Annotated in this window: 51 protein-coding genes and 1 riboswitch (1 of these 52 running past the window's edge); of the genes, 3 read left to right on the forward strand and 48 right to left on the reverse strand. The window is 74.6% G+C overall.

The features are described 5' to 3' along the window. Positions 1–227: 227 nt before the first annotated feature. From lnt to FZ988_RS14760, 9 genes are all read right to left on the reverse strand, one after another. Positions 228–1,790, reverse strand: a complete 1,563-nt coding sequence (gene lnt, locus FZ988_RS14720; RefSeq protein WP_149204798.1) for an apolipoprotein N-acyltransferase — start codon at positions 1,788–1,790, stop codon at positions 228–230. 377 nt (positions 1,791–2,167) lie between these two features. Next, positions 2,168–3,838: an amidohydrolase gene (locus FZ988_RS14725; RefSeq protein WP_149204799.1), complete on the reverse strand. Its 1,671-nt coding sequence runs from the start codon at positions 3,836–3,838 to the stop codon at positions 2,168–2,170. Positions 3,839–3,858: 20 nt separating this feature from the next. Continuing rightward, positions 3,859–6,747, reverse strand: coding sequence for a DEAD/DEAH box helicase (locus FZ988_RS14730; protein WP_149204800.1), 2,889 nt, complete (start codon positions 6,745–6,747; stop codon positions 3,859–3,861). 107 nt (positions 6,748–6,854) lie between these two features. After that, complete coding sequence (locus tag FZ988_RS14735; protein ID WP_149204801.1) at positions 6,855–7,781, reverse strand: diacylglycerol/lipid kinase family protein; 927 nt, start codon at positions 7,779–7,781, stop codon at positions 6,855–6,857. Continuing rightward, on the reverse strand, positions 7,778–8,569 hold the full coding sequence (gene tatC / locus FZ988_RS14740) for a twin-arginine translocase subunit TatC (RefSeq protein WP_149204802.1): 792 nt from the start codon (positions 8,567–8,569) through the stop codon (positions 7,778–7,780). The genes FZ988_RS14735 and tatC overlap by 4 nt, the downstream gene beginning before the upstream one ends. 64 nt (positions 8,570–8,633) lie before the next feature. Then, positions 8,634–8,903: a Sec-independent protein translocase subunit TatA gene (tatA, locus tag FZ988_RS14745; protein WP_149204803.1), complete on the reverse strand. Its 270-nt coding sequence runs from the start codon at positions 8,901–8,903 to the stop codon at positions 8,634–8,636. Between the two features lie 92 nt (positions 8,904–8,995). Next, a complete protein-coding gene (locus FZ988_RS14750) occupies positions 8,996–9,322 on the reverse strand; it encodes a hypothetical protein (RefSeq protein ID WP_149204804.1) in 327 nt (108 codons plus the stop codon). A 9-nt stretch (positions 9,323–9,331) separates the two neighbouring features. After that, entirely contained in the window at positions 9,332–10,333 is a 1,002-nt protein-coding gene (locus FZ988_RS14755; protein WP_149204805.1) for a helix-turn-helix transcriptional regulator, read from the reverse strand. Next, positions 10,326–11,333 carry a helix-turn-helix transcriptional regulator gene (locus tag FZ988_RS14760; protein WP_149204806.1) on the reverse strand — a complete coding sequence of 336 codons (1,008 nt, stop codon included), beginning with the start codon at positions 11,331–11,333 and terminating at the stop codon, positions 10,326–10,328. The genes FZ988_RS14755 and FZ988_RS14760 overlap by 8 nt, the downstream gene beginning before the upstream one ends. A gap of 33 nt (positions 11,334–11,366) precedes the next feature. Between FZ988_RS14760 and FZ988_RS14765 the strand changes: the two genes are divergently transcribed. After that, a complete protein-coding gene (locus tag FZ988_RS14765) occupies positions 11,367–12,512 on the forward strand; it encodes a DUF3866 family protein (protein ID WP_149204807.1) in 1,146 nt (381 codons plus the stop codon). 47 nt (positions 12,513–12,559) lie between these two features. On the opposite strand, the gene FZ988_RS14770 is transcribed toward FZ988_RS14765, so the two are convergent. The 25 genes from FZ988_RS14770 to pyrR all read right to left on the reverse strand — a co-directional run bounded on the left by FZ988_RS14770 (position 12,560) and on the right by pyrR (position 38,383). Further along, positions 12,560–13,066, reverse strand: coding sequence for a PH domain-containing protein (locus tag FZ988_RS14770; protein WP_246169540.1), 507 nt, complete (start codon positions 13,064–13,066; stop codon positions 12,560–12,562). A gap of 12 nt (positions 13,067–13,078) precedes the next feature. After that, complete coding sequence (gene hisG / locus FZ988_RS14775) at positions 13,079–13,930, reverse strand: ATP phosphoribosyltransferase (RefSeq protein ID WP_149204808.1); 852 nt, start codon at positions 13,928–13,930, stop codon at positions 13,079–13,081. A gap of 164 nt (positions 13,931–14,094) precedes the next feature. Next, positions 14,095–14,358: a phosphoribosyl-ATP diphosphatase gene (locus tag FZ988_RS14780; RefSeq protein WP_149204809.1), complete on the reverse strand. Its 264-nt coding sequence runs from the start codon at positions 14,356–14,358 to the stop codon at positions 14,095–14,097. Positions 14,359–14,407: 49 nt separating this feature from the next. Beyond that, positions 14,408–15,103, reverse strand: coding sequence for a nicotinamide riboside transporter PnuC (gene pnuC, locus FZ988_RS14785; RefSeq protein WP_149204810.1), 696 nt, complete (start codon positions 15,101–15,103; stop codon positions 14,408–14,410). 5 nt (positions 15,104–15,108) lie between these two features. Further along, positions 15,109–15,576, reverse strand: a complete 468-nt coding sequence (gene ribH, locus FZ988_RS14790) for a 6,7-dimethyl-8-ribityllumazine synthase (RefSeq protein ID WP_149204811.1) — start codon at positions 15,574–15,576, stop codon at positions 15,109–15,111. Continuing rightward, positions 15,573–16,925 (reverse strand): 3,4-dihydroxy-2-butanone-4-phosphate synthase, encoded by a 1,353-nt coding sequence (gene ribB, locus FZ988_RS14795; RefSeq protein ID WP_149204812.1) that lies wholly within the window; start codon positions 16,923–16,925, stop codon positions 15,573–15,575. Before ribB ends, ribH begins: the two co-directional genes overlap by 4 nt. After that, entirely contained in the window at positions 16,922–17,524 is a 603-nt protein-coding gene (locus FZ988_RS14800) for a riboflavin synthase (protein ID WP_149204813.1), read from the reverse strand. The genes ribB and FZ988_RS14800 overlap by 4 nt, the downstream gene beginning before the upstream one ends. After that, the gene (ribD, locus tag FZ988_RS14805) at positions 17,524–18,621 is read right to left on the reverse strand and encodes a bifunctional diaminohydroxyphosphoribosylaminopyrimidine deaminase/5-amino-6-(5-phosphoribosylamino)uracil reductase RibD (protein WP_149204907.1); all 1,098 of its coding nucleotides are present in this window, start codon (positions 18,619–18,621) and stop codon (positions 17,524–17,526) included. The genes FZ988_RS14800 and ribD overlap by 1 nt, the downstream gene beginning before the upstream one ends. A gap of 150 nt (positions 18,622–18,771) precedes the next feature. Further along, positions 18,772–18,935: riboswitch (FMN riboswitch) on the reverse strand. A 143-nt stretch (positions 18,936–19,078) separates the two neighbouring features. Beyond that, positions 19,079–19,744, reverse strand: a complete 666-nt coding sequence (gene rpe / locus FZ988_RS14810) for a ribulose-phosphate 3-epimerase (protein ID WP_149204814.1) — start codon at positions 19,742–19,744, stop codon at positions 19,079–19,081. A 4-nt stretch (positions 19,745–19,748) separates the two neighbouring features. Further along, on the reverse strand, positions 19,749–21,386 hold the full coding sequence (locus tag FZ988_RS14815) for an RsmB/NOP family class I SAM-dependent RNA methyltransferase (RefSeq protein WP_149204815.1): 1,638 nt from the start codon (positions 21,384–21,386) through the stop codon (positions 19,749–19,751). Next, positions 21,383–22,321, reverse strand: a complete 939-nt coding sequence (fmt, locus tag FZ988_RS14820; protein ID WP_149204816.1) for a methionyl-tRNA formyltransferase — start codon at positions 22,319–22,321, stop codon at positions 21,383–21,385. Before fmt ends, FZ988_RS14815 begins: the two co-directional genes overlap by 4 nt. Positions 22,322–22,443: 122 nt before the next feature. Beyond that, positions 22,444–23,067: an HAD family hydrolase gene (locus tag FZ988_RS14825; RefSeq protein ID WP_149204817.1), complete on the reverse strand. Its 624-nt coding sequence runs from the start codon at positions 23,065–23,067 to the stop codon at positions 22,444–22,446. Further along, positions 23,064–25,241 (reverse strand): primosomal protein N' family DNA-binding protein, encoded by a 2,178-nt coding sequence (locus FZ988_RS14830; RefSeq protein WP_149204818.1) that lies wholly within the window; start codon positions 25,239–25,241, stop codon positions 23,064–23,066. Before FZ988_RS14830 ends, FZ988_RS14825 begins: the two co-directional genes overlap by 4 nt. 97 nt (positions 25,242–25,338) lie before the next feature. Next, entirely contained in the window at positions 25,339–26,541 is a 1,203-nt protein-coding gene (gene metK, locus FZ988_RS14835) for a methionine adenosyltransferase (protein WP_149204819.1), read from the reverse strand. A gap of 5 nt (positions 26,542–26,546) precedes the next feature. Beyond that, on the reverse strand, positions 26,547–27,800 hold the full coding sequence (gene coaBC / locus FZ988_RS14840) for a bifunctional phosphopantothenoylcysteine decarboxylase/phosphopantothenate--cysteine ligase CoaBC (protein ID WP_149204820.1): 1,254 nt from the start codon (positions 27,798–27,800) through the stop codon (positions 26,547–26,549). Between the two features lie 94 nt (positions 27,801–27,894). Beyond that, entirely contained in the window at positions 27,895–28,158 is a 264-nt protein-coding gene (gene rpoZ, locus FZ988_RS14845) for a DNA-directed RNA polymerase subunit omega (protein WP_149204821.1), read from the reverse strand. A 108-nt stretch (positions 28,159–28,266) separates the two neighbouring features. Continuing rightward, positions 28,267–28,857 (reverse strand): guanylate kinase, encoded by a 591-nt coding sequence (gene gmk / locus FZ988_RS14850; protein ID WP_149204908.1) that lies wholly within the window; start codon positions 28,855–28,857, stop codon positions 28,267–28,269. A gap of 72 nt (positions 28,858–28,929) precedes the next feature. Next, on the reverse strand, positions 28,930–29,241 hold the full coding sequence (mihF, locus tag FZ988_RS14855; protein ID WP_149204822.1) for an integration host factor, actinobacterial type: 312 nt from the start codon (positions 29,239–29,241) through the stop codon (positions 28,930–28,932). Between the two features lie 122 nt (positions 29,242–29,363). Further along, positions 29,364–30,284, reverse strand: coding sequence for an orotidine-5'-phosphate decarboxylase (pyrF, locus tag FZ988_RS14860; RefSeq protein ID WP_149204823.1), 921 nt, complete (start codon positions 30,282–30,284; stop codon positions 29,364–29,366). Further along, the gene (gene carB, locus FZ988_RS14865; protein WP_149204824.1) at positions 30,281–33,649 is read right to left on the reverse strand and encodes a carbamoyl-phosphate synthase large subunit; all 3,369 of its coding nucleotides are present in this window, start codon (positions 33,647–33,649) and stop codon (positions 30,281–30,283) included. Before carB ends, pyrF begins: the two co-directional genes overlap by 4 nt. Next, a complete protein-coding gene (carA, locus tag FZ988_RS14870) occupies positions 33,633–34,844 on the reverse strand; it encodes a glutamine-hydrolyzing carbamoyl-phosphate synthase small subunit (RefSeq protein WP_149204825.1) in 1,212 nt (403 codons plus the stop codon). Before carA ends, carB begins: the two co-directional genes overlap by 17 nt. Next, complete coding sequence (locus tag FZ988_RS14875) at positions 34,841–35,395, reverse strand: PH-like domain-containing protein (protein WP_149204826.1); 555 nt, start codon at positions 35,393–35,395, stop codon at positions 34,841–34,843. Before FZ988_RS14875 ends, carA begins: the two co-directional genes overlap by 4 nt. Then, on the reverse strand, positions 35,392–36,744 hold the full coding sequence (locus FZ988_RS14880; protein ID WP_149204827.1) for a dihydroorotase: 1,353 nt from the start codon (positions 36,742–36,744) through the stop codon (positions 35,392–35,394). The genes FZ988_RS14875 and FZ988_RS14880 overlap by 4 nt, the downstream gene beginning before the upstream one ends. Then, on the reverse strand, positions 36,741–37,736 hold the full coding sequence (locus FZ988_RS14885; protein WP_149204828.1) for an aspartate carbamoyltransferase catalytic subunit: 996 nt from the start codon (positions 37,734–37,736) through the stop codon (positions 36,741–36,743). Before FZ988_RS14885 ends, FZ988_RS14880 begins: the two co-directional genes overlap by 4 nt. Beyond that, on the reverse strand, positions 37,733–38,383 hold the full coding sequence (pyrR, locus tag FZ988_RS14890; RefSeq protein ID WP_246169541.1) for a bifunctional pyr operon transcriptional regulator/uracil phosphoribosyltransferase PyrR: 651 nt from the start codon (positions 38,381–38,383) through the stop codon (positions 37,733–37,735). Before pyrR ends, FZ988_RS14885 begins: the two co-directional genes overlap by 4 nt. A 117-nt stretch (positions 38,384–38,500) precedes the next feature. On the opposite strand from pyrR, the gene FZ988_RS14895 reads away from it, so the two are divergent. Both FZ988_RS14895 and FZ988_RS14900 read left to right on the forward strand, forming a co-directional pair. Next, the gene (locus tag FZ988_RS14895; RefSeq protein ID WP_149204829.1) at positions 38,501–41,893 is read left to right on the forward strand and encodes a proline dehydrogenase family protein; all 3,393 of its coding nucleotides are present in this window, start codon (positions 38,501–38,503) and stop codon (positions 41,891–41,893) included. A 73-nt stretch (positions 41,894–41,966) separates the two neighbouring features. Beyond that, positions 41,967–44,234: a putative bifunctional diguanylate cyclase/phosphodiesterase gene (locus FZ988_RS14900; protein ID WP_149204830.1), complete on the forward strand. Its 2,268-nt coding sequence runs from the start codon at positions 41,967–41,969 to the stop codon at positions 44,232–44,234. Positions 44,235–44,354: 120 nt separating this feature from the next. Here the strand turns inward: FZ988_RS14900 and nusB are convergent, their stop codons facing one another. From nusB to FZ988_RS14970, 14 genes are all read right to left on the reverse strand, one after another. Then, positions 44,355–44,771 carry a transcription antitermination factor NusB gene (nusB, locus tag FZ988_RS14905; protein WP_149204831.1) on the reverse strand — a complete coding sequence of 139 codons (417 nt, stop codon included), beginning with the start codon at positions 44,769–44,771 and terminating at the stop codon, positions 44,355–44,357. Between the two features lie 4 nt (positions 44,772–44,775). Then, positions 44,776–45,339 carry an elongation factor P gene (gene efp, locus FZ988_RS14910; protein ID WP_149204832.1) on the reverse strand — a complete coding sequence of 188 codons (564 nt, stop codon included), beginning with the start codon at positions 45,337–45,339 and terminating at the stop codon, positions 44,776–44,778. A 164-nt stretch (positions 45,340–45,503) separates the two neighbouring features. Beyond that, positions 45,504–45,950, reverse strand: a complete 447-nt coding sequence (locus tag FZ988_RS14915; protein WP_149204833.1) for a hypothetical protein — start codon at positions 45,948–45,950, stop codon at positions 45,504–45,506. Positions 45,951–45,981: 31 nt separating this feature from the next. Then, positions 45,982–46,641, reverse strand: coding sequence for a hypothetical protein (locus tag FZ988_RS14920; protein WP_342781344.1), 660 nt, complete (start codon positions 46,639–46,641; stop codon positions 45,982–45,984). 102 nt (positions 46,642–46,743) lie between these two features. Further along, positions 46,744–47,199, reverse strand: coding sequence for a type II 3-dehydroquinate dehydratase (locus tag FZ988_RS14925; protein WP_149204835.1), 456 nt, complete (start codon positions 47,197–47,199; stop codon positions 46,744–46,746). Positions 47,200–47,256: 57 nt separating this feature from the next. Further along, entirely contained in the window at positions 47,257–48,390 is a 1,134-nt protein-coding gene (gene aroB / locus FZ988_RS14930) for a 3-dehydroquinate synthase (RefSeq protein WP_246169542.1), read from the reverse strand. After that, positions 48,383–48,979: a shikimate kinase gene (locus FZ988_RS14935; RefSeq protein ID WP_149204836.1), complete on the reverse strand. Its 597-nt coding sequence runs from the start codon at positions 48,977–48,979 to the stop codon at positions 48,383–48,385. The genes aroB and FZ988_RS14935 overlap by 8 nt, the downstream gene beginning before the upstream one ends. Positions 48,980–49,036: 57 nt before the next feature. After that, positions 49,037–50,935 carry a putative bifunctional diguanylate cyclase/phosphodiesterase gene (locus FZ988_RS14940; protein ID WP_149204837.1) on the reverse strand — a complete coding sequence of 633 codons (1,899 nt, stop codon included), beginning with the start codon at positions 50,933–50,935 and terminating at the stop codon, positions 49,037–49,039. A gap of 120 nt (positions 50,936–51,055) precedes the next feature. Beyond that, positions 51,056–52,276, reverse strand: coding sequence for a chorismate synthase (gene aroC, locus FZ988_RS14945; RefSeq protein WP_149204838.1), 1,221 nt, complete (start codon positions 52,274–52,276; stop codon positions 51,056–51,058). An 88-nt stretch (positions 52,277–52,364) separates the two neighbouring features. Then, positions 52,365–53,156: a hypothetical protein gene (locus tag FZ988_RS14950; RefSeq protein ID WP_149204839.1), complete on the reverse strand. Its 792-nt coding sequence runs from the start codon at positions 53,154–53,156 to the stop codon at positions 52,365–52,367. Between the two features lies 1 nt (position 53,157). Further along, positions 53,158–53,856, reverse strand: coding sequence for a PilN domain-containing protein (locus tag FZ988_RS14955; RefSeq protein ID WP_149204840.1), 699 nt, complete (start codon positions 53,854–53,856; stop codon positions 53,158–53,160). Beyond that, on the reverse strand, positions 53,853–54,908 hold the full coding sequence (gene pilM / locus FZ988_RS14960; protein WP_149204841.1) for a type IV pilus assembly protein PilM: 1,056 nt from the start codon (positions 54,906–54,908) through the stop codon (positions 53,853–53,855). Before pilM ends, FZ988_RS14955 begins: the two co-directional genes overlap by 4 nt. A 106-nt stretch (positions 54,909–55,014) precedes the next feature. Beyond that, positions 55,015–55,806, reverse strand: coding sequence for a prepilin peptidase (locus FZ988_RS14965; RefSeq protein WP_149204842.1), 792 nt, complete (start codon positions 55,804–55,806; stop codon positions 55,015–55,017). A 14-nt stretch (positions 55,807–55,820) separates the two neighbouring features. Then, on the reverse strand, positions 55,821–57,308 hold the 3' portion of the coding sequence (locus FZ988_RS14970) for an RICIN domain-containing protein (RefSeq protein ID WP_149204843.1). The gene runs 102 nt beyond the window's last position; only the last 1,488 of its 1,590 coding nucleotides appear in the window; the start codon falls outside the window, past its right edge; its stop codon occupies positions 55,821–55,823.

Below are 57,308 nucleotides of genomic sequence, written 5' to 3' on the forward strand. Positions count from 1 at the left end.
GGGCGGCGGGGGCTGCGGCGGGGGGCGCCGCGCCGCCCCTGGCCCGGAGCGGCGCGCCCGGGCCGCGCCCCCCCCCCCCCCCCGCGGCGGCCCCCCCCGCCCCCCCCCCCCCGCCCCCCCCCCCGCGGGGGCGCCCCCCCCTCGTCATGCCCGCGCACGTCACGCGTGACGGCACCGCTCCCGACGGAGACGCCACCCCCGACGTGGACGTCACTCCCGCCCGGACCTCACTGAGGCGACGGGCGGTCCGCGCGACGGATCCGCGCCGCACCGACCATGCCGGCCACGGTGCAGACGACCGCGAGCCCGCGGACCGCCCACGCCAGCGCGTCGCCGAATCGCGTCGCCGGAGTCAGCTCCGAGCGCAGCGGCAGCGACGCGACCATCTGCTCCGCGGTGAACAGGTCGGTCTCCTGCGTGAGCGCGCCGCTCGGTGTGATGACACCGCTCACGCCCACCGTCGAGATCTGCACCGTCGCGCGGCCGTGCTCGATGGCCCGCAGCCGGGACATCGCGAGCTGCTGCGTGCCCTCGTCGGTCTCGCCGAACGTCGCGTTGTTCGTCTGGACCACGAGGACCTCTCCCCCGGCCGCGACGGCGTCCCGCACCAGGTCGTCGTACGCGACCTCGAAGCAGATCACGTCGCCGATCCCGACCGTGCGCCCGAGTCGCTCCGAGTCGAGCTCCACGAGGCCCACCTCCGTGCCGGGCAGCATGTCCGTGCGCACGCGGTCCACGTCCTCGGAGAAGATCCGTGCGACCTCCCGCATCGGGATGTACTCCGCGAAGGGCGCCGGGTGCTGCTTCGCGTAGGAGTCGACGGGTCCGGCGTCAGGCTCCCAGAGCAGGGAGATGTTGAGCCGGCCGCCGCCGGCCGGGTACTCGAGCGTCCCGACGAGGATGGGGGCGTCGACGGCCTGCGCGACCGACGAGACAGCCGCACCGGCCTCCGCGTCCATGCGCGGGTCGATGTCCGACCCGTTCTCCGGCCAGAGCACGACGTCGAGCTCACCCGGCTCGACCTGGTCGAGCAGCGCCGTCGTCCCGAGCACGTGGTTGGCCAGGACCTCACGCTCCTGGTCGAAGGAGTCGAGCCCCCTGTTCGGCACGTTGCCCTGGACCGCGCCGACCTTGAGCGTGCCCTCCTGCGGGGCCGTGTCCAGCGGCAGGAGGATGCCGGAGCCCAGCAGGGCCGCGCCGAGCAGCACGTGCGCGCTGGCCGTGCCCACGTCGACCCGGCGCACGGCGAGCAGGGCGAGGGCCAGGAGCACACCGAGCACGACGACCAGGCCCGAGACGAGCGGCGCACCGCCCGCCCACGCCCATCGCCCCAGTGGGGAGTCGGCCTGCGAGAACGCGAGGCGCCCCCACGGGAACCCGCCGAACGGTGCGATCGACCGCGCCTCCTCCATGCCCACCCACAGGAGCGCGAAGACGGGGACCTGCAACCGGGCCTTCGTCCAGATCACCGCACCGCGCCTGGCCCACGCCCAGGCGGCACCGAAGAGGCCGACGAACCCCGCCTCGGCGAGAGAGAGCGCGACCCACGGGACCGGGCCCACCGCCTCGTACGCCCAGAGGATGTGCGGCAGGAAGAACGCGAGGCCGAACAGGAGGCCGACGAGGGCGTTCCACCGTGCGCTGTCACGGCCCAGCGCCACGAACAGCAGGGCCACACCCACGAAGGTGAGCGGCCACAGGCCCCACCCGGGGAAGCCCGCATCGGTGACGAGGCCCGCGACGACGGCAAGGACAAGGGTCGCCCGACGACCGGGAGCTGCGAACGGCACACCACACCCTAAGCCGCCGCGATCGGTGCGCCGGCCCGGGAGCGGCTGTGCTGCCGTGGCCGGGCCGGTCACCGACCGACTGGCCCGCGCGTCCTTCGGACCGGACGACGTCGTCCCGTGAGGGGCATCGTCCGTTGTCTACTGAACGCGCGGGCCCAGCCGGTGTCCTCCGCCTCTGGGGTGGGCCCGCGCGCTGGTGAGCGCGGGCAGGCCCTGACGACCACGGGGAGGAACACCCGAAACCTATCGGCTCCACCGGGTGAGTCAAGGTGGCGTCGTCGCAGGTCAGCACCGTCGCCGCAGGTCAGCCACGGGGAGGCCGAATGGGTGAGTTGGCGCATCAGCGGCGTGTCGCCCCGGCGTGTCGCCCGACGGCCTCAGGACGGGCCGAGGGCGTCGTGCAGCACCACGCCGTCCCGCAGCGTACGCAGGCACGCGGGGGCCGGTGCGCCCTCCCCGAGCTCCGGGAGCAGGGGCGTGCCGGCCCTGGGGTCGGTGCTCCAGGCGGCGACGCGGCTGTCGGGCGCCTGGACGGCGAGCGGTCCGGCCGCCCAGATCGCGAGCGTGGCGGGCGCACCCAGCCGGATCTCACCGGCACCCGTGTGCATGAGCCGTCCGGCCCGCCACCCGCCGCGCGTGTGCGCCCTGAACGCCGCCCGGGCCGAGATCCTCTGCGTGGGGTCGTGGTGGCGCATCGCGGCGAGCACCGCCGCCCACGGGTCGAACGGTGTCACCGGGGAGTCCGACCCGAAGGCCAGCGGCACCCCCGCGGCCGCGAGGTCGGCGAACGGGTTGAGGGCGGCGGCCCGCCCGGCACCGAGGCGACGCTCGTACATCTGGCCGGGGCCGCCCCACAGGGCGTCGAACCGCGGCTGAGCGCTCACGGTGAGGCCGTGCAGCACGAGCTCGGCGAGGGTCCGGGTGTCCACCATCTCCGCGTGCTCGAGGCGGTGGCCCGCGGTGCGCAACGCCGGGACACCTTCGACGTCCGACGCCGCACGGATGCCCAGCAGCACCTCGTCCATCGCCCGGTCCCCGATCACGTGGAACGCCGCCTGGGCGCCCGCACGCGTCACCGAGGCCACGTGGTTGGCGACCTCCTCGGCCGTGAGGAGCAGGCGTCCGGTCGGGTGCTCGGCCACGAGCCTCGGGCCCGTCGCGAGGTCGGCGTACGGGGCCCGCAGCGCCGCCGTCCGCGAGCCGAGGGACCCGTCGACCACCAGGTCTCCGCCGAGGCCTGTGAGGCCCGGGACCGCCTCGAGCACGGCGCGCGCGTCGTCGGCCGTCTCGCACAGCTCGGCGCGGTAGCCGACGACGAGCGGGAGACCGCTCGCCGCGTCACGCGTCAGCTCCAGCAGCGCCGCCAGCCCGTCACGCGAGTCGAGCGACGGCGTGGAGTGCTCATGGACGCTCGCGATCCCGTGCCGCGCGGCCGCCGTCAGGGCGTCGCGGTACAGCTCCTCGCGCGCACCCGGTGACATCGTGCGGGCGGCGGCCTGGGCCCGGTGGTGGGCATCGCCCGTGACGAGGCCGTCATCGGACCACCCGTCCGCACCGACGCACCCGGCGACCTGCGCGAACGAGCTCGAGACGACGGCGGAGTGCACGTCGCGGCGTGCCAGGTACACCGGGGCCCCGTCCGTGGCGCGGTCCACCTCGCTGCGTGTCGGAGGGCGTCCCTCGGGCCACCGGGTCTCGTCCCACCCGTGGCCGAGCAGCGGCGCGTCGAGGCCCTGCGCCCGGGCCGCCCGAGCGGCGGCGGCCACCGCGTCGAGCACGTCCGCCAGGCCCCGGATCCCGGCGGCGGGCGAGAGGTCGAGCCCGCGCAGCGCCAGCCCGGTCTCGAGCAGGTGGACGTGCGCGTCGACGAAGGCGGGCGTCACGAGGGCGCCGTCGAGGTCGACCACCTCGTCGGCACCGTCGAGCACGGTGTGGACCGTGCTCTCGCTCCCGAGCCATGCGACGACGCCGTCCGCCACGAGGACCGCCTCGGCGAACGGTTCCGCCTGGGAGTGGATCACGCCGTTGCGGTAGAGGGTGGAGCGCACGCGCTGAACGTAGCGCAGCGTCAGACCGAGCTGTAGGCCACGACGCCCCGGCGCAGCTGGTCGACGGCCCGACGCGCCGTCGTGCGGGTGGACGCCGTCGGTGCCGCCTGGCTGAGCTGGTCGAGCAGGTCGATGACCTGCTTGCACCACCGGACGAAGTCCCCGGCCGCGAGGTCCGTGCCCGTCAGCACGGTGGCGAGGCTGCGCCCGCTCGCCCAGCGGTGGACGGCCTCGACGAGCCCCAGGTCGAGCGGCCGGGTCGCGGAGAGCCCGTGGGCGACCTCGAGGTCCTCGAGCCGCGACCAGAGGCGCACCGTCTCGTCGAGCGCGGTCGCGAGGCGCCCGTGGGGGCCGCCGGGGACGGGTGGCGCGCCCTCCCGCTCCTCACGGCGGGCCTCGAAGACGACGGCGGACACGGCTGCGGCCAGGCTCGGTGCGTCGAGGCCGTCCCACACGTGGGTGCGCAGGCACTCGGCGACGAGCAGGTCGCTCTCGGCGTAGAGCCTGCGCAGGAACTGGCCCGCCGGGGTGACGGTCGTGCGCCCCGGGCCGGCGGGCGCCGGCACCGTCGGGCCGGCCTCCCGCGTCGCGTCCGCACCGCCCGGGTCGCCGAGGTCGGCGGTGCGCTCGAGGTAGCCCGTCTGCTCGAGGACGTCGCAGATCTTGTCGAACACGCGCGCGATCGAGCTCGTGCGGCCCTCGATCCGCCGGACGAGCGCGTCGTGCTCCTTCTTCAGCCGGTGGTAGCGCTCTGCCCAGCGTGCGTGGTCCTCGCGCTCGGAGCAGCCGTGGCAGGGGTGGCTGCGGATGCGGCGGCGCAGGCCGTTGATCGTCGCGTCGTCGGCCGCGGGTGCCCGGTCGGTGGCGCCGCGACCGGGGCGGCCCGCGGGGACGTCCCGGGGCGGCTCGGCCAGGGCGGTACGCATCGCGGACGCGAGGTCCCGCTTCGCGGCGGCGTTGCGCGGCGTGAAGTGCTTCGGGACGCGGATGCGGGTCACGGTGCGGACACCGGCGGGGAGCTCGCTCGCCGACAGGGTGCGGACCTGGCGCTCCGCCGTGAGCACGGTGGGCCGGGGCCCGCCGAGGCCCGCGTCGGCGCCGGGGTCGAGGACGACGGCGTACCCGGCGCGCCGTCCGGTCGGGATCTGCACGACGTCGCCGACGCGCAGCGCCTGCAGGCTCTCGAGCGCCTCGTTGCGACGGGCCCTCGCCGCCTCACGCGAGAGGTCCTGCTCGCGGTCGGACAGGCGACGCCGCAGCGTCGAGTACTCCGCGAAGTCCCCGAGGTGGCAACGCATCGCCGCGGCGTAGCCGTCCAGGGCCTCCGCGTGCGCCTGGGCCTGGCGGGCCAGACCCACGACCGCGCGGTCCGCCTGGAACTGCGCGAAGCTCGTCTCGAGGACCTCGCGCGCCCGCTCGCGGCCCACCTGCGCCACGAGGTTCACGGCCATGTTGTAGGTGGGGCGGAAGCTCGAGCGCAGCGGGTACGTGCGCCGTGACGCGAGCCCCGCGAGACCCACAGGGTCGAGCGCGCCGTGGTCGACGACGACGGCGTGGCCCTCCACGTCGATCCCCCGGCGCCCGGCGCGGCCCGTGAGCTGCGTGTACTCCCCCGGCGTGATGTCGACGTGGGCGCTGCCGTCCCACTTCGTGAGCTTGTCGAGCACGACGGACCGCGCGGGCATGTTGATGCCGAGCGCGAGGGTCTCCGTCGCGAACACGACCTTGACGAGACCCCGCGAGAACAGGTCCTCGACGGTCTCCTTGAAGAGCGGCAGCAGCCCGGCGTGGTGGGCTGCGATGCCCCGCTCGAGCGCCTGGCTCCACTCCCAGAACCCCAGCACCGCGAGGTCCTGCGGCGGGATCGACGCGCAGCGTTCCTCCACGGTCTGTCGGATCTGCGCCTCCTGCTCGGCCGTCGTCAGGCGCAGGCCCGCGCGCAGGCACTGCTGCACGGCCGCGTCGCACCCGGCGCGCGAGAAGATGAAGAAGATCGCGGGGAGCAGCGCGTCGGAGTCCAGCACGTCCACGACAGCGAAGCGAGGCAGAGGCTTGCGGCCCGGCCCGCCCGCGACCCGCCCGGCCGCCGCTCGCCCGCCGCGCCCCCGGTACCCGCGGTCCCCTGCGCCGCGCCCGCGCCACGGCCCGTCGACACGGTCGGCGCGCCGCAGCGCGAGCGCGAGGTCGGGGTTGATGGGCGGGTCCACGCCGGGCGCCGTCGGGTCGACGTGCCCCGCGTACAGGTCGAAGAGCCCGTCACCCGTCATCACGTGCTGCCACAGCGGGACCGGCCGCACCTCGCTCACGACGACCGCCGTGTCACCCCGGACCATGGTCAGCCAGTCGCCGAACTCCTCGGCGTTCGAGACGGTGGCGGACAGCGAGACCAGCTGGACGTCGTCGGGCAGGTGGATGATCACCTCTTCCCAGACCGGGCCCCGGAAGCGGTCCGCGAGGTAGTGCACCTCGTCCATGACGACGTACCCCAGGCCGTCGAGCGTCCTGGAGCCGGAGTAGAGCATGTTGCGCAGAACCTCCGTCGTCATGACGACGACGGGGGCCTCACCGTTGATCGTGGTGTCACCGGTGAGCAGGCCGACGGACTCGACCCCGTGCCGCCGCACGAGGTCGCCGTACTTCTGGTTGCTCAGGGCCTTGATCGGCGTGGTGTAGAACGCCTTGCGGCCCTGCGCCAGGGCCAGGTGCACGGCGAACTCGCCGACGACGGTCTTGCCCGCGCCCGTCGGCGCGGCCACGAGCACGCCGCGTCCGCCCTCGAGGGCCGTGCACGCCTCGACCTGGAACGGGTCGAGCTCGAACTCGAAGCTGCGCGAGAAGCTCGCGAGCTCCGTGCGGAGCTCGGCCGCCCGGCGACGGGACGCTGCGTATCGTTCGGCCGGGGTGGACATGGCCTCAGCCTAGGCACCGCCCGGGCACCCCACCCGCGGTGCGGGGTCCCGGCGCGCCGGTCCTGGCCGGCGGTGGACCGAGCGGCGTCAGCCGCGTCGACCCGTGGTCAGGCGAGCACCCGCAGCGCTCCTGGACGGACCTCCGCGCGCAGCGGCAGCGGACCCGTGCGCTCCCCGTCGGCGAACGCCACCGGCGGGTGGGGACCCAGCGGGCTCGCCTCGATGAGCACCGAGCGGGTTCGGAGCACCTGGCACGCGGGATGCCGGACGTGCGCACCCGAGAACACGCGCGGGAAGATCGCCAGCAGCCCCGCGCGCGTCAGGCCGCTGGCGACGACCACGTCGAGGAGGCCGTCGTCCATCCGCGCGTCGGGCGCGATGCGCATCCCGCCGCCGAACGACGGGCCGTTCGCGACGGCCACGAGGGTGCCCGTCGACTCCCACGTCTCGTCGTCGAGCGTGATCCGGTACCCGTAGGGGCGGAACCGACGGATCTCGTCGAGGAGCGCGACCACGTACCGAGCGGTGCCCTGGGGGCGGCGCAGCTCGTTCGCACGCGCGTTGACGGCCGCGTCGAAGCCGGCGGACAGCACGCCGACGAACCACTCGTGGGCGCTGTAGTCGGGCGCTCCGGTCAGCACGGCGTCGATGCGCCGGGGGCCACCGTCCATGCCGTCCTCGATGCGCCGCAGGGCGGCGTCGACGTCGTGCAGCGGCAGCCCCAGGGCGCGCGCGACGTCGTTGCCCGAGCCCGCCGCCACGATCCCGAGCGGGAGGTCCGTCTCGGCGACGACGTTCGCCCCCAGGTGCGTCATGCCGTCCCCGCCGACGACGATCAACGCGTCGAGCCCGTCGACGACGGCCTGCCGTGCGTGCTGCGTCGCGGCCGTGAGGTCGGCGGCCGTCAGGTCCAGCACGTCGTGCCCGCGCCTGCCCAGCGCCGCGATCACGTGCTCACCGCGCGCCGAGCCCCGCCCGGAGCCGGCCGTGGGGTTGACGACGACGCCGAGCCGCAGACCCCGCGCGGACGTCATGCCGGCTCGGCCGCCGCCGAACGGTCGGCGGGGTCCGACGCCGCGCCCGTGTCCTCGTCGAGGAGCGCGCGGCGGTCCGCACGCCGGTCGTGCAGCGCGCACACCCCGACGGCCCCGAAGTACAGGGCGACCATCGGCAGTGCGAGGGCGAACAGCGAGATGGCGTCCGCGGTGGGGGTCGCGATGGCCGCGAAGACGAACGTGAGGAGCACCGCCCAGCGCCAGCCGCCCAACCAGGTCGAGCCGCGCACGAGACCGGCGAGGTTCAGCCCGACCATGACCACCGGGAGGAGGAACGCGAGGCCGAACGCCAGGACCATGCGCATGATGAAGCCCAGGTACACCTGGGCGTCGATCATGTTGACCGCGTCCTGAGGCGTGAAGCCCGCGAGGAGCCCCACAGCCATCGGCAGGACCATCCACGCGACGCCGGCCCCGGCGAGGAACAGGGGCACGCCCGCCGCGAGGAAGCCGATCGTGGTCCACCGCTCACGACGCGTGAGCCCCGGTGTGACGAACGCCCACAGCTGGTAGATCCACCACGGAGAGCTGAGGATCACGCCCGCGAACAGCGCGACCTTGATCTGCATGTCCAGGGGTGTGGCGACGCCACCGAAGTTCAGCGCGATGACCTCGGTGCGGCGGCTCGCGAGCTCCACCACCGGACGCTGGAGGGCCGCGAAGATCTGCGGATAGAAGGCCCAGCCGACGACCGCGCCGGCGAGCAGCCCTAGCGTGGCGAGGAGCACCCGGTTGCGCAGCTCGCGGATGTGCGCGCGCAGGGGCATGCGCCCGTCCGGGCTCCGGTGCCCGACCGTGCCTCGGCGCGCACCCCGGCCCGGGCGGCCCGCCTCAGGGGCGCGGCCGGCCACCGTCGTCGTCGGCCGTGGGTGCCGTGGCCTGCGGGGCTGCCTCGCCGGGCACCGTCGGGCCCTCGGCGGGCAGGGAGTCGTCGCCGGACGTGCGTGGCGGGTCGCCACGGATGTCCTTGACCTCGGACTTGAAGATCTTCATGGACCGGCCGACGCTCCGGGCCAGGTCCGGCAGGCGCCGCGCACCGAACAGGAGGAGCACGATCAGCAGGAGGATGATCCACTCCCAGCCCTGCAGGTTCCTCAGCATCGCGTTCCTCCCGGGTTCAGGTCGCACCATGCTAGCCCGGGCCGCGACGTGCCCCGCGCGCGCGGGGCCTGGCGGACCGCAGGGTGCGGGGGTCAGTGGGACAGCGCCCGCCAGCGGGCGTAGGTGGCCTCGTGCCGTGCCGCGCGCCGTGCGGCACGGGCAGCCTTGGCCTGCCGCGCCACCGCGACACGGGCGCGCGCGGGCTCGGCGTCGTCGAGGTGCACCGGCTGCACGGGGTGGCGTGCCGTGGCGGCCTCGGCCAGCGCATCGGCCCGGTCCGCGAGGTCCCCGAACACCTGCGCCGCGTGGTCGAGCTCGACGAGGAGGGCCTTGCCCGCGCGGTACAGGCGCCGGAGCAGGAAGAACGCACCGACGAGCGTCCCGACGACCAGGACGAGCCACACGGAGAACCAGAGCACCGCGCCAGCCTAGTCGCGACCGTCGGGCAGGCCACCGCCCGCGACGGAGGAGGACGCCCCGGGCTCGTACGCCGCGAGGGCCCGGCGCGCCGCGGCGGCGGCGTCCTCCGCGACCTCGGGCGGCTCGACGTCGCGCACACGCGGGGCCAGGCGCAGCAGCAGGTGCCGCAGCCACGCCGACGACGCCACGCGGAGCGACACGCGGAAGCCGCCGTCGGGCAGCTCCTCGATCTCGTCGACCGGGAGCTGCTCGGCGACCCAGCGGGCCGTGCCGTCGAGCTCGATCCGGACGCGCTCGTGCGCGTCCGCGGGCTGGAACGTCGGCCGCACGGGGCCGGGCGGGTGCTCGAGACCCGCGCCGAGCACCTCGGCCGAGAGCACGCGGTCGAGGCGGAAGAGCCGCTCACCGCGTGCGCTGTGGCACCACGCCTGGAGGTAGGAGTGCTCGTCACCGGTCACGAGCTGCCAGGGGTCGACCTCGCGCACGCTCGTCTCGTCCGCGGCGTTGACGTAGCGCAGGCGCAGGCGGCGCCCCTCCCCGACCGCTGCCGCGACGGCAACGAGCACCTCGGGAGCGGCGTCGACCGAGAGCTGCACGTCGACCGCAGCGGCCGCCTCACCCGTCGCGGCGGTCAGCGCCTCGAGGGTGCTGGCCATGACGTCACGCTGCTGCGGGTCGAGGGCGGGGCCGACGGCCTCCTGCAGCGCACGGAGCGCCGCGATGAGCGCGACGGCCTCACGCGTGCCCAGGCGCAGGGCGTGGCCCATGCCACGGGACTGCGTCAGGCGGATGACCCCCGTCTCGAGAGACCCCGCGTCGAAGTCGATCAGGTCGTCCGGCCAGTACCCCGGCGTCCCCGACATCCAGAGCGTGTCGACGTCCCGCAGCACCTGCTCGGGCGTGACGCCGAAGTGTGCCGCGAGCTGCTCGACCTGCACGCCGGGGTTGCGGTCCAGGAAGGCCACCATGCCGAGGAGCCGCACGAGCCGCTCGGGGGTCCGCTCAGCCACGGTCACCCCCCGAGAGCCGCTCGCCCATCTCCACGGCCGCGCGCAGGCGCCGGACCACGCTCTCGCGCAGCTCCGGCGGGTCGAGGACCACCACCGCGTCCGTGTACCCGACGACCTCCGCCGCCAGGTCCCCGGCGCGCACGTAGGGCACCGCGAGCAGGTCCATGCCCGCGGGCGCCGTCATGGCGGCCGGTGCCTCCTGCGCCACGGCCCGCGACCGCAGGGCCCCCGCACGGTCGGGTGCCACGGCGAGCCACGCGGTGCGCTGCTCCTGCTGCTGGGCGTCGTCGAGCACGTGCGCGGGGTCCACGCCGTCGGGCACCGTGAACGCCCCCGGGGCGCCCGTGGTGCGCACGGCGCCCTCGATCCGGGACAGGCGGAACACGCGCGCGTCGGCGCGGTCGCGGTCGTGCCCGACCAGGTACCACCCGCCCCTGCTCGCGATGACCCGCCACGGCTCGACGTGCCGCTCACGGACCTCGCCCGTGCTCGCCGTCCGGTAGGTGAAGGTCACGGCCTGCCGGTCGTGGGTCGCGTCCAGCAGCGGCGCGAGGGCCGGGCCCGCGGGGTGCAGCCGCGGCGAGAGGCCCGCGACGGCGTCGGTCTCCGAGGGCGTCGAGCCGACGACCCGGAGCTTGGTCAGGGCGCGTGCCGCATCCGTGCGCAGGGTCTGGCCCTGCCAGAACTCGGCCGCCAGCGCGAGGACACCGAGCTGCGCGGCGCTGAGCTCCATCGGCGGCAGACGGTAGGCGTCCGGGTCGACGCGGTACCCCTGGTCATCGCCGTGCGCGGCGCTCGAGACCGTCAGCACCGGGACGCCCAGCTCCCGGAGCACCTCCTTGTCGCGCTCGAACATGCGCTCGAAGGCCTCGGCGGTGCCGGCACGCTCGTAGCCCGCGACGGAGGTGCGGATCTGCTCCTTCGTCATGCGCCCCTGGGTGTTGACCAGGGCGATGACGAGGTTGAGCAGCCGCTCGGCGGGAGGCAGGGAGTCGGACATCACCGCACACGCTAGTGCCGGTAGCGTGATCGGGTGATCACCTGGCGCAGCGGAACCGTGGTGTCGCTCGGGCCGGCGTGGTCCGGCGCCGCCGAGCTGATCGTCCGTACCGAGGACGGGCCGGAGGCGGGCACCGACGTGCGGGCGCTCGCCCACCCGGGTCTCGTCGGCTCCCCCGCCGTCGGCGACCGTGTCCTGGTCAACGTCTCCGCGCAGGCGCGGGGGCTCGGCACAGGCGGGTACGCACTCGTCGTCGCGCTCCCGGACGCGCTTCCGCCCGACCCCGCACCCGGGCCCGGGCACCTCGTCAAGGCGCGCTACACGCCGCTCCAGACCATGGTGCTGGGCGTCGACGAGCAGGAGTCGCCGCACCACGCGCTGCTCCGTGACGCCGACGACCTCGACGGCACGCCGGTGGTCGTGGCGGACCTCCACTCGGCGCTGCCGGCCGTCGTCGCGGGCGCCCGCGCCGCCGCAGCCGCGGCCGGCCGGCCCGCGCCGCGCGTCACCTACGTCATGACCGACGGCGGCGCGTTGCCGGCCTGGTTCTCCCGGACCGTCGCCGGTCTGCGTGAGGCGGGCTGGCTCGACGCCTGCGTGACCGTGGGGCAGGCGTTCGGCGGTGACCTCGAGGCGGTGACCGTGCACACGGGCCTGCTCTCCGCCCGGCTCGTGTGCGCTGCCGACCTCGTCGTCGTGACGCAGGGTCCGGGCAACCTCGGGACGGGGACCCGGTGGGGCTTCTCCGGCGTCGCCGCGGGCGAGGCGGTCAACGCCGCGGGCGTCCTGGGCGGCCGACCCGTCGCGGCCCTGCGCGTCTCGGGCGCCGACCCCCGCGAACGCCATCTCGGCGTGTCCCACCACTCGATGACCGCCTACGGGCGCGTGGCCCTGACCACCGCGGACGTGGTCGTCCCCGTCGCGCACGGGGACGACGCGTCGGCCGGCGACCGCGCCGCCCTGCTCGACCGCGTGCACGCGCAGGCCCGCGAGGTCTGCGCACCCGCGGGCAGGCACCGGCTCGTCGAGGTCCCGACGGGCGCCGCGATGCTCGACGCCCTGCGCGCCTGCCCCGTACGGCTGTCCACGATGGGACGAGGCCTCGACGCCGACCCCGAGGCGTTCCTCGCCTCGGCTGCGGCTGGTGCGCACGCCGCGGACCTCCTCGCACCCGCCTGACCGGTCGGCCGGCGCTTCGTGACCCGGCAGGCGCACCGCGGGGCCGGTCAGTCGTCGCGGGGCGTCAGCGAGTGCCGCGCGACGAGGGTCGCCATCCGGCGGGCCTCCGCCCTGGCGCGGGCGCCGTCGGCCGCCTGGACCGCCATCACGGCGAGCGTGTCGCCGTCGGCGAGGTCGAGCTGCACCCAGGGGCGACCGTGGCCGAAGCGCACGGACACGACCTCCGGCCACGCGACGCGCCGGGTCACCACGAGGTTGCGGACGGTGAGCCCCTGCGCGTCCGGGTCCGCCCGCACGTTGGCCTGCCGCACCAGGAACCACGCGACGAGCACACCGAACCCGACGATGCCGGCACGGTCGAGGACCGACTGGCGTCCCGGCGCGACCTCCGGCAGGAGCCACGCGATGGCGACCATCATCGCGAGGACCGCGACCGCGAGGACCCCTGAGACGACACGGGCCGCGCGCGGGCGGAACGGCCGGTAGAGGTCAGGCCGTCGAGCGTCCGGCCGCCGCTCCGGCGTGCCGCTGGACGAGTCGCTCGGGGAGGCCACCGTGGGGCTCGCTCAGAGTCGGCACGCGTGGATCGAGGTGACGAGGATGGCGCGCGCCCCGACGTCGTACAGCGCGTCCATGACCCGGTTGGTCTCGTCCCGGCGCACCATCGCCCGCACGGCCGCCCACTCCCGGTTGTGCAGCGGCGACACCGTCGGCGACTCGAGCCCCGGTGTGATCGCGACCGCCTGGTCCACGAGCGCGAGCGGCACGTCGTAGTCCATCAGGACGTACTGCCGCGCCGTCAGGACACCCTGGAGGCGCCGGGTGAGCACGTCGAGCCCCGCGGGCTCCGCGCCGTCCGTGCGGCGCACGAGGACCGCCTGCGACTTCAGGATCGGCTCGCCGAAGATCTCGAGACCCGCGGCGCGCAACGTCGTGCCGGTCTCCACGACGTCCGCGATGACGTCCGCGACGCCGAGGCGGATCGCGGTCTCCACCGCCCCGTCGAGCCGGACGACCCCCGAGGCCGTGACACCGTGCGAGCGCAGGTACTCGCCGACGAGCACCGGGTAGGACGTCGCGACGCGGCGGCCGTCGACCTCGGAGACGTCACGCAGGCCCTGCGTCGCGGGCGCCGCGAACCGGAACGTGGAGCGGCCGAAGCCCAGCTCGAGGTGCTCGGTCGCCGACGACGCCGAGTCGAGCAGGAGGTCACGGCCGGTGATGCCGACGTCGACCGTTCCTGCTCCGACGTACACCGCGATGTCGCGGGGGCGCAGGAAGAAGAACTCGACGTCGTTGTCCGGGTCCGGCAGGACGAGCTCGCGCGAGTCCCGGCGCTGGCGGTACCCGGCCTCGCGCAGCATCTCGGCGGCGGGCTCCGACAGGGAGCCCTTGTTGGGGACGGCGATCCGCAGCACGGTGTCCTCGCGATTCGTGGGAAGGGGCTCGGGTCGGCTCCGGGCGGAGGCCGGTCCCTCGGCCGGTCGGGATGGGGCTGGGCGGGCGGTGCGGGTCGTGCCTGGCCGGACGGGCGGGCGCCTGGTGGTCGTCGGCCCGGCGGGGCCGGGCGGGCCCCAGGGGCCTACAGGTGCGTGTAGACGTCCTCGAGCGTGAGGCCCTTCGCGAGCATGAGGACCTGCAGGTGGTAGAGCAGCTGGGAGATCTCCTCGGCCGTCCGCTCGTCGCCCTCGTGCTCGGCGGCCATCCAGACCTCGGCGGCCTCCTCGACGATCTTCTTGCCGATGGCATGGACGCCGGCGTCCAGCTCCGCGACCGTGCCTGAGCCGGCGGGGCGGGTCCTGGCCTTCTCGGCCAGCTCGTCGAACAGCGCGTCGAACGTCTTCACGTCGGTAGAGCCTAGACGCACGACGACGACGCGGCTCCCGTGTCCGCCGTCAGGCGGTCCCCGTGCCCGCACCGACGGCTGCCGCGGCAGTGATCTGCTGCGCCTCCTGCGTGCGTTGCGCGCGGAGCCACACGGTGAAGCCGTAGAGCACGACCCCGCCGTAGACGAGGTACAGCACGGCCGAGGGGTAGTAGCCCGCACGCAGCAGGAGGGGCACCCCGACGACGTCGACGGCGATCCAGATGAGCCAGAACTCGGTCCAGCCGCGCGCCATCCCGTACGTGGCGAGCAGGCTCCCCGTGAAGATCCAGGCGTCGGCCCACGGCCCCCACGAGCCGAGCGCCCGGAACACGAGCCCGAAGGTCACGGTCCCGACGACCGCGACCACCAGGATCTGGGTCCAGCCGGCTCGACCCGCCCAGCGCGGGACCACCGCCGGCGCGTCGGGCCCGGCGAGCCGCAGCGTGCGCCGCCACCGGACCCAGCCGAAGGCGGCGACCACGACGAAGAACACCTGCCGGCCCGCCTGCCCGTACAGGTCGCGGTCCTGCGGCGTGTCGAAGACGCCGCCGAGGAACACCGTGAGCAGCAGGACGTTCCCGACGATGCCGACGGGCCACGCCCAGACCTTGCGACGCATGCCGCCGACCGCGGACGCGAGGCCGAACAGGTTGCCCACGACCTCGCGCCACAGGATGGGGTGCCCCGCGAGCACGAGCTGGGCGTCGAAGAGCCAGTCGAGCATCGTCGTCAGATCCCGCGGAGGGCCAGGACCGTCGCGACCGCAGCCTGAGCGGCCTCCGCGCCCTTGTCCTCGCGCGAGCCCGGCAGGCCCGCGCGGTCGAGCGCCTGCGCCTCGTCGTCGCAGGTGAGCACCCCGAACCCGATCGGCACCCCCGTGCGCACGGTCACCTGGGTCAGGCCCTGCGTCGCGGCCGAGCACACGTAGTCGAAGTGGGGCGTGCCGCCACGGATCACGACCCCGAGCGCGACGATCGCGTCGACGCTCGTGCGGGCGAGCCGTGCCGCGGCCACGGGGAGCTCGAACGAGCCCGGCACCCGCAGCAAGCGCACGTCGTGCACCCGCATCTCCTCGAGCGCGCGGACGGCACCCGCGATCAGGCCGTCCATGACGACGTCGTGCCAGCTCGCGGCGACGACCGTCACCGCGAGGCCCGAGCCGTCCAGCTCGAGCGTGGGTGCACCGGCTCCGCTCATCGGGGGTCCTCCGTCATGTCGTGGGTCAGCAGGTGGCCCATCGCCACCGCCTTGGTGTGCAGGTACGCCGCGTTCTCGACCGTCCGCCCGACCTCGATCGGCACCATCGCCTCGACCTCGATCCCGTGGGCCGTCAGGCCGTTGACCTTGGCGGGGTTGTTGGTGAGCAGCCGCAGCCGCGTGAGCCCGAGGTCCGCGAGGATCGCGGCCGCCGCGCCGTACTCGCGACGGTCAGCGGGCAGGCCGAGGTCGAGGTTCGCCTCGACGGTGTCCCGGCCCGCGTCCTGCAGCGCGTACGCGTCGATCTTCGCGAGCAGGCCGATCCCCCGACCTTCGTGGCCCCGCAGGTACACGACCGCGCCGCCCTCTGCGGCCACGCGTGCCATCGCGGTCTCGAGCTGGGGCCCGCAGTCGCAGCGGATCGAGGCGAACGCGTCACCGGTCAGGCACTCGCTGTGGACCCGCACGAGCGGGGCCGCCGGCTGGGGCGCGCCCGCCGGCGGCACCTGCGGCGGCTCCGCGGGGACCAGCGCGACGTGCGCCGCACCCGTCGTGAGGTCGCGGTAGCCGTGCACCGTGAAGGCCCCGTGCCGCGTCGGCAGCCGGGCGGAGCCCGTCGGGTGCACGCGAGGGGCGGTCGGCGCGTCGGACGTCCCCGGGAGGTCGTCGTGCTCGCGTCGCCACGCTGCGAGGTCCTCGATGGTGAGCGTCACGAGGCCGGTGTCACGGGCCAGGTCGAGGACGGCGTCGAGCCGCATCATCGAGCCGTCGTCGTGGACCAGCTCCGCGATGCCCGCCACGGGCTCGAGGCCCGCGAGCCGGCACAGGTCGACGGCCGCCTCGGTGTGGCCCGCGCGGTGCAGCACGCCACCGGGGACCGCGCGCAGCGGGAGCACGTGGCCGGGACGGATGACGCTCGCGGGTCCCGCGGACGGGTCGGCGAGGACCCGGAGGGTCCGGGTGCGGTCCGCGGCCGAGATGCCGGTGGTGACGCCGTCGGCCGCGTCCACCGTCACGGTGTACGCGGTGCGCCGCGGGTCCTGGCTCGTCGGGACCATGAGCGGGAGCTGCAGGGCGTCGGCACGGGCCGCGGGCATCGGCGCGCACAGGTAACCGGACGAGTGCCGGATCGTCCAGCCCACCCACTCCGCCGTCGCCGACTGCGCGGCCAGGATGACGTCGGCCTCGTTCTCCCTGTCGGGCGAGTCCGCGACGAGGACGGGCCGGCCCGCGCGCAGGGCGTCGAGGGCCTCCTCGACGGTTCCCAGGCCCGTGGGCACGTCGCGCGCTCCGGGTGCGGCGGCGCCGCCCGGCTCCCCCGCGGACGGGAGTCCCGCGACAGCGCTCATGCGTCCGCCCCCCGTGCGCCGAGCAGGCGCTCCACGTACTTGGCGATCACGTCGACCTCCAGGTTGACCGGGTCGCCGACCCGCAGGCGGCCGAGCGTGGTCGCCTCGAGGGTGGTGGGGATGAGGGAGACGCCGAACGTGTCGTCGCCGACGCGGGTCACCGTCAGCGAGACCCCGGAGACGGCGATCGACCCCTTCTCCGCGACGTAGCGCGCGAGGGTCGAGGGCAGGCGCACGACGAGGTCGTCCCACCGCGCCCCGGGCGTGCGGCTGACGAGCTCGCCGACCCCGTCCACGTGCCCCTGCACGAGGTGCCCGTCGAGACGCCCGTCCGCGCGCACGGCCCGCTCGAGGTTCACGGCGCTGCCGGCCACGAGGCGACCGAGCGCGCTGCGCTCGAGCGTCTCGGGCATCACGTCCACCGTGAACGTGCCGGCCGTCAGGTCGGTCACGGTCAGGCAGACGCCGTCGACCGCTATCGAGTCGCCCAGGCGCGTGCCGTCGACGACGACCCCCGCCCGGACGGTGAGCCGCGCGTCGGCGCCATGCCGCTCGAGCGCGGCGACGTCCCCGACCTCTTCGACGATCCCCGTGAACATCAGCTCTCCTCCATCGGTCCGGTACCCGTCGGGGGCACCGTCAGGTCGGTGGCGTCCGGACGCCCGTGCGGCTCGTCGGACGCGTCCGGGGTGCTCGCCGCGGGGCGCTGCGGGACGGCGACCAGCAGCACGTCCGGCCCGACGGTCTGCACCGAGACCGTGCGCAGGCGCAGCGCCTCGCCGATCGTGGTGACGCCCAGGTCGCCCACGGCTACCGGCCCGGCGCCGAGCAGCACGGGGGCGACGTAGGCGTGCACCTCGTCGACGAGGCCCGCGCCCAGGAACGCGGCGGCGAGCGTGGGCCCGCCCTCGACGAGGACGTGACGGACCTCGCGCGCGCCGAGGGCGGCCAGCACCTCACCGGCGTCGTGCGTGCGGGCCTGGACGAGCTCGCCGCCCGGGCCGCGGAGCCTCGCGGCCGCAGGGAGGTCACGCATGCCGACGACGACGCGCAGCGGCTGGTGCGCCGCCAGGTCCCCGCCGGTGGTCCGGGCGGTCAGCGCCGGGTCGTCCGCCAGCGCGGTCCCCGTCCCGACGACGATCGCGTCCACCTCCGCCCGACGCCGGTGCGCGTCGGCGCGCGCCTCGGCCGAGGTGATCCACCGGCTCGAGCCGTCGGCGGCGGCGACCCGGCCGTCGAGCGACGTGGCGACCTTGAGCGTGACGAACGGTCGGCCGGAGCGCAGCGCGTGCAGCCACGTGCGCAGGAGCGCCTCGCCCTCCAACCGCCTCACGCCGCCGACCACCTCGAGGCCCGCGGCGCGCAGCTGGGCCGCCCCGCCGGTCGCCACGGGGTTCGGGTCGTCCACCGCGTGCAGCACCCGGCCGACGCCCGCCTCGACTAGCACCCGCGTGCACGGACCTGTGCGGCCCGTGTGCGCGCAGGGCTCGAGCGAGACGACGGCCGTACTGCCCCTGAGGTCGACGCCGCTCGACCAGGCCGCGGCCACCGCGGCAGCCTCGGCGTGCGGCGTCCCGGCGCCCGCGTGGAAGCCCTCCCCCAGCCGCGTGCCGTCCGGGGCGAGGAGCACGCACCCGACGCGCGGGTTCGGCCCGTGCACGGGACCACGGAGAGCGAGCTCGAGCGCGCGGTCCATCGCCGAGAGCTCGTGGGACGTCGGGGGCGCGACGGCGCTGCTGCGCTGCGTGTCGACCACCGGCACCTCCCGAGCTCTCAGGCTCCGGGGTGCGCGGCGCGAGGCCGTCGACGCCGCGCGGGTGCGCACGACGGCTCACCCGCTCGACGCCACGTGCTTCCTCCCATCCGGACTTTCACCGTCGGTCCTGGAGTTCCACCAGGTCAACCGCACCTGTCGCGAGGACCCGCCCTCATGAGGACGGGCCACCGGACGTGGTGCGGGTCGCGGACTGTCACCGCCGGCTCGGACTTTCACCGACCCCGGAGCACGTACGTGTAGCGAGGCCAGTGTGCCACAGGGTGCCGGTGCCCCGAGGAGGACCGGACGCGCGTGCCACGGACCGACGCGATGCCGGTGGGAAGCGCAGGCCTGGCCGGCCGCGCAGGGGTCGCTCCGGCGCCCTGGCGCGCCCGGCTCAGTGCCGGTGGGACGCCCGGGCTAGCTCGCGCAACTCGGCGATGCGCGCCGCCGCGTCCTCGGATCCGTAGACCGCGGAGCCGGCGACGAAGACGTTCGCACCCGCGTCGGCCGCCCGCTCGACCGTCGCGGCGGAGATCCCGCCGTCGACCTGGACCCACACGTCCAGCCCCTGCTCGCTGATGGCCTGCCGCGTGCGGCGGATCTTGGGCAGCGTGCCCTCGAGGAAGGACTGACCGCCGAAGCCGGGCTCGACGGTCATGACGAGCACCATGTCGAACTCGCCGAGGAGGTCGAGGAACGGCTCGACGGGGGTCGCGGGGCGCAGCGCGAGACCCGCCCGTGCACCGAGGCGTCGCAGCTCCCGTGCGAGGCGGACGGGCGCCCGGGCGGCCTCCGCGTGGAAGGTCACCGACGCGGCACCGGCCTCCGCGAAGCCCGGGGCCCACTGATCGGGGTCCTCGATCATGAGGTGGGTGTCGATCGGCACCGGCGAGACCTGCACGATGCGCTCGACGACCGGCAGGCCGAGCGTCAGGTTCGGCACGAAGTGGTTGTCCATCACGTCGACGTGCGCGAAGTCGGCCGACGCGATGCGCGCCAGCTCGGCCTCCAGGTTGACGAAGTCGGCGGACAGGATGCTCGGGGCGATGGCGACGTCCATGTGCTCAGTCTCCCGCTCCCGACGTCAGCGCGCTGCCTGCGTCGTCCGAGGGCTCGACCTTGCGCAGCAGCGCGAGGTACATGGCGTCCGTCCCGTGCACGTGCGGCCACAGCTGGACCCCAGGCCCCTCGCCCAGCTCGATCTCCGGGCCGGCGACCGCCCGCACGGCGTCACGGGCGTCGAGCTGCACGACGTCCGCCCGGCGGCGCGTCACGTCGCGCACGACCAGCTGCGTCTCGGCAAGGTGCGGCGAGCAGGTGACGTAGGCGACGACGCCGCCCACGCGGACCGCGTCGAGCGCTGCCGCGAGGAGCGAGCGCTGGGCCTCACCGAGGGGTCCGAGGTCCGCCGGCCGGCGGCGCCACCTGGCCTCGGGGCGCCGGCGCAGGGCACCGAGGCCGGTGCACGGCGCGTCGACGAGGATGCGGTGGTACACCTCGGGCTCCTCAGTGCCGACGGTCCGCCCGTCGCCGCACCGGACCCGGACGACACCCGCCGGCACGGCGGCGACAGCGCGCTCGACCAGGAGGGCGCGGTGCGGCTGGACCTCGTTCGCGACGAGGGTCGCCCCGCGCTCCGCGGCCACGGCACCCAGCAGGGCCGCCTTGCCCCCGGGTCCGGCGCACAGGTCGAGCCAGCGCTCGGGGCCCGGCTCTGCCACGTCGACGGCTGCGAGGGCGAGCGCGACGAGCTGGCTGCCCTCGTCCTGGACACCGACACGGCCCTCACGGACCCCGGGGACGCCCGCCGGGTCCCCACCGCGCAGGACGACGGCTGTCGGTGCCCACCGGCCGGCGACGGCGCCCGGTGCCGCACCGAGCACGTCGTCGCGGTCGGCGAGCCCCGGCCGGACCACCGCGGTGACCGTGGGTGAGGCGTTGTCCGCGACCAGCAGGGTCTCGAGCTCCTCGGGTGCGCGGTGGTCGGCGACGAGGCTCTGCCTCAGGGCCCGGCCGATCCACGCGGGGTGGCTGTGCACGACGCTCAACCGGTCGACCACGTCCGGCCCGGCCGCGTCGCCGATGCGCTGGAGCCACTCCTCGAGCGGGACCGAGGAGATCTTGCGGAGCACCGCGTTGACGAACTGAGCGGCCCCGGCGCCGACGCGCGAGCGTGCCAGCGCGACCGTCTCGGACACCGCGGCATGCGGTGGGACCCGCATCGCGAGGAGCTGGTGCGCACCCAGCCGCAGGAGGTCGAGGACCGGAGGATCGATCGCCTCGACCGACCGCTCCGCCGCGATCGCGACGATCGCGTCGTACCGCCCGCGCATGCGCAGGGTGCCGTAGGCGAGCTCGGTCGCGAACCCCGCGTCCCGACCCGTCAGGCCGCGGTGGCGGAGCATCGGCGGCAGGACGAGGTTGGCGTAGGAGTCGGACTCCGCGACGTCCCGCAGGACGTCGAACGCGACGGTGCGCGACGGGTCACCCGAGCGCCGTCGCTCCGACGGCGCCTGCGCACCCCGCGGGGCCGGTCGGCCGGACGTACGGGCAGGGCCACGCTCGCGCCCGGCCGCGTCCCGGCCCGTGCCGCTCTCGCGGCGACCGTGGCGGTCGCCCCGCTCGGACCCGTCCGAACCCTCGGGTCGTCGGGCGCGGTCGGGTCGACCGGAGCCGTCACGCCGGCGGGAGTCGTCGCTCATGCCTGGCCTCCCCACTGCTCACCCTCGGCCGGGCGGGCTCCGCGCGCCCAGTCCACGGCCGTCATCATGCGGCGGCCCGCGGGCGCGACGTCACCGAGCTGGACGGCGTGCGTGCCGGTCCCCACGAGCACCTCGTCCTTCGACGCCCGCACGACTCCCGCCGGGAGGTCCGTGACGTCGGGCCGTAGCCGCACGGGGCCGAGCTTGACCCGGGTCCCGTCGCCCGCGGTCGTCCAGGCGCCCGGGGAGGGCGTCACCGCGCGGACACGGCGGTCGGTGGCGAGCGCCGGGTGCTCCCAGCGGACCCGGGCGTCCTCGGTGGTGAGGCGGGGCGCGAGGCTCACGCCGTCGGCGGGCTGCGGGACGGCGACCAGCGAGCCGTCCTCGAGGGCGTCGAGCGTCGCCACGAGGAGACCGGCGCCCGCCGTCGCGAGGCGACCGAGCAGGTCACCCGCGGTGTCCCGGGCGCGCACGGTCTCGGTGAGCGTCCCGAGCACGGGCCCGGTGTCCAGGCCCTGCTCGATCCTGAAGGTCGTGGCGCCCGTGACCTCGTCACCGTGCAGCAGCGCGTGCTGGACGGGCGCCGCGCCGCGCCATGCGGGCAGCAGCGAGAAGTGGAGGTTGACCCAGCCGTGGGTGGGCACGTCGAGCACCGACGCGGGCAGCAGGCCGCCGTACGCGACCACAGGGGCGCAGTCGGGCGCGAGCTCCGCGAGCCGCGCCCCGAAGGCGGGGTCACGAGGCGAGGCCGGGGTGAGGACCTCGAGACCCAGCTCGGCCGCGCGGCGCTTGACGGGGCTGACGGCGACGCCACGGCCGCGACCCGCCGGCGCGTCCGGCCTGGTGAGCACCGCGACCACCTCGTGCCTGGAGTCGACGAGGGCATCGAGGGCGGGAAGGGCGACGTCGGGCGTCCCCGCGAACAGCAGGCGCATCCCTCGATCCTAGGTGCGGGCCGCGCGCCCGCCGCACCGCGTGCGTGCCTCACCCGAGGTGCCCGCCCGGCCCGACCGGCCCGAGCTGCCCGCCCGGCCGGCCCCACCCGACCGGCCCTCCCCTACCGTCGGGCGGCGATCGGGACACCGAGCGCGACGAGGTGGCTGCGCAGCCCCTGGGCGCCCGACCAGGTGTGCGCCCGGTAGCCGACGCGGCGCGCGGCCACGACGTTGGCCTCGGAGTCGTCCGTGAACACCGTTCGCGCGGGGTCGAGGCCCAGCTGCTCGGCGGCCAGCCGGAAGATGCGCGGGTCGGGCTTGGCGAGGCCCACCTCGCCCGAGACGACGACATCCTCGAGCAGTGCCACGGCCGGGATCGTCGCGGGCGCGAGCGGGTACGTCTCCGCGGACCAGTTGGTCAGGCCGAGCACCCGGACACCCGCAGCCCTCAGGTCCTCGACGAGCTCGAACGAGCCGGGCACCGGGCCGCTGACGGCGTGCGCGAACCGTTCCCGGTACAGGTCGAGCATCGGGAGGTGGTGGGGGTGGGTGCGCGCGAGCGACGCCCGTGCGTCGGCGTAGGACCGGCCCGCGTCCTGCTCGTGGTTGAACGCGGCGAAGTCGATCTCGTCGAAGAACCGCTGCACCTCGTCCCGCGGGCGCAGGCCCGCGTAGGGCGCGTACGGGTCCCACACGACGAGAACCTGCCCGAGGTCGAACAGGACGGCGTCCACGACGGCGCTCACACGACCTCCGGTGGTTCGACCTGCACCCGGAGCTGGCCGGGCTCCCGCCGGGCGCTGCGGGTGGCGAGCGCGGCCGCGACCGCCGCGGTCGTCGCCGCCGCGGCGGACCACGGCCCGCGGACGAGCGCACGCACCGGTCGGAGCGTCTCTGGGTCGAGCACGCCCTGGGCGTCCTCGACGCGCCGCGGGGCGTCCACGACGGCGAGCGGCCCGAGCACCGCGGTCCCGGCGGGGAGGTCCAGGCCACCCAGGAGGCGCTCGACCGCCTCGCGTGGGCCCTCCACGCTGATCATGTGGACGGCAGGAGGCAGGGACAGCTCCGTCCGCTCCGTCAGCTCGCGCTCCGCGAGCCAGGCCGGGTCCCAGCGCACGAGCGCCTGCGTGGGCGCGGGTGCCGCGTCGCCGACCAGGAGCACGACGCCACCGTCGGACGCGGGCCGCACCAGGGCGGCAGCGGCCAGCCAGGTGCGCAGGGCCTGCTCGGGCACGTCGAGGCCTGCGCGCCCCGTGACGACCGCGGCGTCGAGCAGCAGCCCGGCCGAGTACCCGCCCTCCGCCCGTGGCTCAGCGCCGGGCGTCGCGACGACGAGCGCGGGACGCGGCCCCACGTGCGCGACCACACCCGCCGAGGCGCTCGCTCCCGAGACCCGGACGGGTACGCCGGGGAACGCCCGGCCCAGCTCCTCGGCCGTCCGCAGCTGACCGACCCGCACGGAACGCAGCGCGGTGCCGGAGCACTCGGGGCAGCGCCAGTCCGTCGCGAGGCGCCCGCACCAACGGCACCGCGGCGGGCGGCCTGCGGCGGTGACCTCGAGCGGTCCGCTGCACGCCGTGCAGCGCGCCAGGGCGCGGCACGTGCCGCAGGCGGTGCTCGGCACGTACCCGGCGCGCGGCACCTGGACGAGGACCGGTCCCCGCACGAGCCCGTCGCGCACGGCGCGCCAGGCCGGTGCGGGCAGTCGGGCAGCCGCGGCCGGGCCCTCCGGGGCGAGCTCCACGGCCGTGAGCGCCCGGACCCGCGGTGTGCGGGTGCGCACCGTCTCCCGCGGGGCGACGAGGGGCCGCGCCGACCCGTCCCGCAGCCAGCGCTCGGTCGCGACCGTCCGGGCGAAGCCGCCGACGAGCAGCGCCGAGCCCTCGACGTCGGCGCGGATCGCGAGCACCTCGCGGGTGTGCGGGTACGGCGCACGGGGCTCCGCGTGGAGCTGGTCGCCATCGTCCCAGCACGCGAGGAGACCGGGCCTGCGCACGGGGGCGAACGCCGCGGCGCGCGTGCCGATCACGACGTCCGCCAGGCCGCGGCTCGCGGCGAGGAATGCCCGGTACCGACCGGCGGGGCCGTCGTCCGCCATGAGCCGCACCCAGCCGCCGAGCGCGCCCGGCGCCCACGGGGCGACGCCGGCGGCGACGAGCGCCTCCGCCATGACCGTGACCTCCGCCGCGGACGGCAGCACGACGAGCGCTCCCCGACCGCCCGCGCGCGCCGCCCGGACGGCGTGCGCGAGGGCGTCCGCCCAGGTGTCGCCGTCCTGGCCCGGCAGCGCCTGCCACACCGCACGCGGCGCCTCCCCCGCGGCGAGCCGGCGCAGGAAGGCCGGGCCGCCCGTCCAGGCGTCCCAGCCGGGCGCGGGCTGGGTGACCTCGGCCATCGGCGCGGTCGGTGCGACCTCGCCCGTGGAGTCCTCGGGCGCCGGCCACTCCTCCTGCTCGACGCGTGCATGGCGCGGCGGCACCGCCAGACGCAGCACGTCCGGCAGGGTGCCCGCGTAGCGCCGGGCGACGGCCCGGGCCGTCGCGAGCACGGCGGGCTGCAGGACGACCTCGGGCGAGACGACCCGGCGCAGCGGCGTCAGCGCTCCCTCGTGCGAGGCGACGTCCGCGCGCGCCACCACGTAGCCGTCGAGGTCCTGCCCTGAGAAGCGCACCTTGACGCGCACCCCGGGCGACGCGGCCGCGGAGAGCGTCTGCGGCACGGCGTACTCGAACACGCGGTCGAGGTGGGGCTGCGAGCGGTCGACGACCACCTGGGCGACCGGGAGGTCGGCGGCGAGGGCGGTGGGCCCGGCCGCGCGTCGACGACGGGACCCACCCGGGCCCGTGGGCGCACGGTCCGCCAGGCCCGCGAGGGTCGGCTGGACGGCCGACTCCCCCTCGGTCACGCCCGTCCCGTCCACCCGCTCATCCCACCACGCACCGCCGACGCGTCCGTCCCGCGCACCCAGCGCGGCACCTGCGGCGCGCGGCCTGCGGCGCGCACGACGCCTCGGACGGTCAGGCGAGGGCCGAGTGCAGGTCGAGGACGCGGTCGGTCCGCTCCCACGTGAAGTCGGCGAGCTCCCGACCGAAGTGGCCGTACGCCGCGGTCCGGGAGTAGATCGGGCGCAGCAGGTCCAGGTCGCGCACGATCGCCGCGGGGCGCAGGTCGAAGACCTCACGGATCGCGTCGGTCAGGCGGTCGACCGGGACCGTCTCGGTGCCGAACGTCTCGACGTACAGGCCCACGGGGTGCGACGCGCCGATCGCGTAGGCGACCTGCACCTCGCAGCGACGTGCGAAGCCGGCGGCCACCACGTTCTTCGCGACCCAGCGCATCGCGTACGCCGCGGACCGGTCGACCTTCGACGGGTCCTTGCCCGAGAAGGCACCGCCGCCGTGCCGCGCCATGCCCCCGTACGTGTCGACGATGATCTTGCGGCCCGTGAGGCCTGCATCGCCCTGCGGCCCGCCGATGACGAACTGGCCCGTGGGGTTGATGAGCAGCCGGTGGCCGGTCGTGTCGAGCTCGAGCTCCTCCAGGACGGGGACGACGACGTGCTCCGCGACCTCGGGGGCGAGGGTCCCGTCGAGCGAGATGCCCGGGTCGTGCTGCGTCGAGAGGACCACCGTGTCGAGCCGCACGGCTCGGTCGCCGTCGTAGCCGATCGTCACCTGCGTCTTGCCGTCCGGGCGCAGGTAGTCGAGCGTGCCCTCCTTGCGGACCATCGCGAGACGCTCGGCGAGGCGGTGCGCGACCCAGATGGGCAGCGGCATGAGCGACGGCGTGTCGTCGCACGCGTAGCCGAACATGAGGCCCTGGTCGCCGGCGCCCTGCTGGTCCAGCGGGTCGAGGTCCTGGGCGTCCTGGCGGACCTCCCAGGCCTTGTCGACGCCCGCGGCGATGTCGGGCGACTGCTGGCCGATCGACACGGACACGCCGCACGAGTGCGCGTCGAAGCCGATGGTCGACGAGGTGTAGCCGATCCGGTTGAGGACCTCGCGCACGACCTGCGGGATCTCGACGTAGGCCTCGGTCGTGACCTCGCCCGCCACATGGACCAGGCCCGTGGTGACCATGGTCTCGACGGCCACGCGGGCGCCTGGGTCCTGCTGGATCATCGCGTCGAGGATGCCGTCCGAGATCTGGTCGCAGACCTTGTCCGGGTGGCCCTCGGTCACGGACTCGGACGTGAACAGGCGCAGGGCGGCAGCAGTCATGCCGGTCAGCCTAGCGGCGGAGCACCGTCCGCCGCCGCCTCGGCCGGTGGGGCGAGGAGCGGGACGACGGCGTCCCACACCACGTCCGCGACCGCGTCCTTCGAGCCGCTCGCCCGCGCGACGTCGCGCCCCTGCGCGTCGACGACCGTGACGGCGTTCTCCGCCACGGCGAAGCCCAGCCCGGGGCCGACGGCGTTCACGACGAGGAGGTCGGCGCCCTTGCGGCGGGCCTTGGCGCGGCCGTGCTCGAGCACGTCGCCGTCGTCGTCCCCCGTCTCTGCGGCGAAGCCGACCACGACCTGCCCAGGTCGCAGCCGTGCGGTGGCGAGCTCGGCGAGCACGTCGGGCGTCCGGACGAGCTCGAGCGTGAGCCCCTCGTCGCCCGCGGACTTCTTGATCTTGTGCTCCGCCGGTCGGGCGGGCGTGAAGTCGGCGACCGCAGCGGCCATCACGACGACGTCTGCGTCGACGGCCGCGGCCCGGACGCGGTCGCGCAGCTCGGCGGTCGTCTCGACGTGCACCACGGTGGCGCCGACCGGATCCGCGAGCGACACGTTGGCGGCCACGACGGTGACACTGGCCCCACGACGCGCCGCCGCGGCGGCGAGCGCGTACCCCTGCCGACCCGTCGAGCGGTTCCCGAGGAAGCGCACGGGGTCGAGGGGCTCCCGCGTGCCCCCGGCGGAGACGACGACGTGACGTCCGGCGAGGTCGGTCTCCCCCGGCGAGGACCCCTCGCCGACGAGGGCGAGGGCCGCCGCGGCGATCTCCGCGGGCTCGGGGAGCCGGCCAGGGCCGCTGTCGACGCCCGTGAGCCGCCCGGAGGCGGGCTCGAGCACGGTGACGCCGCGGCTGCGCAGCGTGGCGACGTTCGCGCGCGTCGCGGGGTGCTCCCACATCTCGGTGTGCATCGCCGGGGCCATGAGCACGGGGCACCTGGCCGTCAGGAGCGCGGCGGTGAGCAGGTCGTCGCTGCGGCCCGCAGCCGCCCGCGCGAGCAGGTCCGCCGTGGCGGGGGCGACGATCACGAGGTCGGCGCTCTTGCCGAGGCGCACGTGCTCGACCGACGGGACGTCCTCGAACACCTCGCTCGTCACGGGCTGGCCCGAGAGGGCCTCCCACGTCGCGCGGCCGACGAACTCGAACGACGCACGCGTGGGCACGACCCGGACGTCGTGCCCCGCCTCGGTCAGCAGACGCAGCAGGAGCGCGGACTTGTAGGCGGCGATGCCGGCGCTCACCCCCAGCAGGATGCGCACGTCGTCCCCGTCCCTCGTCGCTCGGTCGTGCAGCTCTGGGTGCCGCCGCAGGGGCGCAGCCGGCGGGCCGGCCCCTGCGCGACGACCCTGCGGATCAGCCCTCGGTCGGGGTGACCGTCAGGAGCCCGGCGTTGATCTCGCGCATCGCGATCGAGAGCGCCTTCTCCTGGTGGCGGGCCTCGACGAGCGGGCCCACGTACTCGAGGAGGCCCTCGTTCAGCTGCGAGTAGTACGCGTTGATCTGACGCGCGCGCTTCGCCGAGTAGATGACGAGCGCGTACTTCGAGTCGGCCGCGGCGAGGAGCTCGTCGATCGGCGGGTCGGTGATGCCCTCGGGGGCTGCGACGGTTCCGGACATGTCTGCACTCCGTGGTGGTCTCGAGGCTGTCGGGCCGCTGTCTCGCGGCCGCGTCCCCCGGGCTTCCGATCACGCTGACGGGCGCCGGGCCGGGGCAACCTGGCGATTCTACCGCCTCTGCAGGCCCATGACCTCGATGAGCTCGTCCGTGGCGCGGTGCACGTCGTCGTTCACGATGACGTGGTCGAACTCCCGCTCGGCGGCGAGCTCGACCCGTGCGGTCGCGAGGCGGCGCTCACGCTCCTCGGCGTCCTCCGTGCCGCGGCCCACGAGGCGGCGCACGAGCTCGTCCCAGCTGGGCGGGGCGAGGAAGACGAACCGTGCCTCCGGCATCGCGAGCCGGACCTGCCGCGCCCCGGCGAGATCGATCTCGAGGAGCGCTGGACGCCCCTCGGCGAGCCGTTCGAGGACGGGGCCGCGAGGTGTGCCGTAGCTGTTGCGGCCGTGCACGACCGCCCACTCGAGCAGCTCACCCTCGGCGACCATGCGGGCGAAGGCCTCGGTCCCGACGAAGTGGTAGTGCACGCCGTCGACCTCGCCGGGCCGGGGCGCACGTGTCGTCGCCGAGACCGAGAGCCACACCTCGGGGTACCGCGCGCGGATGTCGGCCGAGACCGTGCCCTTGCCGACAGCCGTCGGGCCGGCGAGCACCGTGAGGCGGGAGGGGTGCGGCGCAGGAGCGCCCGGATGGTCCGGCAGGCCCGCGCCGGGCGGGGCGACGTGCGTGTCGCCCGACGCGGGGGCGTCGTCGTCAGGTACGGGCAAGGAGTCTCAGCCGAACCGCTCGATGAGGGCCTGGGCCTGGTGCGGCCCGAGGCCCCGGAGACGACGCGTCTCCGAGATGCCGATGTCCGCCATGATCGCGCGGGCCTTGATCTTGCCGACACCCGGGAGCGACTCGAGCAGCGCGGAGACCTTGAGCTTGCCGATCACGTCGTCCGTACGGCCCTGCTCGATCACCTCGGCGAGGGAGCCCTGCGAGTACTTGAGACGGTTCTTCACCTCAGCTCGTGCCTGACGGGCGGCAGCAGCCTTCTCGAGGGCAGCGGCGCGCTGTTCAGGGGTCAGCGGGGGTAGGGCCACGCGGGCTCACCTTCTTCGCAGAGGGGGTGTCGGACGGGTCGAACCTAGCGAGGTCGACCCGTCCAGGGCAACGCGGTCCGCGGCGGAAGGCCTGGTCAGCCCCTGCCGCGGTCGCACGACGATCATCGCAGGGCGGCGGCCGCCTCGTGCGCCGCTCGGGCTGCGGCCTCCTGCAGCCCCGCGGCGGACGGTCCGGCCTGGAGCACCGCGCGGGACGTCGAGGCCAGGACGTCGCCCCGGGCCGCCCCGAACACGTGCTCGAGCTCACGTGCGCCGGCACCCTGGGCACCGACCCCGGGTGCGAGCAGGGGGCCGCGGACGGCCGCGAGGTCGATGCCCAGCCGGGCGGCCGCGTCCCCCGTCGTCGCCCCCACCACGAGGCCCACCGAGCCCAGCAGGCGCGGCGCGCCGTCGACCCCCTCCCGGTCCTCGAGCTCCGTGCGGTTGAGCCCGGCGGCGGCGCGCGCGACGAGGCCCGCGACGCAGGACCCGTCGGCCGTGCGGGCATGCTGCACCCCAGCACCCTCCGGGTTGCTCGTGAGCGCGAGGACGAACACTCCGCGCCCGGTCGCTCGTGCCGCCGAGAGCGCGGGCTCGAGGGACCCGAACCCGAGGTACGGGCTCACGGTGAGGGCGTCGCACGCGAGCGGCGCACCGTCGCGCAGGTAGGCGTCGGCGTAGCCGTCCATCGTCGAGCCGATGTCGCCCCGCTTGGCGTCGAGCACGACCTGCGTGCCTCCGTCGGCCGCACGGACCAGCGCCAGGACCTCCTCGAGCACGGCCACGCCCGCCGAGCCGTGCCGCTCGAAGAACGCCGACTGCGGCTTGAGCGCCGCCACCCGCCCGACGAGGGACTCCGCGACCGTCAGCGCGAACGCCCGCAGGCCCGCTGCGTCGTCCGTGAGCCCCCACGCGCGCAGGAGGCCGGGGTGCGGGTCGATCCCGACGCACAGGGGACCGTAGCGGTCCATGGCGTCGGCAAGCCGGGCGCCGAACGTCGGCCGGACGCCCGGTACGTCCTCGCCCGCGGCCCCGGGCCTCACGACCCTGCCCCGAGCGGCGCCGCACGCGGGGTGGGCCGCAGCTCGAGCGTGTGGTCCTGGAGGCTGCGCACGGCGAACGGCCCCGAGCGCAACGACTCGATCGCCTGGACGGCCGCGGCGAGCTGCTGGACCGTCGTGACGATCGGCTTGTCCGCGGCGACGGTCGCCGTGCGGATCTCGTACCCGTCCGCGCGCGCGCCCTGGCCGGACGGCGTGTTGACGACCATGTCGACCTCGCCGCTCGTGATGAGGTCCACGACGGTCGGCTCACCCGCCGGCCCGCGCCCGCTCGAGTGCTTGCGCACGACCGTCGACACGATGCCGTTGCGCCGCAGGACCGCCGCGGTGCCCTCGGTCGCGAGGATCTCGAAGCCGAGCTCGCTCAGTCGCTTCGCAGGGAACGTGATCGACCGCTTGTCGCGGTCGGCGACCGAGATGAAGACCCGGCCCGACGTCGGGAGGCCGCCGAACGCCGCAGCCTGCGACTTGGCGAAGGCCGTCGGGAAGTCGACGTCGAACCCCATGACCTCACCCGTGGAGCGCATCTCCGGGCCGAGGATCGTGTCGACCACGGCGCCCTGCGCGGTGCGGAACCGCTTGAACGGCAGCACGGCCTCCTTGACCGCGATCGGTGCGTCCAGGCCGAGCGTGCCACCGTCGCCGTGGGCGGGCAGGACGCCCGACGCGCGCAGGTCCGCGATCGAGTGGCCTGTCATGACGAGCGCCGCTGCCTTCGCGAGCGGGACGCCCGTGGCCTTGGACACGAACGGCACGGTGCGGGACGCACGGGGGTTGGCCTCGAGCACGTACAGGACGTCCGAGACGAGGGCGAACTGGACGTTGAGGAGCCCGCGGACCCCCACGCCGCGCGCGATCGCCTCGGTCGACGTCCGGATGCGGTCGAGCTCGGCCGAGGACACGGTCACGGGCGGCAGGACGCACGCGGAGTCGCCCGAGTGGATGCCGGCCTCCTCGATGTGCTCCATGACCCCGCCGAGGTACATCTGCTCGCCGTCGAACAGTGCGTCGACGTCGAGCTCGATGGCGTCGTCCAGGAAGCGGTCGATGAGGAGCGGGGGGATCTCCGCGGCCGAGCCGGCTGCCCGGTTCGCCGCGTGGGCGCCCGCGAGGGCGCGACCCACGTACTCGGCGAGCTGCCCGTCGGAGTACACGATCTCCATGCCGCGTCCACCCAGCACGTACGACGGGCGAACGAGCACCGGGTACCCGATGCGCCGCGCGACCTCGGTCGCCTCCTCGAGGGTGCGCGCGGTGCCGAACGCGGGCGCGGGCAGCCCGGCCTCGACCAGGACGCGACCGAAGACCTCACGGTCCTCGGCGGCGTCGATCGCCGCGGGCGGGGTACCGAGGATCGGCAGCCCCGCGGCCTCGAGGCGCTCGGCGAGCGCGAGGGGCGTCTGGCCGCCGAGCTGCACGATGATCCCCTCGACGGGGCCCACGGCGAGCTCGGCCTGGTAGACCTCGAGGACGTCCTCGAAGGTCAGCGGCTCGAAGTAGAGGCGGTCGGAGGTGTCGTAGTCCGTCGAGACGGTCTCCGGGTTGCAGTTGACCATCACCGTCTCGAACTCACCGCGCAGGGCGAGCGCGGCGTGCACGCACGAGTAGTCGAACTCGATGCCCTGACCGATCCGGTTCGGCCCGGAGCCCAGGATGATCACCGCGGGCCGGTCACGCGGCTGCACCTCGGTCTCCTCGTCGTACGAGGAGTAGTGGTACGGGGTGCGCGCCTCGAACTCCGCCGCGCACGTGTCCACGGTCTTGAAGACGGGGCGCAGGCCGAGCGCGTGGCGCAGCTGGCGCACCGTCTCCTCCCCCAGGCCCCGCAGCGACGCCACCTGGGCGTCCGAGAAGCCGTGCCGCTTGGCGCGACGCAGCAGGTCGACGCCGAGCTCGGGGGCCGTGGCGACCTCGTCCGCGATCTGGTTGATCAGCACGACCTGGTCGAGGAACCAGGGGTCGATGCCCGTCACCGCGAACACGTCCTCGACGCTCGCGCCCCCGGCGCGGCCCACCGAGCGCAGCGCCTGCTGGACGTCGATGAGGCGGTGCTCCGTGGGCACGGAGATCGAGGCCATGAGTGCGGCGAGGGCCTCGCCCGCCGGGGTCTCGCCGTCCCAGTGGAACACCGAGCCCGCCCGGTCGATCGAGCGCATCGCCTTGCCCAGGGCCTCCGCGAAGCTGCGGCCCATGGCCATCGCCTCGCCGACGGACTTCATGGTCGTGGTGAGCGTGGGGTCCGCCGCCGGGAACTTCTCGAACGCGAAGCGGGGCACCTTCACGACCACGTAGTCGAGCGACGGCTCGAACGACGCGGGCGTCGAGCCGGTGATGTCGTTCGGGATCTCGTCGAGCGTGTACCCGACCGCGAGCCGCGCGGCGATCTTGGCGATCGGGAAGCCGGTGGCCTTGGAGGCCAGGGCGCTCGACCGTGACACGCGCGGGTTCATCTCGATGACGACGACGCGCCCCGTGTCGGGCTCCACGGCGAACTGGATGTTGCACCCGCCGGTGTCGACGCCGACCTCGCGGATCACGGCGATGCCGATGTCCCGCAGACGCTGGTACTCGCGGTCCGTGAGGGTCAGCGCGGGTGCGACCGTGACGGAGTCGCCCGTGTGCACGCCGACGGGGTCGACGTTCTCGATCGAGCACACGACGACGACGTTGTCGACGTTGTCGCGCATGAGCTCGAGCTCGTACTCCTTCCAGCCGAGGATCGACTCCTCGAGGAGCACCTCGGTCGTCGGCGAGTAGTGCAGGCCGGCGCCCGCGATGCGACGCAGCTCGTCCTCGTCGTAGGCGATGCCCGAGCCGAGGCCGCCCATCGTGAACGAGGGGCGCACGACGAGCGGGTAGCCGAGGTCCTGCGCCGCCGCGAGCACGTCGTCCATGCTGTGCGCGATGAACGACCGGGCGCTCTCGGCCCCGCACCGCTCGACGACCTCCTTGAAGGCCTGCCGGTCCTCCGCGAGGTGGATGGACGCCGTGTTCACGCCGATCATCTCGACGCCGAAGCGCTCGAGCACGCCCGCCTCGTCGAGCGCGATCGCCGCGTTCAGGGCCGTCTGGCCACCGAGGGTCGGCAGCACGGCGTCGGGCCGCTCCTTCTCGATGATCGAGGCGATGACGTCGGGCGTGATCGGCTCGATGTACGTGGCGTCGGCGAACTCGGGGTCCGTCATGATCGTCGCCGGGTTGGAGTTGACGAGGATGACGCGCAGGCCCTCCTCGCGCAGCACCCGGCACGCCTGGGTCCCGGAGTAGTCGAACTCGGCGGCCTGCCCGATGACGATCGGGCCGGAGCCGATGACCAGGACGCTCGTGAGGTCAGTGCGACGTGGCATCGGGTGCGGTCTCCTCGTGGGTGGTCTTCGCGGAGGTCATCAGGGCGAGGAATCGGTCGAACAGGTAGGCGGCGTCGTGCGGTCCCGCCGCGGCCTCCGGGTGGTACTGGACGGAGAACGCCGGCAGGTCGAGGCACTCGAGACCCTCGACGACGTCGTCGTTCAGCGCGACGTGGGAGACGGTGACCCGCCCGTAGCGCCCGCCGTCGTACGGCGCGACCGACTCGCCCTCGAGCGGGGCGTCGACCGCGAAGCCGTGGTTGTGCGCGGTGATCTCGACCTTGCGCGTGCGCCTGTCCATGACCGGCTGGTTCACGCCGCGGTGGCCGTACGTGAGCTTGTAGGTGCCGTACCCGAGGGCCCGGCCCAGCAGCTGGTTGCCGTAGCAGATGCCGAAGAACGGGATGCGCCGGTCGAGCACGTCGCGCAGCAGCTCGATCTCGTGCCGCGCGGACGCCGGGTCCCCGGGGCCGTTCGAGTAGAAGACGCCGTCGGGCTCGAGCGCCAGCACCTGCTCGGTCGTGGCCGTCGAGGGCAGGACGTGCGTGCGCACCCCGCGCTCGGCGAGGCGCTGCGGCGTCATGGACTTGATGCCGAGGTCGATCGCGACCACCGTCGCGACGGGCTCGGTGCCGCTCGCGGGGCCGCGGACGGGCTCGACGGTGTACGGCTCCGCCACCGTGACCTCGCTCGCGAGGTCCGCCCCCGTCATGACCGGGGCGGCCATGACCTCGTCGAGCAGGTCCTGGTCCGTGCGGCGACGGCCCGAGGAGTCGACCAGCGAGGGGCCGGAGAAGATGCCCGCACGCATCACGCCGCGCTCACGCAGGTGCCGGGTGAGCGCTCGTGTGTCGATCCCGCTCAGGCCCACGATCCCCTCGGCCACGAGGCCGTCGTCGAGCGAACGCGCCGAGCGCCAGCTGGACGGGCGGATCGCCGGGTCGCGCACGACGAACCCCGCGACCCACATCCGCGCGGACTCCGGGTCCTCGTCGTTCAGGCCCGTGTTGCCGACGTGCGGCGCCGTCATCACGACGATCTGCCGGTGGTACGACGGGTCGGTGAGGGTCTCCTGGTACCCCGTCATGCCGGTGTTGAAGACGATCTCGCCCACGGTGCGGCCCACCGCACCGTAGGGCTCGCCCGTGAAGGTGCGGCCGTCCTCGAGTACCAGGACGGCGGTCTGCTCGGTCATCGGGTGCGCTCCTCGGAGACGTCGGGGTCGCTGCCGGCCGGGCCCGGCTGCGCGGTGGTGATCAGGGGCCGGACCGCGTCGAGCAGCGTCGCGCGGTCGGCCGCGTGCCGGGGACGCAGGCCCGTGTCGAGCCCGTTGCCGTCGAGCTCCCAGCGGAGCACGACGAGCCCGTCCCTGCCGACGACCTTCCCTGCGATGCCGGGCGAGCGCATCACGTCGCGCAAGGCGGCGGCCGGGATGAAGACGTCGCGTGCGCCGGTCCTCGCGACGAGCACCCCCGAGGGGTGGATGCTGACGTCCGCGCGCGAGCGGACCCCGAGGTCGTGGGCCGCGACGCGGTCGAGCCAGTCACCCGCGGCGGTCGTCGAGACGTACGTGGCCTCCGCGGGGCCCCAGGTCGGGTCGCCGAGCGCAGCGGCGTCGGGCACGGCCGGGATCGGGCCGACGGACGCCTCCGAGCGGGCGACGCGGTGCCGCCAGCCGAGGCGCATGGCCGCCAGGGCGACGACCACGAGCGCGGCGAGCGCCGCGATGCCGAGCGGGTCCTTCACCGCACCCCTCCGGGCACCGGCGCGGGTGCCTCCACGGGTGCGCCGTCGAGCACCGTGGGCCGCCCGCGCAGGAACGTCGCCACGACCCGTCCGGCGAGCTCGCGGCCGCCGTACGGGGTGTTGCGGCTCGCGCTGGCGAGCGCGGCGGGGTCGACGACCCAGCGGGCCGCCGTGTCCACGAGCGTCACGTTCGCCGGCTCGCCGACCTCGAGGGGGCGCCCCTGGGCCTGCGCACCCTCGTCGACCCGACCGATGCGGGCGGGTGCCGAGGACAGCACGCGTGCGACGTCCGCCCAGCTCATGCGCCCCGTCTCGACCATCGCCGTCTGGACGATCGACAGCGCCGTCTCCAGGCCGGTCATGCCGAACGCGGCGGCCGCCCACTCGCAGTCCTTGTCCTCGCGCGTGTGGGGTGCGTGGTCGGTCCCGACGATGTCGATGGTGCCGTCGGCGAGCCCCTCGCGGACGGCCTCGACGTCGGCGGCGGTCCGCAGGGGCGGGTTGACCTTGTAGAGCGGGTCGTACGTGCGCGCGAGCTCGTCGGTCAGCAGCAGGTGGTGGGGCGTGACCTCGGCGGTCACGTCGATGCCACGCGCCTTCGCCCAGCGGATGATCTCCACCGACCCGGCCGTCGACAGGTGGCACACGTGCAGCCGCGAGCCCACGTGCTCGGCGAGCAGCACGTCACGCGCGATGATCGCCTCCTCCGCGACGGCCGGCCATCCGGCGAGGCCCACCTCGGCCGACACGACGCCCTCGTGCATCTGGGCGCCGCGGGTCAGCCGGGGCTCCTGCGAGTGCTGTGCGATGACGCCGTCGAACGCCTTGACGTACTCGAGCGCACGGCGCATCAGCACCGGGTCGTGGACGCACATGCCGTCGTCGGAGAACACCCGGACCCGCGCGGCCGAGTGGGCCATCGCACCGAGCTCGGCGAGCTGCTCGCCCGCGAGGCCGACGCTCACGGCACCCACAGGGTGCACGTCGACCCAGCCCGCGTCGCGGCCCAGGCGCCAGACCTGCTCGACGACGCCCGCGGTGTCGGCGACGGGTGAGGTGTTCGCCATGGCGTGCACGGCCGTGAAGCCGCCGAGCGCAGCCGCACGCGTGCCGGTGCGGACCGTCTCGGCGTCCTCCCGCCCGGGCTCGCGCAGGTGCGTGTGCAGGTCCACCAGGCCGGGCAGGGCGACCAGGCCGTCGGCCTCGACCACCACGGCGCCCGCGCCGGCTCGCTCGCGGGCCTCGTCGCCCGTCGCGGCGATCACGCCGTCGGCCAGCAGGAGGTCGGTCGCGGGGCCGCCGAGCGGTCGCACGCCCCTCAGCAGGTAGGGCACGGTCGTCCCGCTCATCGGGTGGTCTCCTTCTCCTTGGCGAGCAGCAGGTAGAGCACGGCCATGCGCACGGCGACACCGTTCGCCACCTGCTCGACGATCACGGCACGTGGCGAGTCGGCGGCGTCGGCCGAGATCTCCAGCCCGCGGTTCATCGGTCCGGGGTGCATCACGATCGCGTGGTCCGGGAGCATCGCGAGCCGCCGTGCGTCGAGGCCGTAGGCCCGCGTGTACTCGAGCGGGCTCGGGAAGAACCCCGTCCCACCGCCCGCGGCGGAACCGTCGCCGCCCATCCTCTCCCGCTGGACCCGAAGCATCATGATCGCGTCCGGCTGCTGGTCGGCGATGACCTCGTCGAGGTGGTAGCTCGTCCTGCACGTCCACGTGTGCGCGCCCACGGGCACGAGCGTCGGCGGGGCGACGAGGGTCACCTGGGCGCCGAGCGTGTGCAGCAGCTGGACGTTGGACCGGGCGACGCGTGAGTGCAGCACGTCGCCGACGATCGCGACCTTGAGGCCGGCGAGGTCCCGCCCGGTGCCGTCCGGGTCCGCCTGCGTGCCGACGAGGTGGCGGCGCATCGTGAACGCGTCCAGGAGCGCCTGCGTCGGGTGCTGGTGCGTGCCGTCGCCGGCGTTGACGACCGCCGAGCCGACCCAGCCCGAGTGGGCGAGGCGGTGCGGCGCGCCGGAGGCCTGGTGGCGGACCACGACGGCGTCGGCGCCCATCGCCTGCAGCGTGAGGGCGGTGTCCTTGAGGGACTCGCCCTTGGAGACGCTCGAGCCCTTGGCCGAGAAGTTGATGACGTCGGCCGAGAGGCGCTTCGCGGCCGTCTCGAACGAGATCCGGGTCCGCGTCGAGTCCTCGAAGAACAGGTTGACCACGGTCTTGCCGCGCAGGGTCGGGAGCTTCTTGATCTCGCGCTCCTGCGTCGCGGCCATCTGGGCTGCGGTGTCGAGGAGGTGGACGGCTGCGTCGCGGTCGAGGTCCGCGGCGCTCAGGAGGTGCCTCATGCCTGCCCCCTCTCGGGGCCGATGCGGACCGAGTCCACGCCGTCCGTCTCCGCGAGCCGCACGCGCACGAGCTCGGCGAGCGAGGTCGGCAGGTTCTTGCCGACGTAGTCGGCGCGGATCGGCAGCTCCCGGTGCCCGCGGTCCACGAGGACGGCGAGCTGCACGAGGCGGGGGCGTCCCAGGTCGTTGATGGCGTCGAGGGCCGCGCGGATCGTCCGGCCGGAGAACAGGACGTCGTCGACGAGCACGACCGCCCGGTCGTCGATCCCCTGGGGCGGCAGCACCGTGGAGCCGATCGTGCGCGTGGGGTGGCGGTGCAGGTCGTCGCGGTACATCGTCACGTCGAGGGACCCGACGAGCTGGGTGCGGTCCACGCCGGGCTCGACGTCGGCGATCTTCGCGGCCAGCCGCTCGGCGAGCGGGACTCCCCTGGTCGGGATGCCGAGGAGCACGAGCCCGGAGCCGCCCTTGTTGCGCTCGAGGATCTCGTGCGCGATGCGGGTCAGGGCCCGGGAGATCTCCTGGGGGCCGAGGACCTCGGAGCCGCCGAGGCCACCGGGATCAGGATCCACGGGCACCGCGGGTATCGCGGGCACTGCGTCGGCGTCGGGTCGACCGGACATGGGCACAGCAGGGCCAGAGGACATCTGGCGACCTCCTTCCCCGCCTCACAGGACGGGTCTTAAAGGATGTCTGACGGTTCGCGAGCCTACTCCACCGCGTGCCCGGGCGCCGCGGCGTCCACGCCGGGGCACGATGGGCCGATGACCACCGACCTGAGCAGCATCGCGGACGACGCCGCCGACCTCGCCGGCCGGTGGCTGGCGACGACGGCCCGCTCCCAGACACGTGCCGAGCAGCGCACGACCGGCCGGCTCGCGGCGCTCGTGTCCGACCCGTCGGGGCTCGAGCTCGCCGTCCGCTTCGTCGACCGCGTCGCGCGGCCGACCGACCCGGTCGTCGCGGCGCGCGAGCTCGCGGCGCTGGCGCCCTGGACGCGCGCCGCGCGGGGCTTCCTCGGGCCCGCCGACCGTGCGCTCCTGGCGGCGGGCACGCGGGTCGCCCCGCTCGCCCCGTCCGTCGTCGTGCCCGCCGCCCGGTTCCGGCTGCGGCAGCTCGTGGGCCACCTCGTGGCCGACGCCGGGCCCGGCCTCGGGCACCACATCGCCCGTGCGCGTGCGGCGGGCTTCCGGCTCAACCTCAACCTCCTCGGTGAGGCGGTGCTCGGCGAGGCCGAGGCCGTGGGTCGGCTCGAGCGCGTGACCGCGCTGGTGCGCAGGCCCGACGTCGACTACGTGTCGGTCAAGGTGTCGGCGGTCGCCGCGCAGCTGTCGACGTGGGACACCGCGGGGAGCCGGGACCGGGTCCTCGACCGGCTCCTGCCCCTGTACCGGACCGCGGCGACGCACGGCACGTTCCTCAACCTCGACATGGAGGAGTACCGGGACCTCGCCCTCACGGTCGGTGTCTTCGGGCGCCTGCTGGAGCAGGACGACCTGCGCGACCGACCGATGGGCATCGTCCTGCAGGCGTACCTGCCTGATTCGTTGGCCGCGCTCGACGAGGTGACCACGCTGGCGGCCCGGCGCACGGCGCGTGGCGGCGCACCCGTCAAGGTGCGGCTCGTCAAGGGCGCGAACCTGGCCATGGAGCGGGTCGAGGCCGAGCTGCACGGCTGGGAGCAGGCGCCCTACCCGACCAAGGCCGACGTCGACGCGAGCTACGTCCGCCTGCTCGACCGGGCGCTCGACCCGGGCCGCACCCCGCACGTGCGGGTCGGCCTCGCGAGCCACAACCTCTTCCACGTCGCCCTGGGACACCTCGCGGCGACCGCGCGCGGCGTCACCGGTGCCCTCGACGTCGAGATGCTCCAGGGCATGGCGCCGGCGCAGGCGCGAGCGGTGCGCGAGACGGTCGACGCGGCGGGTCCGGCGGGGCGCCTGCTCCTGTACACGCCGGTGGTCGCGCGCGCGGACTTCGACGTCGCGATCGCCTACCTCATCCGCCGGCTCGAGGAGAACGCGGCGGGAGAGAACTTCCTCCACGCCGTGTTCTCGAGCGCCCAGCCCGCGGCGCTCGACGCTCAGCAGGAGGCCTTCCACGCGTCGGTGCGCGACAGCACCGCCGTCAGCGCCGAGCCGCGACGACGCCCACGGCCGGCCCCCGACACCGCCCCCGCTCCGCACCTCGGCACCCCGGGGACGGCGACCTCCAGCAGCACCGGCGGCGCCCCGACCGGGAGCGCCGCCCTGACGGCGTCGGACGCACCGGGCTTCACCAACGCGCCCGACACGGACCCCGCGGTCGGCGCCTCACGCGACTGGGCGCGCGCGCTGCTCACCGCGACCGTCGCGGCGCCCCCGGCGACCGTGGTCACCTCCCGGACCGACGTCGACGACGTCGTCGCCCGTGCCGTCGCCGCGAGCGAGACCTGGGCAGCCGTACCGCCGGAGCGCCGAGCGCGCGTGCTGCGCCGCGCCGCCGACCACCTGGAGGCCGCCCGCGCCGACCTCGTCGCCACGATGGTCCAGGAAGCGGGCAAGACTGTCGCGGAGGCGGATTCCGAGGTGAGCGAGGCCGTCGACTTCGCGCGGTACTACGCGGAGCAGGCCCTGCTCCTGGCCGACGGCGCCGTGGCCGGTGCGCGCTTCGCCCCCGCGGGGCCCACGGTGGTCACACCGCCATGGAACTTCCCGGTCGCGATCCCGCTCGGCTCGGCCCTCGCCGCACTCGCCGCCGGCTCGGCCGTGGTGCTCAAGCCCGCGCCGCCGACACCACGGTGCGTGCAGGTCGGTGCGGCCGCCGTGCACCGGGCGCTCGCCGACGAGGGCATCGCTCCCGGGGTGCTCGACGTGGTGCTCAGCCCCGAGGGCGAGGTCGGCAGGCACCTCGTGAGCCACCCCGCGGTGGCCCGCGTCCTGCTCACCGGCTCGATCGAGACGGCCCGCCTCTTCGCGTCCTGGCGCGAGGACCTCGAGGTGCTCGCCGAGACGTCGGGCAAGAACGCGCTCGTCGTCACGGCCTCCGCCGACGTGGACCTCGCGGTCGCCGACGCGGTGCGCTCGGCCTTCGGCCACGCGGGGCAGAAGTGCTCAGCGGCATCCCTGCTCATCCTCGTCGGCTCCGCGGGGCGGTCCGAGCGCCTCCGCCGCCAGCTGGGCGACGCCGTCGCGTCGCTCGCGGTCGGCCCGGCCACGGAGCTCGCCACCACGATGGGTCCGCTCACGGAGCCGGCCCAGGGCAAGCTCCTGCGCGCCCTCACCACGCTCGACCCCGGGGAGGCCTGGCTCGTCCGGCCCCGGCAGCTCGACGCCGAGGGGCGCCTGTGGACCCCCGGGGTCAAGCACGGCGTCGCACCGGGTTCGTTCTTCCACCTGACCGAGTGCTTCGGCCCCGTGCTGGGCGTGATGCGCACCGAGACCCTCGACGAGGCGATCGCGCTCCAGAACGCCGTCGCCTTCGGCCTGACCGGTGGGCTGCACTCGCTCGACGAGGCGGAGATCGACCACTGGCTCGAGCGGGTCGAGGTCGGCAACGCCTACGTCAACCGGCACATCACCGGCGCGATCGTGCGGCGCCAGCCCTTCGGCGGGTGGAAGGCGTCGGTCGTGGGACCCGGCGCCAAGGCGGGCGGCCCCAACTACGTCGCCCAGCTCGGCACCTGGCGGGACGGCCCGGACCTACCGGTCGACGACGAGGCCTGGCTCGCCTGGGCTCGGGCGGACGACGAGCGGGTGTGGGCGTCGGACCTCGGCGTCGAGCACGACCCCTCGGGTCTGCACGCGGAGTCGAACGTGCTCCGCTACCGGCCGGTCCCCCGCCTGACCGTGCGCGTCGGACCCGACGCGCGTGAGCGCGACGTCGCCCGGGTCCGCCTCGCGGCATCCCGTGCGGGCGTCCCGGTGACGGTCAGCGGCGCGGCGGAGGAGACCGACGCGGCGTTCGTGCGCCGGGTGCGCGACGGCGCCGTGACGGGCCGGATCAGGGCCGTGGGGACCTGCGCCGGCCTGCGCGCGGCCGCCGCCGAGCGGCTGGGCGAGGTCACCGTCCTGGACGGCCCGGTCCTCGCCTCCGGCCGCCGCGAGCTGCTCACGGTCCTTCGCGAGCAGGCGGTCAGCCGCACGCGACACCGGTTCGGGCACCTCTCGGGCACCTGATCCGGACACATCGGGTGAAAACTCGCGGCGAGTCGGGCTCAAGGCGAGGGCTCCACGCACCGATACTTCCCCTGTGTCTGGTACCGCCCTGCCCTGGCCCACACTCGTGCAGTGTCTCGTGGCCGGGGTCGTGATCGGCCTCTGTGCCATGCACGCCGGCTGGTGGCGCGACGGGCTGCGCCGCACCGAGGCCACCTGGACGCTCGCCTGGTCGGCGAGCCTCGCCGGTGTCAGCCTCGTCAACGGTCTCGCCGGCGCGGTCCCGCCCGGGGCGGCGACCTCGGGCCTCCTCTTCGCCCGTCACGTCCTGATCGGCGCGGCCATCACCCTGAGCCTCCCTGCCGTGCGCGCGTTCACCGGGGCACGGGGCATCCGCTGGCTCGTCGTGGGCGTGTCCACCTGGTACGCGGCGGGCGCCGTGCTGTGGCTCAGCACCGACCTCGTGTACGCCCACCGCATCGTGGACGGCCTGCCCCAGTACGGCCCGCTCGCGCCCGCCGCGAGCCTCCTGCCGCTCCTCGTCGTCGCCGTGTATGTGATGCGCGCCGTGCGCGGGATGACGCTCACGATCGTCGGCGCCGTGGTGGTCGTCACCGGGACCGTGTCCACGATGCTCCTCGTGCTCTCCGCCGTGCCGCCGCCGAGCGCGTTCACCGAGCTGCTCATGGGCGTGTGGGCGCTGCCCCTCGTGCTCGGGCTCCAGGTCGTCGCCGCCGCGCGCATCGGGGCCGTCCGCCGGGAGGGCGACCGCAGGGCCGCGATGCGCGACGCCCTCGCATCCGTGTCGAACGCGGCGTGGCTGGCCAAGACGCCCGAGCAGATCCTCGAGCGCGCGTGCGACGAGGCCCGCTCGCTGCTCGCCGATCCGTCGATCGAGGGCACGCTGCGTCCGTTGGCGCGTCACCGGTTCATCACGGAGTTCTACTCCGTCGCCGGCCGGACGCTGGACGCGGACGAGGCGGCGTTCCTGCGCGACCTCGCGCGCATGGTGTCCGGGTCGGCCGAGCGTCAGGCGCTCACGACGCGGCTGCGGCGGGCGGCCTACACGGACTCCCTGACGGACCTGCACAACCGCCACGCGCTCGACCGCTACCTCGCGGCCGCCCTCGAGAAGGCGAACGTCGAGCGGAGCCGCGTCGCGGTCCTGTTCTGCGACCTGGACGGGTTCAAGCTCGCGAACGACAGGCACGGCCACGAGTGGGGCGACTCGCTCCTCGTCCTCGTGGCAGGTCACCTGCACGCGGTGCTCGGCCCGGACGCCTACGTCGCGCGGCACGGGGGCGACGAGTTCGTGGCCGTCGTCGAGCGCGCACCGGACGCCGCTGCGCTCCGGGCGCTCGCGCGCCGCATCCGGGACGAGTTCGAGTCCCCGGGCGACGACGTGGTCCGCACCGCGCTGACCGTCGGCATCTCCGTCTGGTCGCCCGGCGACATCGTCGACCCCTCCGCCCTCGTGCGTGAGGCCGACCTCGCGATGCTCGAGGGCAAGCGGTCGCACGTCGGCGTCGCGATGTACGACGCGCGGCTGCGGGCGCGCGTCACCGCCGTCACCACGGCGCGCCGGGACCTCGAGGCCGGGGTCCGGGACGGCCAGATCATCGCCCACTTCCAGCCGCTCACGGACGCCCTGACCCTCGAGGTCGTGGGGCTCGAGGTGCTCGCACGGTGGCGTCGCGACGGCCGGCTGCGCCGCCCAGCGGACTGGCTGCCGATGGCCGAGGACTCCGGGCTCATCGTCGAGATCGGCCGGCAGATGTTCGCCGCCGCCCGCCGTGGCATGGAGCGCTTCGACCTCCCGGTCGCGGTCAACGTCGCTGCGCGGCAGCTCGACGAGCCCGACTTCGTCGCGCACGTCGAGGAGGCCTGGGGCACGACCGACTGGGACCGGCTCACGATCGAGGTGACCGAGAGCGCGCTGCTGTACGACGCCGCGCACGTGCGTGCGTCGCTCGCGACGCTCGTCGACCGCGGCGTACGGATCGCGCTGGACGACTTCGGCACGGGCTACAACTCGCTGTCGCGGCTCGGAGAGCTCCCGCTCCACGTCCTGAAGATCGACCGCACGTTCGTGCACGACATCGGGACCACGGAGGGCGCCGCGGTGCTGCGGGCGATCCTGGCCCTGGCCGAGGCGCACGGCCTCGAGGTCGTCGCCGAGGGCGTCGAGCGGGCCGAGGAGCTCACGGCGCTCGTCGAGATGGGTGTCGCGACGGTCCAGGGTCACATGCTCGGCCGCCCCGCGGCGAACCTGCCGGTCCGGGGCCGTCGGCCCCGCGCCGTGCCCCGGCCGACACGGCCGACGCTCTTCGAGTCGTTGCCGTCGGTCCTCGTCCGGAGCTGAGCTCCGGACGTCCGCGGCTACCCTCCGCGCTCGTCGCGGGCGCGCGTGACGCCTGCGGCGACAGTTCCCGGACGGCCCGCGTCGACGGGCGTCAGGCAGGCGTGCGTCGGCCGGCGGGGCTCAGGCGAGCAGTGTGGGCTTCAGGTCGACGAGCCGGCCGAGCAGGCCGTTGACGAAGCCGGGTGACTCGTCGGTGGACAGCGCGCGCGCCAGCTCGAGCGCCTCGTCCACCGCGACGGCGTCGGGCACCTCGTCGTTGAAGAGGATCTCCCACGCACCGAGGCGCAGGATCGCGCGGTCGACGGCGGGCATGCGCTCGAGCGTCCAGCCGTGCGAGTACGTGGCGATCAGCTCGTCGATGCGCTCCTGCCGGCCCAGGACGCCCTCGACGAGCTCGACCGCGTACTGGGGCAGCACCGACTCGGCGCCCGGCTGCGCGATCCGCGCGGCCAGGACGTCGAGCGGCGGGAGGCCCCGCTGGTCCGCCTCGAAGAGGACGTCCAGCGCGCGCTTGCGCGCCTTGCTGCGTGCGCTCACCTGGTCAGTCGTTCACTCGGCCGAGGTACGAGCCGTCACGCGTGTCGACCTTCACCCGCGTGCCGGTCTCGAGGAACAGCGGCACCTGGATCTCGGCGCCCGTCTCGAGCGTCGCGGGCTTGGTGCCGCCCGTCGAGCGGTCGCCCTGCAGGCCCGGCTCCGTGTAGGTGATCTCGAGCACGACCGACGGCGGGAGCTCGACGTAGAGCGGGCTGCCCTCGTGCGTCGCGACCATCGCCTGCTGGTTCTCGAGCAGGTAGTTCGCCGCGTCGCCCACGGTCGCGGCCGGGACGTACAGCTGGTCGTACGTCGAGGAGTCCATGAAGACGAAGTCGGTGCCGTCCTTGTACAGGTACTGCATGTCGCGCTTGTCGACGTTGGCCGTCTCGACCTTGGTGCCCGCGTTGAACGTCTTGTCGACGACCTTGCCCGAGAGCACGTTCTTGAGCTTGGTGCGGACGAACGCGCCACCCTTGCCCGGCTTGACGTGCTGGAACTCGACGACGGCCCACAGCTGGCCGTCCAGGTTGAGCACGGTCCCGTTCTTCAGGTCATTGGTGGTCGCCACGTCGAGTCTTCCTGTCGAGTTCGCAAGGATCGGAGTCCGGCGCCGCCCGGCCACGGCCCGGCGGTCGCTGCCGCGGTGCCGGGTGGCCGCCTGCGGCGAGGACGCCGGACAGTCTAGCGCCGCGGCCCCGCGCGGCCGACCGGGACCCGACGTCGGGTGGCGCGTCAGGCGCCCATGACGGCACGCATCGCGGCGCCCACGGCGACCGCCCAGAGCATCGAGGCGAACGTGCCGATGACGAACCGCTCCGAGGTGCTGGGATTCTCACGGAGCTCGGGGTACCGGCCGAGGCCCTTGATCGCGATGACGAAGGCGATGCCCGCCGGGTACCCCGCGAGGAGCGAGCCGGTGATGGCGAGGCGTTCCAGGATGCCGATCCAGGTGCCGCCTCGCAGGCCCTCCTCGGACGTCACGTCCGGCGCCGCGCCGGCGTCGTCCGTGGCGTCCGGACCGGTCGGGTCGCCTTCGACCGAGGTGTCGCCGGACGGGCCGTGCCCGGCGTCGGTCGAGCGCGAGGCGAGCTGGAGCACAGCCGTGGTCAGCGGCCAGCCGCCGACGGCGCTCAGCGCGAGCCCGACGAGGCCGACGAGCACAAGCAGCCAGGCGTCCATGGTCAACTCCCCCGTGCTGCCGCGCCCGGGCTCAGCGGTCCGCCGAGCCCGTCACCTGCGGCTGCTCCCGTCCGGCATCTTCCCCGAGGTCGCCCGCGAGCGACAGCAGACGCGCCGCCGCGGGTCGCGCGGCCTCCTCCTCGGCCCAGAGAGCGGTCCGCAGCCGCTGGCTCACGGCCTGCTGGGTGATCCCGAGGCGGGCAGCGACGTCCTCCTGGCGCTGCTCGTGCCCGCCACCCGACCTGCAGCCCAGGAGGGCGTCCACGGCGTCCCAGCCGGCGGGGCTGCGCCGGGCGGCCGTCGCTCCCAGCAGGACGAGCACCGCCTCGGCCTCGGCCGCGAGGGCGGCGTCGGCACCGCGCACCGCTAGGGGGACGGGCCGCACCCGGCTCTTGGCGGCCTCGACGGCCTCCCGCGCGTGGATGAATGCCGGGCCCTGCGCGGCACGCACCGAGTCCGGGAGCGGCACGTCGACACGGCCGGCGCCGATGCCGATGCTCCACCCGCCCAGGCGCAGCACCTGGAGCGCGAGGTCCACGACCGCCCGGGGGTCGTCGAGCACCGCCTGGACCTCGTCGCCGACGGTGCGCTCGAACGGGCGGACGACTCCGCGCGTCACGGGCGCGACCTCGCGCAGGAGGTCCTCGACGCGGTCGCCGACCTGGCGACTGCCTTGCTGGTCGATCGTCATGACGAGCACGCGACAAGGCTAGGTCTTTGTTCCTTCGCACACAAGGCGGTGAACCTGTGAACACGGACGGGCGTCCGGCCACATGTGGACCGGCATGGGCCGTCAGGCTCCGACATCCACCTCACGCGCCGCGACCGCTCGCAGGGCGAGGGCGTACGACAGGAGGCCGAATCCCGCGACCGTCCCGGTGGCGACACCCGCGACGACGCTCAGGTGACGGAACTCCTCACGAGCGGCGGGGTTCGACAGGTGCACCTCGACGAGGGTCAGGCCGGCGCGCGTGACCTGCGCGGCCGCGTCGCGCAGGGCGTACGAGTAGTGCGTGAAGGCCGCGGGGTTCAGGACCACGTGCGTCCCGGTGTCGACCGCTCCGTGCAGCCACCCGACGAGCTCGGACTCGTCGTCGGTCTGGCGCACCTCGACCTCCAGGCCGAGCTCACGCCCCCAGGCCTGCACCGCGACCACGAGGTCGGCGTGCGACGCCGTCCCGTAGACGTCCGGCTCACGCACGCCGAGGCGACCGAGGTTGGGTCCGTTGAGGACGAGCACGCGGGTCATGGGCGCAAGGCTAGAGGAGGCGCAGGGGCCCGGGGGCACCGTCCACCGGGCGGGCCGTCAGAGCGCGATCGCCCGGCCCGACGGCGCCTCGCGACTGACCTCCGCGTACGCCGCCGCGAGCAGCGCCGGGTCCGGGCCCTCGAGGCGGGTGGGACGCGCGAGCCCGTCGAGCACCACGAACCGGAGCAGGTCGCCGCGCGTCTTCTTGTCCCGTCGCATCGCCGCGAGGAGCTGGTCCCAGCGGTCACCGCGGTAGGTCACGGGAAGCCCCACGGACGTCAGCACCGACCGGTGCCGAGCCACGACGTCGTCGTCCAGGCGACCGGCCAGCCGCGCGAGCTCGGCGGCGAACACCATGCCCACGGACACCGCCGCACCGTGCCGCCACGAGAACCGCTCGACGTGCTCGATCGCGTGGCCGAAGGTGTGCCCGTAGTTGAGGATCTCGCGCAGGTCGGCCTCGCGGAGGTCCTCGCCGACGACCCGGGCCTTCACGACGACCGCGCGCTCGACGAGCTCCCGCAGGACGGCGCGCCCGCTCGCGTCGAGCTCGGGCCGGGTGAGGCGGCCGGGGTCCTCCTCGACGAGCTCGAGGATCCGGGGGTCCGCGATGAACCCGGCCTTGATGATCTCGGCGAGGCCCGCGGTCCGGTCGTGGACGGGTAGGGAGCCCAGCGCGACGAGGTCGCACAGGACCCCGGCGGGCGGGTGGAACGCCCCGACGAGGTTCTTGCCCTCCGCCGTGTTGATGCCGGTCTTGCCCCCGACGGCGGCGTCGACCATGGCGAGGACGGTCGTCGGGACGTGGACGACCCGCATGCCGCGCAGCCACGTGGCCGCGACGAACCCCGCGAGGTCGGTCGTCGCCCCGCCGCCGAGGCCGACGATCGCGTCGCTGCGCGTGAAGTCGGCCTGCCCGAGCACCTGCCACAGGAACGCGGCGACCTGGACGCTCTTGGACTCCTCCGCCTCGGGCACCTCGGCGAGGAACACCTGGTAGCCCTGCTCCACGAGGTCGTCCCGCACGGCCTCGGCGGACGCGGTCAGCGCGCCGGGGTGGATCACCAGCACGCGCTGGACGCCGCCGCCGAGCATGGTCGGCAGCTCGCCGAGGAGCCGGTCGCCGATGACGACCTCGTAGGGACGTTCGCCGGGCACCGTGATCCGGGTCGGCGCGACTGCCTCAGGCACCTGCTGCTCCCTGCGTCGGGTCGGGCGTCGGGTCGGGCGTCGGGTCGGAAGCCGGGTCGAGGGCTTCGACGATCTGGGCCGCGACCTGGTTGGGCCGCGCGTCGTCCGTGAGGACCCGCACCGTCGCCACGCGCTGGTAGACGGGCCGCCGCGCGTCCATGAGCGCCTGCCACTGCGCGCGCGGGTTGCCGAGCAGGAGGGGGCGCGCGGTGTTGAAGCCGACGCGCGGTGCCGCGTGGGCGAGGGACACGTCGAGGAACACGACGACGCCGCCGTCCGAGCAGTACCGCAGCAGGAGCTGTTCCGTGAGCGGGTCCAGGACCGCTCCCCCGCCGAGCGCGAGGACGCCCGGGTGCTCGGCGAGCGCCGTCGCCACGGCCACGCGCTCGAGCGTGCGGAAGTGGGCCTCGCCGTCCTCCACGAAGATGTCCGAGATGCTGCGGCCCGCGAGGCTCTCGACGTCCGTGTCGGTGTCGCGCACGGGGAGGTCGAGGCGGTGGCCGAGGATCCGCGCGACCGTGGACTTGCCGGCACCGGGCGGCCCGATCAGCACGACGCGCGGACGGGTCCCGGAAGGCTGGTCGATCACGTGCCGAACGCTACCCCGTGGCCGACGGGCCGGTGGACGCGTCCGCACGGTGGCCCGTCAGGCGGCCGGCGGCCTGACGGACGCGGCGTCCGTGGCGCCGATCCAGGCGACGACCTCGTGCGCCGGCATGGGCCGCGCGATGTGGAAGCCCTGGACGTGGTCGACGCCGAGCCTGCGCAGGGCCGTGAGCTGGTGGCCGTGCTCGACACCCTCCGCGGTCACGGCGAGGCCGCGGGACGCCGCGAGCTCGACCATGAGCTCGACGAGCGCGGCGCACCCCGGCTCGTCACGCAGGCCGTCGACGAGCCACCGGTCGATCTTGATGCCGTCCACCGCGAGACCGGTGAGGTGGCGCACGCTGGTCAGCGCGCTGCCGACGTCGTCGAGCGTGACGAGGACGCCCGTCGCACGGAGCTCCTCGAGCGCCGGACGCGCGGCGACGACCTCCTCGTAGGAGCACAACTCGGGTATCTCGAGGCGCAGGCTCGTCGCCGGCAGGTGGGCGCGCTCGACCACGCCGCGCACGCGGCGCGCGAGGTCGGGCGCCCGCAGGGCCGCGGGGCTGAGGTTGACGTCGAGGTGTTCGGGGGCAGCGGGGCCGAGCACCCGACGCCACGCGACGACGGCCTGGGCGGCCTGACCGAGGACCCACAGGTCGAGCTCGAGGCCGAGGTCGTCCTGGGCGGCGAGCGCGAGGGGCCCGCCCGGCCCCTGGAGCTCGCCGTCGGGCGTCCGGTGGCGCAGGAGCGCCTCGACGCTGCGGATGGCACCGCCCGTCGTGTCGACGATGGGCTGGAAGTGCACCTCGAGCCTGCCCTCGAGCGGGAGGGCGCACGGCAGGCCGTCGGCCCCCATGCCGAGCACGAACCCACCGGATGCCCGGGGCCCGCGCGCGTGGGCGCCCCGGCTCGCGACGTCGAGCACCGAGACGCGCACCGCGTCGCCTCCCGCGCGCTTCGCCGCGTACATCGTCAGGTCCGCGTGCTGGAGGAGGTCGTCCCGGTCGAAGACCGACGTGGTCAGCGCGATTCCGATGCTCGCACGCGTGTCGGCGGGGCCGACGGTCGTGCGCGGGCCCGGCACGGCGCCCTCGGCCGGGGCGCCGCCATGGCCCGCGAGGTCCGTGATGGTGGCGCGCAGCCGCTCCCCCAGCGCGTGCGCGTCGGCGACCAGGGCGCGCACGCTCTCCTCGCGCCCCCGGGTGGCGTCGGGGGCGGCGACGAGCCGCGCGACCGCGAACTCGTCGCCACCGAGCCGGCCGAGGAGCTCGTCGGGGCCCAGCCCGGCGGCGAGGCGGTGCGCCACGCCGCGCAGGAGCGCGTCGCCCACCGTGTGCCCGCGGGTGTCGTTGACCTCCTTGAGACGGTCGAGGTCGATGTACGCGAGGAGCAGCGCGTGCCCCGCCTCGCGCGCGAAGTCGCACATCTGCCCCAGCCCCGCGTGGAACGACGCGCGGCTGGACAGGCCCGTCAGGGCGTCGCGGGAGGCGTGCCGCGCGAACCTGTCGGCGAGCGCCTCCATGACCGCCGTCGGGCGGAGGACGCCGACGGGTGTCATCGCGGCGTCGACGACGACGAGGTCGTGGTAGGTCTCCTTGCGCGCGCCGGTCGTGAGCATCGCCGCGGCCTCCGTGAGCGGGGCGGTGTCGGCGATCAGCCGGGGCGACCAGTCGGTGACCTCCGCGACGGGTCGCTTCTCCCACAGCGCGCGCCCGTAGCCGTACTGCCCGGTCATGGTGCTCATGAACGCGTCACGCGACACGATCCCGAGGCGCGGGCCGCCCGCGCCACCGCGGACGAGGACCGACGTGGTGCTCCACCGCGACCGCAGCTCGCGGTCCACGGTGCCGCACGAGACGGACGCCTCGACCACGACGGGCGGGTCGGCGAGGTCGCGCAGCGCGATGCGGCCGTCGGCCTCGAGGTCGATCCAGCGGGCTGAGGTCGTAGCGGTCACATGATCAGGGATCGGCGCCCGAAGGCCCGGCCGTGAGCGGTCGACGTGACCGTTCACGCAGTGTTCGCCTCCCGGTCAGCGACCTCGGTGCGGGGCGAGGCGACGTGGGGCGAGGCGAGGTCAGCGCTGCAGGTCGGGGATCGCGTCGACGTACGCCCGGTGGTTCCTGGCGACCTCGGCGACGCTGTCACCGCCGAACTTCTCGAGCACCGCGTCGGCGAGCACGAGCGCGACCATGGCCTCGGCAACCACGGCTGCCGGCGGCACGGCACACACGTCGGACCGCTGGTGGATCGCGCGGGCCGCGTCGCCCGTCGCGACATCCGTCGTGTCGAGCGCCCTCGGGACGGTCGAGATCGGCTTCATCGCCGCGCGGACGCGCAGCACCTCGCCGTTGGACATGCCGCCCTCGACGCCGCCCGCGCGGTTCGTGCGCCGGCGGATGAGGCCCGTCTGCGGGTCGCGCTCGATCTCGTCGTGCGCCTGCGAGCCGCGACGCGCCGCAGTACGGAACCCGTCGCCGATCTCGGCGCCCTTGATCGCCTGGATCCCCAGCAGCGCGGCCGCGAGGCGCGCGTCGAGCCGCCGGTCCCAGTGGGTGTAGCTGCCGAGCCCCGTGGGGACGTCGTAGGCGAGCACCTCGACGACCCCGCCGAGCGTGTCGCCCGCCTTCTGGCACTCGTCGATCTCCGCGACCATCGCCTCCGACGTCTGGACGTGGAAGCAGCGCACCGGATCGGCGTCGAGCGCCGCGACGTCGTCGGGGGTGGGCAGCACCGCGTCGTCGGGCGAGCCGACCGGGCCGATCTGCACCACGTGCGACACGAGCCGCACGCCGACGGACTGCTCGAGGAAGCGCGCGGCGACGGCCCCGAGGGCGACGCGCATCGCCGTCTCACGCGCCGAGGCGCGCTCGAGCACGGGCCGGGCGTCGTCGAACCCGTACTTGCGCATGCCCACGAGGTCGGCGTGGCCCGGCCGGGGCCGGGTCAACGGACGGTTGCGCGCGATCTCCCGCTCGTCCCCCGTGCCCGCGTCCAGGACCAGGCTCTCGGGCGGCACCGGGTCGGCCGCCATCACGTCGACCCACTTGGGCCACTCCGTGTTGGCGACCTCGATCGCGAGCGGGCCGCCCTGGCTCACCCCGTGGCGCAGCCCCGCGAGGACCCGCACCTCGTCCTGCTCGAAGCTCATGCGGGCGCCCCGGCCGTAGCCGAGCCGTCGCCGGGCCAGGGCGTCCGAGACGTCGGCGGTCGTCACCTCGACCCCGGCGGGCAGCCCTTCGAGGATGCCCACGAGGGCCTGACCGTGCGACTCACCCGAGGTCAACCAGCGCAGCATGGCCCCGATCCTTCCACGGGCCCGGACGCACGTCGGCCCACGTCCGGGCTGCGGACGTGGGCCGACGTGCGACGGGTCGGGCTCGGTGTCAGCCGACCGGCGCGAACGGGTTGCGATCGCTCGAGGGGAGCGGCGTCTCGGTCGGCTCGGTCGGCTCGTCCGTGGGTGCGACGACTGCCGTCGGGTCCTCGGGCAGCACGTAGATGAACCCGTCGATCGTCAGGTCGAGGTCGCCCCGCGCACTCGCCGGCTTCCCACCCGACGCCTCGGCGTCGTCGAGCGTCGTCGCGTTGATCGCGGAGACGAGGTACAGGCGCTGGTTCCCCGTCTGGACCGTCTCGAGGAAGGCCGTCGTGTTCGCATACGTACCCATGACCTGGATCGAGACGGGCACCGACACGAGCCGGCTCGTCGGAGCGGCGGGGGCCGTCGCGGTGCCGTCCGTGGCGCCGGCGTCATCGGCCGCGTCGGCGTCCTCAGCGGGAGCGTCCGCGACGCTCTCCGGCTCCACGGCCACGACGGCCGTGACAGGCACGAGCGCCGTGGGCGTGCCCGGCGTGACGCCGACGATCGTGACGCCGGTCGTCTCTGCGGCGGCCTGGAGCTGGCGGATGTACCCGGTCAGGTCGGCCACGGCAGGGATCTGGCCCTGGATCGCGGCGAGCTCGGCCTTGTAGGTGTCGAGCTCCTCGAACTGCGTGCGCAGCGTCTCGAGCTGGACCCGCAGCATGTCCTGGCGCGCGAGGGCGTCGTCCACGGCGACCCGCGTCTCCCCCGCCTCCTTGAGCTTGGGGGCTGCCGCGAGGAACCACGTGCCGACGAGGATCACGACGGCGAGCAGCGCCGTGCCCACCGCCCAGGTGCGTGTCTTGGATGCCATCTCAGCTCTCCTCCTCGGCGACGAAGCGCTCGGCGTACGCGTCCGCCGTGAGCAGGATCGTGCCGCTCACCTGGTAGTAGATGGTCCCGTCGTCGTCCGCGAGCTGCGCGGAGCTGAACCAGGGGTTCGTGAAGCCGCGGACGCCGGCCAGCTGCTCGACCCACTGCGACGTGTCGGGCAGCGTCAGGGACCGCGCGTCGAACGTGATCATCCCGACGGTGGCCAGGGGCGCGAGCGGGTCGGTCGTGGGCGCGATCGGCGCCGCTGACGCGGGCGTCACGGTGGTCACGCTGATGCCGTCGACGCTCACCCCCGCCGGCGCGGTCGCGGCGATCGCCGAGAAGTACTGGCGCCACACGGTCTCGGTGGACATGCCGAGCGTACGGGCGTCGGTCGCCTCCTTGAGCTGGTTGAGCACGCGGGGCACCTCGGCGAACTCGGCCTGCTGGGCGGTCAGGTTGGCGTTCTGCTCCTCGACCTCGGCGAGCTCGTTCTGCGCCTGGGTCGCGGAGAACGCAGCGAAGACGAACATGAGGCCTGCGAGCAGGATCGTCACGAGGATCGCGACGCCGAGCCACCCGCGGACGCGCCCGAACTGCCGGGTGGAGCGCACCTCGGGCGGCAGCAGGTTGACCTGGGGGGCGGGCGGCGCGCCGGGGACGGACGCACGCCGGACCGGGGCGAGGGTGGGGGCGCTCATGCGGCAACTCCGTACGCGAGACCCATGGGGATGGCCATGAGCGAACCCGAGGCGGGCAGCTGACCGGTCGCCGTGCCGGCGACCTTGACGTGGACGAGCGGGTCACCGAAGGCGACGGGCAGCCGGCTCGCGGTGGACAGGTACTGGCCGAGGCCGGGCAGGTGCCCCCCACCGCCCGTCAGGAGCACGACGTCGATGCCCGCGCCGGGGTTGTTGCCCTGGTAGTACACGAACGTGTTGCGCACCGCCTCGACGAGGCCACGCGTGACCTCGGAGATCGCGTTCGCCCCCGCGCTCAGCTCCGCGGGCACCGCGAAGCCGATCCCGATCTCGCGCTTGAGCTTCTCCGCCTCGAGCGCCGCGATGGACAGGTGACCGGCCACCGCGTCCGTGACGTCCTGGCCACCCGACGGCAGCGTCCGTGCGAAGCGCGGGACACCACGCGCGGCGACGATGACGTTGGTCACGCGCGCGCCGACGTCGACGATCGCCACGACCTGCTCGGCGAGCTCGCCGCGCGCGAGCGACCGCAGGAGGGCGAAGGCGTTCAGGTCGACCATCTGGGGCCGCAGGCCCGCGCTCTCGACGGCCATGACGTTCGACCGGACGGTCTGGCGCGTCGCGGCCACGAGGACGCCGTGCAGCGTGCGACCGGTGCCCGTCTCGGACTCGCCCGTCGGGTAGTAGTCGAGCAGGGCGTCCTCGACCGGCATCGGGAGGAGCTCCTGGACCTGGAACGGCAGGGCCGCGCGGAGCTGTGCCATGGGCATCCAGGGCAGGTCGAGGTCACGGACGACGACGCGCGGGTTCCCGACGCCGATGATCACGTCACGCGTGCTGAACCGGCCCACCTTCCACAGCTCGCGCAGCACGCTGGCGACGGTCTCGGGCTCGGCGACCTCGGCGTCCTGGACGGCGCCCGGGGGCAGCGGCAGCTCGGCGTACCGGACCAGCGTCGCGGCGCCCTTGCCGGGCCCCCCGGAGAACATGAGCTCCACGGCGCGAACGGCGGTCGAGCCGATGTCGAGCCCGATCACATGCGACTTGGCCATGGCCGTCCTTCACCTGTCGATAAGTGCTTGCTCGATGACTATCGGGCGATGCACGGGCTGTCTTGAGGGTTACCGCCGCGCGATGTGCTGCCCGGCGGCGGGTGCGTCACAGCATCAGGCCCAGGTACGCGGACCAGAGGGCCTCACCCCAGCCGATGCCGATCGCTGCGCCCAGGATCATCCACGGACCGAAGGGGATCCCCGACTTGCGCCCGGCCCGCCTGAGCAGGACCAGGGTGACGGCGAACAGGCCACCGACGAGGAACGCGGCGAACGCGCCCACGACGAGCGAGCCCCAGCCGAGCCACGCAAGAGCGCCACCCACGACGCCCGCGAGCTTGACGTCGCCGCGGCCCATCCCGGCGGGGTAGACCACCCAGAGCAAGCCGTAGAAGGCGAACAGGGCGGCGGCGCCGATCGCGGCGCGCAGGAGCGAGCCCCAGTCCCCCGAGCCCCAGGACGCGGCGGCGAGCAGCACCGCGACGACGGGGTACGCGGGCAGGACGATGGCGTCGGGCAGCCGGTGCACGTCGAGGTCGATCAGCGCGAGCGCGACAGCGATCGCCCCGAGGTACAGGTACGCCGGGACGGCCCACGGCTGGTCCGTCCAGAAGCGGAGCATCACGAGCGCGAACACGGCGCCCGTCGACGCCTCGACCAGGGGGTACCGCCGCGAGATCGGCGCGCCGCAGTCACGGCACCTGCCCCGCAGCACGAGCCACGAGAGGACGGGCACGTTGTCCCGCGCCCTGATGCGCGCCCCGCACTGCGGGCAGGCGCTCGGCGGCGAGACCACGGACTCTCGGCGAGGTACACGCCACACGACGACGTTGAGGAACGATCCGACCAGCAGCCCGAGGAACGCGGCAGCCAGGGTCACGAGCACGATCGGGTCCATGCCGGTCACCGCGCTCAGGGGAGCTCCTGGTAGCCGTCGAGCGACGCGGAGATCGTCATCGGCGGGGCGTTCCACTTCTGGCCGAGGCCGCTGTTGCACGTCTGGGTCGTCATCTTCGACCAGGCGTTGTCGTACTTGTCGCCGATCCCGATGCACCGGCCCCAGGAGTCCGTGAACGTGTAGGACGTGTCGTAGCTACCGGTGTTCGCGCGCCGGACCCACTTCTGGCTCGCGAGGTTCGGGTTGCAGCTGCTGGTGAGGGTCACGTAGCCGTTCTCGGTGCCGGGCGAGACGAGGCAGTACTTCTTGCCCGGGTCGTTGTACTGCATGATGTAGATCGGCTGCGCGGCCGTCGATCCGACGTTGCTCGGGGGCTCGTTGTAGTACCACTTGTGGTTCCAGAGCAGGTTCGGCTGGCCTGGGATCGGGTCCTGCTTGCAGGGGTACACGATCATGAACGACGAGCCGACCTGCTCACCGGTGACGTCGAAGCACCGCCCGAACTCCAGGTAGTTGACGATCTGGTGGGTCTCGTAACCCGCCGCCCCGGCGCCGACGCGCGGGTCCGGGTTGAAGGAACCCCACTCGTTGTTCGACGGAGACTGGTTCCAGATGTGCAGGTACTTGCCGTTGGGGTCGCTCTTCTGGCCCGAGGACAGCCAGTAGTCCGAGTAGCCGCCGATGATCGAGTCCTTCTGCCCCCGCCACTTGGCACCGCCCTCCCAGCTGAAGAGCTGGTTCCAGCGCGCCGCGTCGTTCCCCGCCTTGCACACCTGGAGGGTCGCCTTCACGGCGGTCGAGCCGTTCGGCGTGGCCGTGATGCACAGGGGGGTCAGGCCCATGCCGACGAGCGTCGTGCTCGCGAGCTTGATGCGGTAGTCCTTGTCGTAGATCCAGAGCTGGTGCACGTCGTTGGTCCCGCAGTCCACCGCCGGGACGTACTTGACGAACGCACCCACGGTCGCGGACTCGGCCTCGAGGCAGTAGCGGTCAGGTGTCTTGCTCGGCTCGAAGCTGTAGATGAGGCCGCCGGGGATGTTGTTGTTCGTCACCTGGAACTCGTAGATCACCGAGACGGTGCGGTCGCCGGCGTCCGCGTCCATGCCGGCGACGCCGTCGCCGAGCCCGGTCGAGGTCACGAGCGCGTAGCCCGGGTCCTTGTTCGGCCCGGTCCCCGGCGTGCACGGGATCGCGTTCGTGGCGACCCAGCTGGCGCTCTTGCCCGTGGGGTCGGTCACGAAGTACTGGACCGTCGCCGAGTAGGTGAGGGTCGCACCCGCGCCGTCGACCGGGCCCTGGGCGGTGCAGGGCAGCTTGCCGCGGTCGCCGTAGACGGTGTTCGTGGCGTCCGGCGGCGCGGCGGCCGTGCGGATCTGGCCCACCACGGCGTTGACGCCGGCCTCGGCCGCGAAGACCGTCTGGCTGCTCGCACGGACGTACGTCGTCGGCAGGGCCTGGGACATGAGGATGCCGAGCAGAAGGATGCTCAGCATCGCGGTGAT

It is taken from the genome of Actinotalea subterranea, assembly GCF_008364845.1.
In the GTDB taxonomy this organism is placed as follows: Bacteria; Actinomycetota; Actinomycetes; order Actinomycetales; family Cellulomonadaceae; genus Actinotalea; species Actinotalea subterranea.

Excerpts from the sequence above, each read along its gene's own strand:
- FZ988_RS14730 (WP_149204800.1), bottom strand. The coding sequence starts at position 6,747 with ATGTCCACCCCGGCCGAACGATACGCAGCGTCCCGTCGCCGGGCGGCC.
- FZ988_RS14735 (WP_149204801.1), bottom strand. The coding sequence starts at position 7,781 with ATGACGTCCGCGCGGGGTCTGCGGCTCGGCGTCGTCGTCAACCCCACG.
- tatC (WP_149204802.1), bottom strand. The coding sequence starts at position 8,569 with ATGCCCCTGCGCGCGCACATCCGCGAGCTGCGCAACCGGGTGCTCCTC.
- tatA (WP_149204803.1), bottom strand. The coding sequence starts at position 8,903 with ATGCTGAGGAACCTGCAGGGCTGGGAGTGGATCATCCTCCTGCTGATC.
- FZ988_RS14760 (WP_149204806.1), bottom strand. The coding sequence starts at position 11,333 with ATGTCCGACTCCCTGCCTCCCGCCGAGCGGCTGCTCAACCTCGTCATC.
- pnuC (WP_149204810.1), bottom strand. The coding sequence starts at position 15,103 with ATGCTCGACTGGCTCTTCGACGCCCAGCTCGTGCTCGCGGGGCACCCC.
- ribH (WP_149204811.1), bottom strand. The coding sequence starts at position 15,576 with ATGAGCGGAGCCGGTGCACCCACGCTCGAGCTGGACGGCTCGGGCCTC.
- ribB (WP_149204812.1), bottom strand. The coding sequence starts at position 16,925 with ATGAGCGCTGTCGCGGGACTCCCGTCCGCGGGGGAGCCGGGCGGCGCC.
- FZ988_RS14800 (WP_149204813.1), bottom strand. The coding sequence starts at position 17,524 with ATGTTCACGGGGATCGTCGAAGAGGTCGGGGACGTCGCCGCGCTCGAG.
- ribD (WP_149204907.1), bottom strand. The coding sequence starts at position 18,621 with ATGGACCGCGCGCTCGAGCTCGCTCTCCGTGGTCCCGTGCACGGGCCG.
- rpe (WP_149204814.1), bottom strand. The coding sequence starts at position 19,744 with ATGGACGTCGCCATCGCCCCGAGCATCCTGTCCGCCGACTTCGTCAAC.
- FZ988_RS14815 (WP_149204815.1), bottom strand. The coding sequence starts at position 21,386 with ATGAGCGACGACTCCCGCCGGCGTGACGGCTCCGGTCGACCCGACCGC.
- fmt (WP_149204816.1), bottom strand. The coding sequence starts at position 22,321 with ATGCGCCTGCTGTTCGCGGGGACGCCCGACGTCGCCCTTCCCGCCCTC.
- metK (WP_149204819.1), bottom strand. The coding sequence starts at position 26,541 with ATGACTGCTGCCGCCCTGCGCCTGTTCACGTCCGAGTCCGTGACCGAG.
- rpoZ (WP_149204821.1), bottom strand. The coding sequence starts at position 28,158 with ATGTCCGGAACCGTCGCAGCCCCCGAGGGCATCACCGACCCGCCGATC.
- carB (WP_149204824.1), bottom strand. The coding sequence starts at position 33,649 with ATGCCACGTCGCACTGACCTCACGAGCGTCCTGGTCATCGGCTCCGGC.
- carA (WP_149204825.1), bottom strand. The coding sequence starts at position 34,844 with ATGACCGAGCAGACCGCCGTCCTGGTACTCGAGGACGGCCGCACCTTC.
- FZ988_RS14880 (WP_149204827.1), bottom strand. The coding sequence starts at position 36,744 with ATGAGCGGGACGACCGTGCCCTACCTGCTGAGGGGCGTGCGACCGCTC.
- FZ988_RS14885 (WP_149204828.1), bottom strand. The coding sequence starts at position 37,736 with ATGAGGCACCTCCTGAGCGCCGCGGACCTCGACCGCGACGCAGCCGTC.
- pyrR (WP_246169541.1), bottom strand. The coding sequence starts at position 38,383 with ATGTCCTCTGGCCCTGCTGTGCCCATGTCCGGTCGACCCGACGCCGAC.
- FZ988_RS14895 (WP_149204829.1), top strand. The coding sequence starts at position 38,501 with ATGACCACCGACCTGAGCAGCATCGCGGACGACGCCGCCGACCTCGCC.
- FZ988_RS14915 (WP_149204833.1), bottom strand. The coding sequence starts at position 45,950 with ATGGACGCCTGGCTGCTTGTGCTCGTCGGCCTCGTCGGGCTCGCGCTG.
- FZ988_RS14920 (WP_342781344.1), bottom strand. The coding sequence starts at position 46,641 with ATGACGATCGACCAGCAAGGCAGTCGCCAGGTCGGCGACCGCGTCGAG.
- FZ988_RS14925 (WP_149204835.1), bottom strand. The coding sequence starts at position 47,199 with ATGACCCGCGTGCTCGTCCTCAACGGACCCAACCTCGGTCGCCTCGGC.
- aroC (WP_149204838.1), bottom strand. The coding sequence starts at position 52,276 with ATGCTGCGCTGGTTGACCTCGGGTGAGTCGCACGGTCAGGCCCTCGTG.
- FZ988_RS14950 (WP_149204839.1), bottom strand. The coding sequence starts at position 53,156 with ATGGCATCCAAGACACGCACCTGGGCGGTGGGCACGGCGCTGCTCGCC.
- FZ988_RS14955 (WP_149204840.1), bottom strand. The coding sequence starts at position 53,856 with ATGAGCGCCCCCACCCTCGCCCCGGTCCGGCGTGCGTCCGTCCCCGGC.
- pilM (WP_149204841.1), bottom strand. The coding sequence starts at position 54,908 with ATGGCCAAGTCGCATGTGATCGGGCTCGACATCGGCTCGACCGCCGTT.
- FZ988_RS14965 (WP_149204842.1), bottom strand. The coding sequence starts at position 55,806 with ATGGACCCGATCGTGCTCGTGACCCTGGCTGCCGCGTTCCTCGGGCTG.